General features: G+C 68.3%; 50 protein-coding genes (2 of these 50 cut by a window edge). 26 read left to right on the top strand and 24 right to left on the bottom strand.

Annotated elements, in window-relative coordinates; translation table 11 throughout:
- Positions 1–2,663, top strand: partial view of an SNF2-related protein gene (locus H5J31_RS09335; RefSeq protein WP_181772082.1) — the 3' portion only. 52 nt of this gene lie to the left of the window's left edge; 2,663 of the gene's 2,715 nt are visible here — the last part of the coding sequence; the start codon falls outside the window, past its left edge; the stop codon is at positions 2,661–2,663.
- On the top strand, positions 2,660–3,802 hold the full coding sequence (locus tag H5J31_RS09340; RefSeq protein ID WP_181772083.1) for an SWIM zinc finger family protein: 1,143 nt from the start codon (positions 2,660–2,662) through the stop codon (positions 3,800–3,802). The genes H5J31_RS09335 and H5J31_RS09340 overlap by 4 nt, the downstream gene beginning before the upstream one ends.
- A gap of 19 nt (positions 3,803–3,821) precedes the next feature.
- Here H5J31_RS09340 and H5J31_RS09345 read toward each other — a convergent pair whose 3' ends face one another.
- From H5J31_RS09345 to H5J31_RS09370, 6 genes are all read right to left on the bottom strand, one after another.
- Positions 3,822–4,406, bottom strand: coding sequence for a DUF4865 family protein (locus H5J31_RS09345; protein ID WP_181772084.1), 585 nt, complete (start codon positions 4,404–4,406; stop codon positions 3,822–3,824).
- Between the two features lie 88 nt (positions 4,407–4,494).
- Entirely contained in the window at positions 4,495–4,938 is a 444-nt protein-coding gene (locus tag H5J31_RS09350) for a hypothetical protein (protein ID WP_181772085.1), read from the bottom strand.
- Positions 4,939–5,164: 226 nt separating this feature from the next.
- On the bottom strand, positions 5,165–6,784 hold the full coding sequence (locus H5J31_RS09355) for an acyl-CoA dehydrogenase family protein (protein WP_181772086.1): 1,620 nt from the start codon (positions 6,782–6,784) through the stop codon (positions 5,165–5,167).
- The gene (locus H5J31_RS09360; RefSeq protein WP_181772087.1) at positions 6,768–7,373 is read right to left on the bottom strand and encodes a TetR/AcrR family transcriptional regulator; all 606 of its coding nucleotides are present in this window, start codon (positions 7,371–7,373) and stop codon (positions 6,768–6,770) included. Before H5J31_RS09360 ends, H5J31_RS09355 begins: the two co-directional genes overlap by 17 nt.
- A 32-nt stretch (positions 7,374–7,405) precedes the next feature.
- Positions 7,406–7,873, bottom strand: coding sequence for a peroxiredoxin family protein (locus tag H5J31_RS09365; RefSeq protein ID WP_181772088.1), 468 nt, complete (start codon positions 7,871–7,873; stop codon positions 7,406–7,408).
- 29 nt (positions 7,874–7,902) lie between these two features.
- The gene (locus tag H5J31_RS09370; RefSeq protein ID WP_236004876.1) at positions 7,903–8,445 is read right to left on the bottom strand and encodes an RNA polymerase sigma factor; all 543 of its coding nucleotides are present in this window, start codon (positions 8,443–8,445) and stop codon (positions 7,903–7,905) included.
- A gap of 124 nt (positions 8,446–8,569) precedes the next feature.
- Here H5J31_RS09370 and H5J31_RS09375 point away from each other — a divergent pair, with 124 nt between their 5' ends.
- Genes H5J31_RS09375 through H5J31_RS09390 form a run of 4 tightly spaced genes read left to right on the top strand, consistent with a single transcriptional unit; the run spans position 8,570 to position 11,270 of the window.
- Complete coding sequence (locus H5J31_RS09375; protein ID WP_181772090.1) at positions 8,570–9,085, top strand: DinB family protein; 516 nt, start codon at positions 8,570–8,572, stop codon at positions 9,083–9,085.
- 10 nt (positions 9,086–9,095) lie between these two features.
- Positions 9,096–9,863, top strand: coding sequence for an NAD(P)-binding domain-containing protein (locus H5J31_RS09380; RefSeq protein ID WP_181772091.1), 768 nt, complete (start codon positions 9,096–9,098; stop codon positions 9,861–9,863).
- Complete coding sequence (locus tag H5J31_RS09385) at positions 9,860–10,618, top strand: putative protein N(5)-glutamine methyltransferase (protein WP_181772092.1); 759 nt, start codon at positions 9,860–9,862, stop codon at positions 10,616–10,618. The genes H5J31_RS09380 and H5J31_RS09385 overlap by 4 nt, the downstream gene beginning before the upstream one ends.
- 10 nt (positions 10,619–10,628) lie before the next feature.
- Positions 10,629–11,270: a class I SAM-dependent DNA methyltransferase gene (locus tag H5J31_RS09390; protein WP_181772093.1), complete on the top strand. Its 642-nt coding sequence runs from the start codon at positions 10,629–10,631 to the stop codon at positions 11,268–11,270.
- Between the two features lies 1 nt (position 11,271).
- Here H5J31_RS09390 and H5J31_RS09395 read toward each other — a convergent pair whose 3' ends face one another.
- Together H5J31_RS09395 and H5J31_RS09400 are read right to left on the bottom strand one after the other, a co-directional pair.
- Positions 11,272–12,111 (bottom strand): class I SAM-dependent methyltransferase, encoded by an 840-nt coding sequence (locus H5J31_RS09395; protein WP_181772094.1) that lies wholly within the window; start codon positions 12,109–12,111, stop codon positions 11,272–11,274.
- A 93-nt stretch (positions 12,112–12,204) separates the two neighbouring features.
- Positions 12,205–12,693 (bottom strand): HIT family protein, encoded by a 489-nt coding sequence (locus H5J31_RS09400; RefSeq protein WP_207897762.1) that lies wholly within the window; start codon positions 12,691–12,693, stop codon positions 12,205–12,207.
- A gap of 681 nt (positions 12,694–13,374) precedes the next feature.
- Here H5J31_RS09400 and H5J31_RS09405 point away from each other — a divergent pair.
- Entirely contained in the window at positions 13,375–14,355 is a 981-nt protein-coding gene (locus H5J31_RS09405; RefSeq protein WP_181772096.1) for a tyrosine-type recombinase/integrase, read from the top strand.
- A 1-nt stretch (position 14,356) separates the two neighbouring features.
- On the opposite strand, the gene H5J31_RS09410 is transcribed toward H5J31_RS09405, so the two are convergent.
- A complete protein-coding gene (locus H5J31_RS09410; RefSeq protein WP_181772097.1) occupies positions 14,357–14,740 on the bottom strand; it encodes a hypothetical protein in 384 nt (127 codons plus the stop codon).
- Between the two features lie 66 nt (positions 14,741–14,806).
- Between H5J31_RS09410 and H5J31_RS09415 the strand changes: the two genes are divergently transcribed.
- Positions 14,807–15,586, top strand: coding sequence for a glycerophosphodiester phosphodiesterase (locus H5J31_RS09415; RefSeq protein WP_181772098.1), 780 nt, complete (start codon positions 14,807–14,809; stop codon positions 15,584–15,586).
- Between the two features lie 61 nt (positions 15,587–15,647).
- On the opposite strand, the gene H5J31_RS09420 is transcribed toward H5J31_RS09415, so the two are convergent.
- Positions 15,648–16,322, bottom strand: coding sequence for a transglycosylase family protein (locus tag H5J31_RS09420; protein WP_181772148.1), 675 nt, complete (start codon positions 16,320–16,322; stop codon positions 15,648–15,650).
- 270 nt (positions 16,323–16,592) lie between these two features.
- Between H5J31_RS09420 and H5J31_RS09425 the strand changes: the two genes are divergently transcribed.
- From H5J31_RS09425 to H5J31_RS09435, 3 genes are all read left to right on the top strand, one after another.
- Positions 16,593–17,993 (top strand): MFS transporter, encoded by a 1,401-nt coding sequence (locus H5J31_RS09425; protein ID WP_181772099.1) that lies wholly within the window; start codon positions 16,593–16,595, stop codon positions 17,991–17,993.
- Positions 17,994–18,023: 30 nt separating this feature from the next.
- Positions 18,024–18,782 (top strand): thymidine kinase, encoded by a 759-nt coding sequence (locus H5J31_RS09430; protein WP_181772100.1) that lies wholly within the window; start codon positions 18,024–18,026, stop codon positions 18,780–18,782.
- 225 nt (positions 18,783–19,007) lie between these two features.
- Positions 19,008–19,355 carry an RNA polymerase-binding protein RbpA gene (locus tag H5J31_RS09435; RefSeq protein WP_005151365.1) on the top strand — a complete coding sequence of 116 codons (348 nt, stop codon included), beginning with the start codon at positions 19,008–19,010 and terminating at the stop codon, positions 19,353–19,355.
- A gap of 84 nt (positions 19,356–19,439) precedes the next feature.
- Here the strand turns inward: H5J31_RS09435 and dapA are convergent, their stop codons facing one another.
- Positions 19,440–20,336, bottom strand: coding sequence for a 4-hydroxy-tetrahydrodipicolinate synthase (gene dapA, locus H5J31_RS09440; protein WP_181772101.1), 897 nt, complete (start codon positions 20,334–20,336; stop codon positions 19,440–19,442).
- A 73-nt stretch (positions 20,337–20,409) separates the two neighbouring features.
- Here dapA and H5J31_RS09445 point away from each other — a divergent pair, with 73 nt between their 5' ends.
- Positions 20,410–21,291, top strand: a complete 882-nt coding sequence (locus H5J31_RS09445; RefSeq protein ID WP_181772102.1) for a LysR family transcriptional regulator — start codon at positions 20,410–20,412, stop codon at positions 21,289–21,291.
- On the opposite strand, the gene H5J31_RS09450 is transcribed toward H5J31_RS09445, so the two are convergent.
- On the bottom strand, positions 21,288–21,662 hold the full coding sequence (locus tag H5J31_RS09450) for a DUF4406 domain-containing protein (RefSeq protein ID WP_236004877.1): 375 nt from the start codon (positions 21,660–21,662) through the stop codon (positions 21,288–21,290). The two genes, H5J31_RS09445 and H5J31_RS09450, sit on opposite strands and share 4 nt — an antisense overlap.
- Before the next feature lie 51 nt (positions 21,663–21,713).
- On the opposite strand from H5J31_RS09450, the gene H5J31_RS09455 reads away from it, so the two are divergent.
- On the top strand, positions 21,714–22,511 hold the full coding sequence (locus tag H5J31_RS09455) for a DeoR/GlpR family DNA-binding transcription regulator (RefSeq protein ID WP_181772150.1): 798 nt from the start codon (positions 21,714–21,716) through the stop codon (positions 22,509–22,511).
- Here the strand turns inward: H5J31_RS09455 and H5J31_RS09460 are convergent.
- From H5J31_RS09460 to H5J31_RS09470, 3 genes are read right to left on the bottom strand one after another with little or no spacing between them, the layout of a single operon-like run.
- On the bottom strand, positions 22,465–23,232 hold the full coding sequence (locus H5J31_RS09460; RefSeq protein WP_181772103.1) for a polyprenol monophosphomannose synthase: 768 nt from the start codon (positions 23,230–23,232) through the stop codon (positions 22,465–22,467). The genes H5J31_RS09455 and H5J31_RS09460 overlap by 47 nt on opposite strands.
- Positions 23,233–23,258: 26 nt before the next feature.
- On the bottom strand, positions 23,259–24,851 hold the full coding sequence (gene lnt / locus H5J31_RS09465; protein WP_181772104.1) for an apolipoprotein N-acyltransferase: 1,593 nt from the start codon (positions 24,849–24,851) through the stop codon (positions 23,259–23,261).
- Positions 24,852–24,860: 9 nt separating this feature from the next.
- Entirely contained in the window at positions 24,861–26,471 is a 1,611-nt protein-coding gene (locus H5J31_RS09470) for an amidohydrolase (protein ID WP_181772105.1), read from the bottom strand.
- Between the two features lie 203 nt (positions 26,472–26,674).
- Between H5J31_RS09470 and H5J31_RS09475 the strand changes: the two genes are divergently transcribed.
- Positions 26,675–28,063, top strand: a complete 1,389-nt coding sequence (locus H5J31_RS09475; RefSeq protein WP_181772106.1) for a KamA family radical SAM protein — start codon at positions 26,675–26,677, stop codon at positions 28,061–28,063.
- 126 nt (positions 28,064–28,189) lie between these two features.
- Here the strand turns inward: H5J31_RS09475 and H5J31_RS09480 are convergent, their stop codons facing one another.
- Positions 28,190–36,454, bottom strand: coding sequence for a SpvB/TcaC N-terminal domain-containing protein (locus H5J31_RS09480; RefSeq protein ID WP_328701441.1), 8,265 nt, complete (start codon positions 36,452–36,454; stop codon positions 28,190–28,192).
- Between the two features lie 259 nt (positions 36,455–36,713).
- Here H5J31_RS09480 and H5J31_RS09485 point away from each other — a divergent pair, with 259 nt between their 5' ends.
- From H5J31_RS09485 to H5J31_RS09500, 4 genes are all read left to right on the top strand, one after another.
- Positions 36,714–39,578 (top strand): nSTAND1 domain-containing NTPase, encoded by a 2,865-nt coding sequence (locus tag H5J31_RS09485; RefSeq protein ID WP_181772108.1) that lies wholly within the window; start codon positions 36,714–36,716, stop codon positions 39,576–39,578.
- Between the two features lie 31 nt (positions 39,579–39,609).
- The gene (locus H5J31_RS09490; RefSeq protein WP_328701442.1) at positions 39,610–40,731 is read left to right on the top strand and encodes a serine hydrolase domain-containing protein; all 1,122 of its coding nucleotides are present in this window, start codon (positions 39,610–39,612) and stop codon (positions 40,729–40,731) included.
- Positions 40,732–40,913: 182 nt separating this feature from the next.
- Entirely contained in the window at positions 40,914–42,437 is a 1,524-nt protein-coding gene (locus H5J31_RS09495; protein WP_181772109.1) for a nucleobase:cation symporter-2 family protein, read from the top strand.
- Positions 42,438–42,510: 73 nt separating this feature from the next.
- Entirely contained in the window at positions 42,511–43,236 is a 726-nt protein-coding gene (locus H5J31_RS09500; protein WP_181772110.1) for a dienelactone hydrolase family protein, read from the top strand.
- Between the two features lie 30 nt (positions 43,237–43,266).
- Here the strand turns inward: H5J31_RS09500 and H5J31_RS09505 are convergent, their stop codons facing one another.
- Positions 43,267–43,833 carry a dihydrofolate reductase family protein gene (locus H5J31_RS09505; protein ID WP_181772111.1) on the bottom strand — a complete coding sequence of 189 codons (567 nt, stop codon included), beginning with the start codon at positions 43,831–43,833 and terminating at the stop codon, positions 43,267–43,269.
- 209 nt (positions 43,834–44,042) lie between these two features.
- On the opposite strand from H5J31_RS09505, the gene H5J31_RS09510 reads away from it, so the two are divergent.
- Both H5J31_RS09510 and H5J31_RS09515 read left to right on the top strand, forming a co-directional pair.
- Positions 44,043–45,548 carry a carboxylesterase/lipase family protein gene (locus H5J31_RS09510; RefSeq protein ID WP_181772112.1) on the top strand — a complete coding sequence of 502 codons (1,506 nt, stop codon included), beginning with the start codon at positions 44,043–44,045 and terminating at the stop codon, positions 45,546–45,548.
- A 55-nt stretch (positions 45,549–45,603) separates the two neighbouring features.
- The gene (locus tag H5J31_RS09515) at positions 45,604–45,843 is read left to right on the top strand and encodes a hypothetical protein (protein WP_181772113.1); all 240 of its coding nucleotides are present in this window, start codon (positions 45,604–45,606) and stop codon (positions 45,841–45,843) included.
- Positions 45,844–45,903: 60 nt separating this feature from the next.
- Here H5J31_RS09515 and H5J31_RS09520 read toward each other — a convergent pair whose 3' ends face one another.
- Genes H5J31_RS09520 through H5J31_RS09530 form a run of 3 tightly spaced genes read right to left on the bottom strand, consistent with a single transcriptional unit; the run spans position 45,904 to position 49,479 of the window.
- Entirely contained in the window at positions 45,904–48,081 is a 2,178-nt protein-coding gene (locus H5J31_RS09520) for a xanthine dehydrogenase family protein molybdopterin-binding subunit (RefSeq protein WP_181772114.1), read from the bottom strand.
- A complete protein-coding gene (locus H5J31_RS09525; RefSeq protein ID WP_181772115.1) occupies positions 48,081–49,040 on the bottom strand; it encodes an FAD binding domain-containing protein in 960 nt (319 codons plus the stop codon). Before H5J31_RS09525 ends, H5J31_RS09520 begins: the two co-directional genes overlap by 1 nt.
- Positions 49,027–49,479, bottom strand: coding sequence for a (2Fe-2S)-binding protein (locus H5J31_RS09530; protein ID WP_181772116.1), 453 nt, complete (start codon positions 49,477–49,479; stop codon positions 49,027–49,029). The genes H5J31_RS09525 and H5J31_RS09530 overlap by 14 nt, the downstream gene beginning before the upstream one ends.
- A gap of 225 nt (positions 49,480–49,704) precedes the next feature.
- Between H5J31_RS09530 and H5J31_RS09535 the strand changes: the two genes are divergently transcribed.
- Together H5J31_RS09535 and H5J31_RS09540 are read left to right on the top strand one after the other, a co-directional pair.
- Positions 49,705–50,280 carry a TetR/AcrR family transcriptional regulator gene (locus H5J31_RS09535; protein WP_181772117.1) on the top strand — a complete coding sequence of 192 codons (576 nt, stop codon included), beginning with the start codon at positions 49,705–49,707 and terminating at the stop codon, positions 50,278–50,280.
- Between the two features lie 125 nt (positions 50,281–50,405).
- Positions 50,406–51,164, top strand: a complete 759-nt coding sequence (locus H5J31_RS09540) for a thaumatin family protein (protein WP_181772118.1) — start codon at positions 50,406–50,408, stop codon at positions 51,162–51,164.
- Positions 51,165–51,171: 7 nt separating this feature from the next.
- On the opposite strand, the gene H5J31_RS09545 is transcribed toward H5J31_RS09540, so the two are convergent.
- Complete coding sequence (locus H5J31_RS09545) at positions 51,172–52,182, bottom strand: HEAT repeat domain-containing protein (protein WP_181772119.1); 1,011 nt, start codon at positions 52,180–52,182, stop codon at positions 51,172–51,174.
- Complete coding sequence (locus H5J31_RS09550) at positions 52,176–52,862, bottom strand: HEAT repeat domain-containing protein (RefSeq protein WP_181772120.1); 687 nt, start codon at positions 52,860–52,862, stop codon at positions 52,176–52,178. The genes H5J31_RS09545 and H5J31_RS09550 overlap by 7 nt, the downstream gene beginning before the upstream one ends.
- A 324-nt stretch (positions 52,863–53,186) precedes the next feature.
- On the opposite strand from H5J31_RS09550, the gene H5J31_RS09555 reads away from it, so the two are divergent.
- Together H5J31_RS09555 and H5J31_RS09560 are read left to right on the top strand one after the other, a co-directional pair.
- Positions 53,187–54,542 (top strand): tachylectin-related carbohydrate-binding protein, encoded by a 1,356-nt coding sequence (locus H5J31_RS09555; protein WP_181772121.1) that lies wholly within the window; start codon positions 53,187–53,189, stop codon positions 54,540–54,542.
- A 71-nt stretch (positions 54,543–54,613) separates the two neighbouring features.
- Positions 54,614–55,948: a tachylectin-related carbohydrate-binding protein gene (locus tag H5J31_RS09560; RefSeq protein WP_207897765.1), complete on the top strand. Its 1,335-nt coding sequence runs from the start codon at positions 54,614–54,616 to the stop codon at positions 55,946–55,948.
- Positions 55,949–56,011: 63 nt separating this feature from the next.
- Here H5J31_RS09560 and H5J31_RS09565 read toward each other — a convergent pair whose 3' ends face one another.
- Positions 56,012–56,158 carry a hypothetical protein gene (locus H5J31_RS09565; protein ID WP_181772122.1) on the bottom strand — a complete coding sequence of 49 codons (147 nt, stop codon included), beginning with the start codon at positions 56,156–56,158 and terminating at the stop codon, positions 56,012–56,014.
- Positions 56,159–56,334: 176 nt separating this feature from the next.
- Here H5J31_RS09565 and H5J31_RS09570 point away from each other — a divergent pair, with 176 nt between their 5' ends.
- On the top strand, positions 56,335–56,493 hold the full coding sequence (locus tag H5J31_RS09570) for a hypothetical protein (protein ID WP_181772123.1): 159 nt from the start codon (positions 56,335–56,337) through the stop codon (positions 56,491–56,493).
- A 3-nt stretch (positions 56,494–56,496) separates the two neighbouring features.
- Here the strand turns inward: H5J31_RS09570 and H5J31_RS09575 are convergent, their stop codons facing one another.
- Entirely contained in the window at positions 56,497–57,453 is a 957-nt protein-coding gene (locus H5J31_RS09575; protein ID WP_181772124.1) for a LuxR C-terminal-related transcriptional regulator, read from the bottom strand.
- A 176-nt stretch (positions 57,454–57,629) separates the two neighbouring features.
- On the opposite strand from H5J31_RS09575, the gene H5J31_RS09580 reads away from it, so the two are divergent.
- Positions 57,630–57,671, top strand: the 5' end (the start) of a protein-coding gene (locus H5J31_RS09580; RefSeq protein ID WP_181772125.1) for a hypothetical protein. It continues 123 nt past the right edge of the window; 42 of the gene's 165 nt are visible here — the first part of the coding sequence; the start codon lies at positions 57,630–57,632; its stop codon lies off the right edge, out of view.

Here is a 57,671-nt window from a genome sequence, read left to right on the forward strand (position 1 = left end):
CCCGGACCAGCGGATTCGTCTTCTGGAACGTCGAGGGTGACCGGCCGGGACCCGAGGAGGTGACAGTCGCCCTCCCCGAGGTCGCCACGGTGCCCTGCGTACGGCTTCCGCTGGCCGAGGCGCTCCCCGCGCTGCTGCGGCTTCGGCAGAGCGAGGATCCCTCCGCGCGCTTCTGGGCCATGGCCACGGCGGCGGCGTTGAAGCTCGCCGAGGCGGGCCGACTGCTGCCCGGGCTCACGGAGTCCGATGTGGACGCGTGGCGCGCGGGGCCGCTGGAACCCGCCGACGCCGCGTGGTTGCGCTCGCTCTCCGAGGCGATGCCGCCCACGGCACGCGCCATCCCGGTCGAGGGGAACCTGCTGCCCGCGCGGTATCCGTTGCTGCGCGCGTTCCTCGACGCCGTGGCCGACGCCCTGCCCAGGACCCCGGCGGCCGCGCAGGCGACCGGCGTCAAGGCGTTCGCCGCCCCGCCCGCGCACCGTGTCCCCCAGCTGCGGGACTGGGCCGCCGAGGTCGCGGCCGGACTGGATTCCGGTGTCCGGGTCTCGGTGCGGATCGTGGCGCCCGAAGACTTCGCGGACGGCCGGTTCAGCGGCGTCGTCCAGGTGCACAGCCTTGCCGACCCGGGTGTCCTGATCGACGCCGCCGCGCTGTGGTCGGGTGACGACCGGTTCGGTCCCCGTGCGCGCATCGACGTCATGCTGGCCCTGCGCCGTGCCGCCCAGCTGTGGCCGCCGCTCGAACCACTGCTCGGCGCCGCGGTGCCGGACGAGGTCGGCCTGAGCGACGCCGACATCACCGAACTGCTCACCACCGGCGCGCCGCTGCTGGCCACGGCGGGTATCGACGTGCACTGGCCCACCGGTCTCGCCCGCGACCTGAGCGCGAAGGCCGTCGTCGGCGGCGGTGACGCGCCACCGGACGACCTCCCGTCCTTCTTCGCCGGCGGGACGCTGCTGCAGTTCGACTGGCAGCTCGCGCTCGGCGGCGCCCCGCTCACCGCGGCCGAGATGGACGCGCTCGCCGAGGCGCACCGTCCGGTGGTGCGGCTGCGGGACCAGTGGGTGCTGATCGACCCGGCGCTGGCGGCGAAGGCGCGCGATCGGGCCCTCAAACCCCTGACGCCGATCGACGCGCTCGGGGCGGCGTTGAGCGGTACGACGGAGATCGACGGCGAGCGCGTAGACGTCCTCACCGACGGCTGGCTCGCCGCCCTCCGGGAACGGCTGCTCGCCCCACCCGAACCCCAGGCGCCGCCGCCCGGGCTGGCCGCCACACTGCGCGACTATCAGATGCGCGGCCTGCAGTGGCTCACCGCGATGACCTCGATCGGGCTCGGCGGCTGTCTCGCCGACGACATGGGTCTCGGCAAGACGATCACGCTGATCTCCCTGCACCTGCACCGACGGCAGGGGCCGACACTGGTCGTCTGCCCGGCCTCGCTGCTGGGCAACTGGGAACGCGAGATCACCCGGTTCGCCCCCGGAGTTCCCGTACGCCGCTTCCACGGCACGGAACGCTCGCTCGAAGGCATCGAGGACGGGTTCGTTCTCACGACGTACGGCACGCTGCGGGTCGATCCGGAGCCGCTGGGAGGCGTCCACTGGGGACTGCTCGTCGCCGACGAGGCCCAGCACGTCAAGAACCACCGTTCCGGTACGGCGAAGGCGTTGCGGACGCTGACGTCGTCGGCGCGCGTGGCGCTGACGGGCACCCCGGTGGAGAACAACCTGTCGGAGCTGTGGGCGATCCTCGACTGGACCACCCCGGGCCTGCTCGGCACCATGGCCGACTTTCGCCGGGTGTGGGCGAAACCGGTCGAGTCCGGAAAGGACCCCGAGGCCGCGGAACGGCTGTCGCGGCTGGTCCGCCCGTTCCTGTTGCGGCGCCGCAAGTCCGATCCGGGGATCGCGCCGGAACTGCCCGCGAAGACGGAGACGGACCGGCCGGTGACGCTGACCGCCGAGCAGGCCGCGCTGTACGAGGCGACGGTGCGGGAACTGATGGCCGAGATCGCCGGCAGCGAGGGCATCGCGCGGCGTGGCCGGATCGTCAAGCTGCTCACCGGGCTCAAGCAGATCTGCAACCACCCCGCGCAGTACCTGAAGGAGCCATCGGAGGCGGTGCTGGACGGACGGTCCGGCAAGCTGGAACTGCTCGACGAACTCCTGTCCACGATCCTGGCCGAGGACGGCGCGGTACTGGTGTTCACCCAGTACGTCGCGATGGCGCGGCTGCTGGAACGCCACCTCGCGCAGCGCGGGATCGCCACGCAACTGCTGCACGGCGGCACACCGGTCCCCAAACGCGAGGAACTCGTGCGGCGGTTCCAGGCCGGCGAGGTCCCGGTGTTCCTGTTGTCGCTCAAGGCGGCCGGGACCGGGCTCAACCTGACCCACGCCGATCACGTCGTGCACTACGACCGCTGGTGGAACCCCGCCGTGGAGGACCAGGCCACCGACCGCGCCTACCGGATCGGGCAGACCCGGCCGGTACAGGTGCACCGGCTCATCGCCGAGGGCACGGTCGAGGACCGGATCGCCGCGATGCTGCGGGAGAAACGCGCGCTCGCCGACGCGGTGCTCGCCGGCGGCGAGGCCGCCCTGACCGAACTGACCGACGCTGAACTGGCCGATCTGGTCGAGTTGAGGAGCCGCCGATGAGTACGCCCGACGACCGCGTCCGCGGCTTCCCCGCCTTCGGCCCGCAGGGTGGTCACGGCCAGTTCGCCCGTTCCTGGTGGGGTCGCGCCTGGATCAACGCGATGGAGGACACCGCGCTCGACCTGCGGCAGCTCAAACAGGGCCGCAAGTACGCCGCGGCCGGCCGGGTCGGGCCGATCACGGTCAGCCCCGGCCGCATCGGCGCGGTGGTCGACGACCAGGAAGGCCAGTACCGCACCGAGGTCCGGCTCGCGGAACTGACCGACTCCGAATGGGAGAGCTTCCTCGACCGGGTCGCCTCCCGCGCCGGGCATCTCGCCGCGCTGCTGGACCGGGACATGCCGCACGACCTCGTCGAGGCCGCAGACGACGCCGGAGTGCATCTGCTCCCGGGGATCGGCGACCTCGACCCGGACTGCGACTGTCCGGGCTGGGAACTGCCGTGCCGTCACGCCGCGGCGCTGTCGTTCCAGGCCTCCTGGCTGCTCGACGCCGACCCGTTCGTGCTGTTGCTGATGCGGGGCAAGGGGGAACGGGAACTCCTCGACGAACTGCAGCGGCGCAACGCACCGCGGTTCGTGCGCACCGGGGACGACGACACCCCCGCCGAGCGCGCCTACGCCGACGAACCGGCTCCGCTGCCGGACCTGGACGAGTTCGCTCCCACCGGGGGCCCGACCGTGCCGGGCGCGCCCGACATCCCGGCGGAGACCTTCGCCCTGCTGATCGGCAACGCGAGCTCCACGGCGAGCGCCTTGCTCTCCGAGCAGCCGAAGCTCACGCGTAAGCAGGACGCCGTCCGCATCGCCGCCGCCCATCCGGACACCGCCGAACGACTGCGGACGGATGAACGCGCGGTGCTCGCGTGGCGCCACGGCGGACGGACCGGTCTCGAGGTGCTGGAGACGTCATGGACTCCGCCGGCGCAGGCGATGGGCCGGGCCAGGGCCGCTTTCGCCGAAGTGGTGGACGAACCCGGCGAGGGACTCGACGTCGAACGTAACCATTGCACCGTCCACGGGACCGGTGTCCAGGTGCGCCTGGGCAAGGACGGTCTCTGGTACCCGTACCGGGATCAGTGGCCCGCCGGTCCACCGGAAGCCGACCCCGGCGTGCTGTTCGCCGCGCTGCTCGGCTGATCTCTCAGCACGGCCACATTCACCACAGCCGTCCTCGCCGCAGCTTGTCCAAGTGCGGCGAGGACAGGTGGAGGATCGTGTACCGGACCTCGTCCGACTTCGGCGCCTCGCCGCTCCACAGGCTGTAGCGCACGACCTGCCAGGTGTGCGGATCGACGGCGAGCGCCCCGGAGTGCGCGCCGTCGATCCGCAGGTGCTCGCGGAGGCCGTCCAGCGCCTCGCCGAGGAAGGTGACCGGGTCGGCCTCGGCGGGGATCGGCTCGACATGCTTTCCCGCCGCCACAGGGGGAGTACCGAACGCGGGCCCCTCCTCGAACCCGAGCACGGTCCAGCGCTGCACGGGAGGCCGCCCGAACGAGTCGATGATGCCGGCGAACGGCCCGCCGAACAGGAAGGCCTTCATCCCGGCCTCGTTGTGCCAGAGGTAGAAGGGCGAGTACTGGTTCAGCGTCGAGCCGTCGACGCCGCGCTCACGGATCCCGTACACCTTGAGCCCGAGGCCGTCGAAGTCGTCGAGCAGATGCCCGCGGGTGGCGACGCGTTCGCGGATGATGCCCATGTCGTAGTCGGCGGGGAGGGTGATCTCGTACTGCATCGCATCCATGTCGTACATACTAGTAGGTACAGAAGGCGCGCAGAGGCATCCGATGCGAACCGGCCCGTGGGAACTTCACGACCCCCGGCGAAGTACGTTACTTCTTGCTGAGCTTGACGATTCCTTCGCCGGCCTGCACCGCGACGACGATGACCACCTGCCGGTTGATCTGGTGCACCATTCCCGGCGGCCCCGACACCGGCGATCCCATCCCGCCCGACGCGGGGGAGAGACCCACCTTCCCCGACTGCACCGCGACCGACAGCGGACCGGCCCCGCCGACGTTGGGAATCTGGTCACCGGTCTGCACGACGACCTCGCACTCGCCGTCGGCGCAGGCCCTCAGATTCCGCCCGTCCGCCGCGACGAACGGCGCACCGGACGGGGCCGCCGCGTCGACCAAGGGCACGTTCTCCGTCGTGGGTCTCGAACTCGTCGCGGCGAAGATGGGCGTCGGCTCGGCCGCCGCGCAACCGGAAACGAACAGTGCCACGGGCACCAGGAGCAGGAGTCTTCGGCGACGCGCCGCAGGATCGACCATGACCGACGAACGTAGTCGACCCGCGCACCCCTGGATGCGTCCGAATTCCGCAATCCGAGGGCTGTTCGCAGTGCACGGACGCCGTCCGGCCGGGGGAACCGACCGGACCGGCGCACCACGTGGTCATGCGAGCACTGTGCGTGGACCTGACGGACAGCCCTGGGGCGAGGTGGTCGTGAGTGGCGTTTCGGGTTCTAACCCGAAACGCCACTCACGACCGGCACCATCAGACCTCCGCGCGGCCGATGATCGCCCGGGTGTCCACACCGGAGGGCAGCGTCCCGAACGCGACACCCCAGTCACCGCCGAGCCGCGACGCGCAGAACGCGTCCGCCACCGCCGGAGTCCCGTGCCGCACCAGCAACGAACCCTGGAGTACCAGCGCCATCGACTCGACCAGCCGCCGCGCCCGGTACTCGATGTCCGACAGGTCCGACAGTTCCTTGCGCAGCCTGCCCACCGCGTCGTCCAGCCGCGCGTCGGCGCCGGCCGCCTGCTCGACCTCGGTGAAGTACGCGGCCACCGACTCCGGTTGCTTCGCCATCGCCCGCAACGCGTCCAGCGCCGCGACGTTGCCCGAACCCTCCCAGATCGACATCAACGGAGCCTCGCGGTAGAGCCGCGGCATCCCCGACTCCTCGACGTACCCGTTGCCGCCCAGGCATTCCAGCGCCTCCACCGCATGCGACGGACCACGTTTGCACACCCAGTACTTCGTCACCGCCAGCCCCAGCCGCCGGAACGCCTGCTCCTGCTCGTCACCGGTCCGGTCGGTGGCCGCGGCCAGCCGCATCCCCACCGTCGTCGCCGCCTCGGACTCCACCACGAGATCCGCGAGCACGTTCCCCATCAACGGCTGATCCACCAGGTTCGCCCCGAACGCCTGCCGGTGCCGCGCGTGATGGACGGCCCGCACGGCGCCGTACCGCATCCCCGACGCGCTCCCGACCGCGCAGTCCAGCCGGGTGTTGTTCACCATCTCGATGATGGTGCGCACCCCGCGGCCCTCCTCGCCGACCAGCCAGCCGATCGCGTCGTCGTACTCGATCTCCGACGACGCGTTGGACCGGTTGCCCAGCTTGTCCTTCAGCCGCTGCAACCGGATCCCGTTCCGCGTGCCGTCCGGCAACACGCGGGGGAGCAGGAAGCAGGAAAGCCCGCCCGGTGCCTGGGCCAGCGTCAGGAACATGTCCGACATCGGCGCCGAGGTGAACCACTTGTGCCCGACGATCACGTAACTGCCATCGCCGAGGGGTCGAGCCGTCGTCGTGTTCGCCCGGACGTCCGACCCGCCCTGCTTCTCCGTCATCGACATCCCGGCGATCAGCCCGCGCTTCGTGCTCGGCTCCCGCAACCCGAAGTCGTACTCCGTCGACGCCAGCAACGGCTCGTACCGCTCGGAAAGCTCGGGATTGAACCGCAACGCCGGCACCGCCGCGTACGTCATCGAGATCGGGCACGTATGCCCCGCGTCGACCTGACCCCAGACGTACATCTTCGCCGCCCGCGCCGCATGCGCCCCCGGCCGGGAATCCCGCCACGGCGCCGCGTGCAGCCCGTAGGACACCGCGACGTCCATCAACTCGTGCCAGTACGGGTGGAACTCCACCTCGTCGATACGGTTCCCTACCCGGTCGTGCGTCCGCAGCACCGGCTCGTTCTCGTTGACCAGCCTGCCCCACTCCTGGGCCTGCTCGCTCCCGGCCAGCCTGCCGAGCGCGTGCACCTCCGCCACCGCCCACCCGGCGTCCGCCCGCTTCAGCGCCTCCAGCAACGCCGGATCCGCGGCGACGTCGTACTCCGCCAACGGCGGCACCTGGTTGGTGACCTCATGAGTGGACGGCATCGGAACCTCCCAAAGAACGCAGGACGAAAGTGCGCAGCCCGGACACCTCGTCCGCACTGCCGGTGGTCAACGGGCCGATCAGTACCTCGGCCGCCGCTCCCACAAGCGCCGCCGCGGTGACGTCGGCGTCCTGGGCCGGCAACGCCCCGGACCGGACACCGTCGGCCACGTGCTCCGCCACCACATCGCGGAACGCGCGCCGGAACACCAGCCGCTCGGCTTCGATCGGCGCGTCGACAGGCTCGGCGAGCAGCGCGTACGCCATCCGAGGCGTCTTCAGCGCACGGGTCGCGAAGGTGTCGAAAACCGCCACGACCCGCTCCGCCGGCGTTCCCGGTCGCTCCGACACCGCGCGCACGGCCTCGACCTCACGCGTGACGACCTTCCGGAACAGCTCCACGACCAAGGCGGCCTTGGTGGGGAAGTGGCGGTACACACTCCCGACCGCCACTCCCGCGCGTTCGGCGACCGCGGACACCGAACACCCCGCGTAGCCACGCTCGGCCAGCTGCTCCATCGCAGCGGCGAGGACAGCGTCGCGCTGAGCGTCCAGACGCTCCTGGACCTTCGGTGTACGGCGGTACGGCACCCAAGAAGTGAAGCACTGATTCACACCTTCAGTCAACGCACCCGGACAAGCTCCGCGACCGCCCTCTCGATACCCCTCCGGTCGTAACCGTTGATGGGCAACGTCGCCGCATGGGCATGACGGACCACGCCCTCCCGGTCGATCAGCAGGCTGCCGGACTGCTGCAAGGCACCGAACACCTTCTTCACCAGCCCGACAGCCTCATGCGGCGTACCGCTCCGGCCGGTGACCACCTGGAACGGCAGAGCACGCTTCGCCCGCCAAACCTCGGCTTCCGCCCGGCCCTCGGGGACCGCGACCAGGACCCGCACACCGGCGGCCTCCCACTCTCCAGCCCGACCGACGAGATCCTTCACATGGCCGTTGCAGACCGGACACGTGGTCGAGCGCATGAAGTACAGCAGCACGTTGTCCGTGCCGCGGAAATCCGAGAGACGCACGGCCCGCCCGGCCGTGTCCTCCAGTGCGAGGTCCGCGACCGTCGATCCGATTTCGAGCATGAGTGATTCCTCCTGGGATACACGTGTCGTCAGGGAAGGTTCGCGTCGGCCAGCAGCAGCTCACGGACCGTCGCCCGCGCCCGATGCAACCGGGACTTCATCGCCGGCGTACTCAGCCCGAGCACGTCCGCGACCGCCCGGCCCGGATACCCCTGGATGTCCCGCATGATCAGGACACGACGCTGATCGACCGGCAACGCGGCGACGGCCTCCGCCACCCGCCGCGCCTCCAGCCGTTGCAAGACGTCGTCCTCCGCCGAGACCACCTCGCCGAGACCCACCGGATCGTCACGCCGCAACGCCCGCCGCGCCCGGCGCAGACACTCGTTGCGCACGATCCGGAACATCCACGACGCCAGCGCACCGGAAGCCCGCAACGTGCCGATCTTCCGGTACAGGATGATCAGCGCCTCCTGCGCGGAATCCTCCGCGTCCTCCGGCGAAGCACACAGAGAGCGTGCGAACCGCTGCACATGCGGATGCGAACCCGACACCAGCGCCGCGATCGCGTCCGCGTCCCCGCCCTGCGCGGCCACGATCAACGACTCCCGGGGCCAACCGACCTCCGCCAACACGACCTCCTCCGACACCGGGAATCTCCCGGCCCCTACTAGAGCCACCACCCCCGCAAAAGGATTCAGCCCACGAACCAGCCGACGGAACGGGGCCTCCTCACCCGATGGCATGATCGCCGGTATGACCTGGACCGCCCCCGAGGTGACCCGCCCGTCCGGCGACACCGCCGCGCACGAAAGCACCCTCCTGCCCAGCCTCCTGGCCTGGCACCGCAGCACCTTCCTCCTCAAATGCGCCGGCCTCACCGGGGAACAGCTCGCCCAGGCGTCGATCCCGCCGTCCAACCTGACCCTGCTCGGCCTCATCCGGCACCTCGCCAAGGTCGAACGCATCTGGTTCCGCCTCCGCTACCGCGCCCAGGACATCGGCCCCCTCTACGATCCCGCCCTCGGCAAGGACCACGACTTCGAGGTCATCGACGCCACCAAGGCCGAAGAGGCCTACAACACCCTCCTCGAAGAGATCCGCCTCGCCGACGAAGCCGCCGCCGGCGGATCACTCGACGACACCTTCGACCTCGGCGGCGACCCGTTCTCGCTGCGCATGATCTACGTCCACATGATCGGCGAATACGCCCGCCACAACGGACACGCCGACCTCATCCGCGAACGCGTCGACGGCCACACCGGTGCCTAGAGGAGCGACCATGAACTACGGATTCGTCGGGACGGGCGAGATCGCCGCCGCCATCGTCGAAGGCCTCAGCAAAGACGTCGACGACGCGCCCTCGATCTTCCTCTCACCCCGCAGCCGCAGCGTCGGACAGGAACTCACCGAGCGCTTCCCGAACGTCCAGGTCTGCGCCGGCAACCAGGACGTCCTCGACAACGCCACGACGATCGTCCTCGCCGTCCGCCCGCCGATCGCCCAAGAAGTCCTCACCGACCTCACCTTCCGGCCCGACCACGTCCTGATCAGCGCCCTCGCCGGCGTCCGCCTGACACAGCTACGCGAATGGGCCGCACCCGCCGCCGAAGTCGTCCGGACCATTCCGCTGCCCCCGGCCGCCCGCCGCCAGAGCCTCACCGCGATGTACCCGGACAACACCGCCGCCCGAACCCTGTTCGACAGCGTCGGCGGCACCGTCGTCCCCAACGAAGAAAAAGACCTCGAGGTCTTCAGCGCCGCGACGTCCACCTTCGCCGCCCACCTCGACTACGTCAGCACCATCGCCGCCTGGATGACCGACCAAGGCGTCGAAGACACCACCGCGACCGCCTACACCGCCCACATCTTCGGCCAACTCGGCCAAGCCCTGCTCCAGCACGACGGCTCACTCGAAACCCTCACCGGCAAGCACATGACCCCCGGCGGCATCAACGAACAACTCCTCACCGACCTGCGCACCGGCGGCGTCCCCGACACCGTCCGCCACGCCCTCGACGGGATCCTGACCAGGCTGCGCGACCAGTGACCATCGTCGAAAGACTGCGCGCCGCCGGATGCGTCTTCGCCGAAGACGAAGCCCGGCTCCTCAGCGCGGAAGCACACACACCCGCCGAACTCGACACCCTGATCCAACGGCGCATCGACGGCGAACCCCTCGAAGTCATCCTCGGCTGGGCGGAGTTCTGCGGACTCCGCATCGTCGTCGAACCCGGCGTCTTCGTGCCACGCCAACGCTCCGAACTCCTCGTCCGCCACGCCGTCACCCTGGCCGGACCGGGAGCCGTCGTCCTCGACCTCTGCTGCGGCACCGGAGCCCTCGGCGCCGCAGTCGCGGCCCAAGTGGGCGACATCCGGCTCTACGCGGCCGACATCGAACCCGCAGCCGTCCGCTGCGCCCGCGCCAACGTCGCCCAAGCCAGGGGAGAGGTCTTCGAAGGCGACCTCTACACACCCCTTCCCCTATCGCTCAAAGGCCACGTCGACGTCCTCATCGTCAACGCCCCCTACGTCCCCACCGACGCCATCGCGATGATGCCGCCCGAAGCCCGCGACCACGAACCCCGCGTCGCCCTCGACGGCGGACAGGACGGAGTCGACGTCCACCGCCGCGTCGCCGCCGAAGCTCCACAATGGCTCGCACCGGGCGGGCACCTCCTGATCGAAACAGGGGAAAGTCAGGCTTCACACACCGCGGAAGCCATGGCGCACAACGGATTGACCCCCGAAGTGATCACCGACGACGAGCTGTACGCGACGATTGTTGTCGGTGCCGGGGGATAGCGTCCCCGCCGTGACCGACTACCTCCAAACGACCCGCGCCGCCTACGACACGGTCGCGGCCGACTACGCCGAACTCCTCCGCGGACACCTCGCCGGATCCATCTGGGACCGAGCCGTACTCGCCGCCTACACGGAACTCGTCCGAACCGCCGGCGGCGGACGAGTCGCCGAAATCGGCTGTGGCCCCGGCCGCGTGACCGAACACCTGCACACCCTCGGACTGGACGTCCACGGCGTCGACCTCTCGCCGGAGATGATCGCCGTCGCCCGGAAGTGGTATCCACACCTGGACTTCGAGATCGGGGAGATGCCCGGTCTGTCCCTTGAGGACAACACGCGGGCCGGCATCGTCGCCTGGTACTCCATCATCCACACCCCACGGGAGCGGCTGCCGGAGATCTTCGCCGACTTCCACCGGATCCTCACCCCGGGCGGCCACCTGTTGCTCGCCTTCCAGGTCGGCGACGAAGTACGCCACATCGAGCACGCCTACGGCCACGACATCACCTGCGACGCCTACCGCCTGCTCCCGGAGAAGATCGCCGAACAGCTGGGGGAGGCGGGGTTCACCATGCTCTCGAAACTCGTCCGTGAACCGTCGGAAGAATTCGAGACGACCCAGCAGGCCTACCTGATCGCCCGCAAGCAGTAGCTCAAGGACGCCGAGCCTCGATGAGCCAGGCCGCCGAGTCGTAGAAGACGCCTCGGCCGGTCTGGTGCTCGGCGAGATCTGCGCGCAAAGCCTCGATGGCCTTCGCGCGCGTGGCCTCGTCCAGATCGTTCAACCGGCCGCCGTGCTGCTCGACGATGAACTCCGCCGCGTCATCGACGTCCTGACCGAAGTACATCGGCCTGTTCACCTCGGTCGACCGGACCTCGGTGTACCCAGCGGAGGTCAGCAGCCCTTCGGTTTCGAGCGGGTCGCTCAGCGCGAGATTCGACGCCGGCACCTCACGACCGGCGGCGAAGATGGTCCGGAACGTGCTGATCCATTCGTTGAGCCGCAACGGCTGCCACGTCAGCAGCACGAGACGGCCACCCGGCCGCGTCGCCCGCGCGAGGTTGGCGAACGCGGCCAGGGGAGTACCGAAGAACATCGCGCCGTGCCTGCTGATCACCACGTCGAAGCCCGCTTCGGGAAACGGATGGATTTGAGCGTCCGCCTGTTCGAACGTCGCGTTGAGAACGCCTTCCGCTTCGGCGACCCGACGGGCGAGCCCGAGCATCTCGGCAGAGAGGTCCACACCGAGAGCCGAGCCGTCAAACGCCAAGCGTGCGGCGTCCCGCGTTGTCTGACCCGCGCCGCAGCCGACATCGAGAACCCTGTCGGAAGACTCGATGGCGGCCGCCCCGAGAAAGGTCTCTCGGTACGCGGCGACGCCGTCATTGATGCGCTGAGCGCGCCTTGTCCACAACGTGCCTTCGTCGCCGTTCCACGCGTTCAGCATCTGCTCGTTGGCCGGATCGACGCGCACAGCGGTGCCCTCGGACATCTTCTGCTACCCCCAGATCTCGATCTCCAAGGAAGAAGCTAGCGCAAGCTTTGGCCGGAACCGTCTTCGCGTCAGGACACGACCGGTGCCATGTCAGGTGGCCATATGTTCGCCGAGGCGTCGGGCGAGTTCGGCGAGTTCGTCGTCGGGGATGTCGAGGTGACCTCGTTCGGGGGCGAACACGGCGGTCTGCTGCTGGTCGTAGGGCACGCCGGGTGGCAGGGGAGCGAGATGCCAGTGGACGTGCCGGTTGGCTTGCTGGCTGCCGAGGGACAGCACGTAGAGGCGTTCGGTGGGGAGCAGGTCGGTGAGGGCGCGGCCCGCGCGGTGCACGAGCGCCTGGAGGGCGAGGTATTCCTCCGTAGTGAAGTCGGCGAGGGCGTGTTCGCGGTGCTCGACCGGAGCGACGAGAAAGTGCCCGAGCACCGACGGGAAGCGGCTGGCGAAGACGACGGCATGGTCGTCGCGGTAGGCGATGTGGTGAGGATAGTCGGGATTGCCGGCGAGCAATTCGCAGATGAAGCAAGCACGGCGGGCTAGGTCGAGATAAGCGTCGGACTGCCAAGGCACACGTGTGGGCACCAGTCTCATCTACCAGATCTGCGTCATCTCAGCCTGGATGGCGGACCCGCCACTACTTGAGGTCCGCCAGTTGGACTGAGCCAGGACACGCGCGGCAGACGGAGGGAGGAAGCGACAAACGCTCTACTTGACATAATGTACATTATCGGCACTTTGGCCGACCTGGACGAACAGGTCTGAGAGGGGTCTCCAAGGTGACCTGAAGGGGCCTTTCATCGCATGTCGCGCAGGGATTGGCTCCCTTCGTCGCGTCGGACGCGGGAGCCACTCCCTTCAGCTTCCTCGACACCTTGAGGGCACGCCTGAGACCTGGGCGCCATGGACGCCCCCAAGGGCGTGGATCGGATGACCGATCACCCACCCTCAATACGTCACTGTGACGAATCAACTCAGACGTCCTGGTCGCCAAAGACGAACAGAAGCATCTGTCGCGGCCAACTTTGACGATCGGCCGCCAGATCCGCCAGTCGCCAGACCCTCGTCGATCACGGTCGTCCCGAAGTGTCATGCAAGGGCCATTCAGGACACAATGCGTCAGGAAAGACCCTTGCATGACACTTCGGAAGGCGTCGAGCGGACCGAGATCCCCCGCGAGAGGTTTCCGGACCCATCACTCCGTTTCATGCATAATCACTATTATGCATGAAACGGAATATAACCCAGTGTAAGACTGTCGGTGCCATGCGGTACAAGATCCCTATGAGGGTTTCCGAGGCACAGCAAGCCTTTTTCGCCGCACGTCGTCCCCGTAAGGATTCTCCTCACACCACCGACGCCTACCGTCGCGATCTCGCCGGCATCACCGCTCTCCTGCTCCGCGAGCTGGACCGCTCCCCTGACGATTTGACCGTCGAGATGCTCACGGCCCAAGCGCTCCGGAACGCCTTCGGCGCCTTCGCTGACACGCACGCCAAGAGTTCGGTCCTGCGCGCGTGGTCGACTTGGAACCAGTTCCTCACCTTCTGCGTGTCCGATGGGCTTCTGGCGGGCAATCCGATGGGCGCCGTCGCGCGGCCGAAGGCTCCGCCGCTGACGCCGAAACCCTTGCGGGGCGAGGAAACCCCGGAGCAGTTGCTCGCCGCCGCGGCGGACGGATCGCGTCGGACGCGGGATCCGTGGCCGGAGCGGGACGTCCTGGTGATCGCGCTGGGGCTGGTCGCCGGATTGCGTGCGGCGGAGATGCGGGCGCTGACGACACGGTCGCTCGTCGGCCGTCAGGGCGAGATGCGGCTGCACGTCCACGGCAAGGGCAGTCGCGATCGGTCGATCCCGGTGCAGCCGATCATGGAGAAGATCATCGAGGAGTATCTGGCGTCCTGCCGGCGGCGTTTCGCGCAGCAGCGGTTCGGGCCGTCCACTCCCCTCCTCCGTGATCGCGCCGGTGAGCCGATCGGCCGCGGGGCATTGGAGTACCTGGTGAAGTCCTGCTACCGGTGGGCCGGGTTGCACGACCGGGTGCCGGTCGGGGCGAACCTCCACGCGTTGCGGCACACGTTCGCGACACGGCTGGCCGAGGACGGTGCGACGGCGTCGGAGATCATGGCGTTGCTGGGGCACGCGAGCCTGGCGACCAGCCAGAACTACATCGAGGCGACCGGCCGGGAGCAGCGGGCGGCGGCCGCGAGCAACCGGACGTACCGGGCGCTCGACGGGATCGTGTAGGTCAGCGCAGCTGTTCGAGGTCCTTCGCGGCCTGGGCGATTTCGCCGGCGAGGCCGCGAAGTTCGGTGGCCGAGGCGCCGTCGTCCGCTGCGGTGACGACGTCTTCGGCGGCGCAGCGGAGTTGGAAGAGCCGGTCCTGGAGGGTGGCGATCTCGGTGTCGGAGAGGACGACGGCGTCTTCGGGGAGGCCGCTGCGCTGGAGGGCGGTGCGGCGTTCGTAGGCGCGTTGGCGGCAGGATTGCCCACAGTAACGGCGGCGCCTGCCGACGTTGCCGCCCTGTTCGAGCCTCCGGCCGCACCATCCGCAGTGCTTGGGCGCCCCCGCGCGGCGGAGCTCGGACAGCTCTTCGGCGGACGTCTTCGGGTGCTCGGCGACTTCCCTCACGGAAGAGACCCTAGCTGGCCATGGAGTGATCATGCCGGGGCCACAACCGAAGTGCACACTAGTGGGGTGCCGACACTGTTCCCGTATCTCGCCGATCCGCTCCCGCGTGCCTTCGCCCATCGTGGCTGGCACCTCGGTGACCTGGAAGGGCTGGAGAATTCGCTGCCGGCGTTCCAGCAGGCGGTGACGGAGGGCTACCGGTATCTCGAGACGGATGTGCACGCGACGTCGGACGGCGTGGTGGTCGTGCACCACGACGAGTCGCTGGATCGGACGACCGACGGCGCGGGGTTGATCTCTCGTCAGACTTGGGCGCAGCTGCGGAACGTCAAGGTCGGTGGCCGTGCGCCGTTGTCGCGACTTGAGGACGTCCTGGAGGAGCTGCCGGAGGCGCGGTTCAACATCGATGTGAAGTCGAACCAGGCGGTGGAGCCTTTCGTGCGGGCGGTCGAGCGGACCGGCGCGCATGACCGGGTCGCGGCGGCGTCGTTTTCCGACGCGCGGCTGGCGCGGATCCGGAAGCTGGCGGGGCCGAAGCTGGTGACGGCGATGGGGCCGCGTTCGGTGGCGGTGATGTGGGCGAACGGGTTCCTGCCGCTGGTGTCGTTGCGGGCTTTGTCGAGGGGTGCGATGGCGCAGGTGCCGGTACGGCAGGGACGGTTGAAGGTGGTGGACCGGGCGTTCCTGCGGCAGGCGGCGCGGGTGGGGTTCGAGGTGCACACGTGGACGGTGGATGATCCGGCGGAGATGCGGTTGCTGCTGGATCTGGGGGTGCATGGGATCGTGACGGATCGGCCGGATCTGCTGCGCGACGTCCTTCGGGAGCGGGGGTCCTGGCCTGCCTGATTCTCGCGTTTAGTCCTCTGAATGCGATTGGATCGCATTCAGAGGACTAAACGCGGGGTGGTTACCGGGGTGGTTTGCCGCTCCAGGCGGCGTCCCAGGTCTTGGGGCCGAGCCGGCCCGAGTCGTTGATGCCGTTCGCTCGTTGAAGGGCGAGGACGGCTTCGCGGGTCTTCTCGTAGTAGCAGCCGGTGCCGGTGAAGCCGTAGCCGAAGGCGTTCATCCGCAGTTGGAACAGCTTGAGCGGGGCGGCGCAGTCGCCGTAGGCGTAGACGACGCCGGGCCAGGCCGGTTTGGGTCCGCCGGGCGGTGCGGGCGGGGTGGGCTTCGGCTTGGGCGGAGGCGGAGGCGCGGGTTGTCCTCCCCCGCCGATGTAGGCGGAGTCGGCGTAGGACGGGACGCGTTTGCTGCGGGCGTCGCCGTCGTTGCGGAAGCCGAGTTTGCCGGCGCATTCCCAGGGTTGCCAGCCGCGCATGCGGTACAGGTAGAGGGCCCGGTAGTCCTGTTCGCGGGGGCTGGCCTGGTCGGGCCTCCCCTGGCCGCCGACGCTGCGCCAGGTGGGCAGGTCGAACTGGTAGGCGCCGTAGTAGCCGTTGCCGGTGTTGATGTTGTAGCGCCCGCTCGATTCACACATGCGGAGCTTGGCCCAGTGGGAGCCGTGGGGATCCGCGGCGGCGGATCCGGTGGTGGCGATCTGCAGGCCCGTCACGGCGAGGGCGAGCAGGAGCGTTCTCGCCACTACGCGGTGTGCTGTGCGAAGGCGATGGGTCCTCATGAGCGGAACAGTAAATACCGGACACTTGCTTCACAAGAGTCACAGCTCGCACACCAGCCTCACATGAAACACACGTCGCTCGTGGCAGCGACACGCCGACGATGGTCGGGCGGGTGGCCGGGAAGGGTTCGTCACGCGTCGAAAAGAACACGGTCCGGACTCGTGCCGGACAGGTCGGCGTGATCACCAGTATTCTCCCGCTGACCTCGACATTTACGACCTCAGGAGCAGTGCATGACGGTGGCCGTGACCCGTGAACGCAAGCGGGTGTGGCGGGCTTGGTACCTCTACGACTGGGCCAATTCGCCGTTCTATTCGTCGGTCATCACGGTGTTCGGAGCGCTGTATTTGAGCGAAATCGCGTCCGCGGATGCCAAGGGAAATATCACCCTTAATGGGGACAGGCCGTGCACCGATTCGAGTGGAGCTTCGAGCACCCTTCAGAACTGCGACGTCTCGTTGTTCGGCCTGCATTTCCCGGCGGGCTCGCTGTGGGGGTACCTGCTGTCGATCGCGACGGTGACGCAGGTGCTGGTGCTGCCGATCGCCGGCGCGATCGCGGACCGGAGCCGGCACAAGCGGCGGATCCTGGGCGGGTTCGCTTTCCTGGGCGCGGCGGCGTCGGCGTTGATGTTCTTCATTTCGGGGACGAACTGGGAGGTCGGGGTCTGGACGTTCATCCTGGCGAACATCGGTTACGGCGGCGCGCTGGTCGTCTACTACTCGTTCCTGGTGGACATCACCGAGCCTGACGAGCGGGACGCGGTGTCGTCGAAGGGGTGGGCGTTCGGGTATCTCGGTGGCGGGCTGGCGCTGGCGTTGCAGCTGGGGTTCTTCATGGGCCATGAGGCGTTCGGGGTGAGCGAGGGACTGGCGATCCAGATCTGCTTCCTGACGTCGGGGATCTGGTGGGCGGTGTTCACCTTCCCTGCGGTGCGGGCGCTCCCCCAGACCCATGTGCCGAAGTCGGGCGAGCGGGGCCTGTCGGTGCTGACGGCCGGGTTCAAGGAGCTGAAGCGGACGATCGCGGAGGCGAAGGCCTATCCGCTGACGTTGGCGTTCCTCGGGAGCTACCTGGTCTTCACCGACGGGATCACGACGGTGGTGGCGGTGTCGGCGCAGTACGGGAAGGACGAGCTGAAGTACAGCACTCAGGTGCTGATCGTGACGATCCTGGTGATCCAGTTCCTGGCCTACGCGGGTGCGATGATCCATGGGGCGATCGCGGCGCGGATCGGGGCGAAGAAGACGATCCTGGGCAGTCTGGTGGCCTGGGTGGCGGTGCTGGTGTTCGCGTTCTTCATCGAGGCCGGTCAGCCGCTGCAGTTCTACGCGGTGGCCGTCGGGATCGGGTTGGTGCTCGGTGGAACGAACGCGTTGTCGCGGTCGTTGTTCGGGCAGATGATCCCGGAGGGGAAGGACGCGCAGTACTTCTCGTTGTACGTGGTGGGTGAGCGGGGGACGTCGTGGCTCGGTCCCCTGTTGTTCGCCGCGGTCGGGCAGATCACCGGGTCGTTCCGGTACGCGATCGTCGCGCTGGTGATCTTCTTCGTGCTCGGTTTCGTGTTCGTGTGGCTGGTGCCGGTGCGCCGGGCGATCGAGGCGGCGGGCAACCGACCACCGGCGGTGCTGTGACCCGGGAGGGTGCCGATAGGGTCGGGCGTCGTGACCGTACTGAAGGAGAGTGGCCCGGATCCCACGGACGCGTTGTCGTCGGTGCCGGTGGCGGGTTCACGGCGGGGCGTGCCGGTCGTCGGGAAGCTGAAGTTCTGTTACGGGCCGATGGACTGCGGGAAGTCGACGCTGGCGTTGCAGATCGACCACAACCACGCGCGGCAGGGTCGACGTGGGATGGTGCTGGTGCGGCATGACCGGTCCGGTGAGCCGCAGATCACCAGCCGGATCGGGCTGACGCGTAAGGCGACCGAGGTCGGGAACGACACCGATCTGCGGTTGCTGGTGCGGGAGCAGTGGGCGGCGGGGAGGCATGTGGACTATCTGATCGTCGACGAGGCGCAGTTCTTGTCGCCTGATCAGGTGGATCAGCTGGCTGAACTGGCCGATGACGTTCAGATCGACGTGTACTGCTTCGGTATCGCGACGGATTTCCGGAGTGTGTTGTTCCCGGGTGCGGCGCGGCTGTTCGAGTTGGCCGACGAGTTGCAGCCGGTCCAGGTCGAAGTGTTGTGCTGGTGTGGGCAGACGGGACGGTTCAACGCGAGGGTTCGTGACGGTGAGGTGTTGCGAGCCGGTGACACCGTTGTGGTCGCCGATACCGAGCAGGTGGTCGTTGAATCTTCATCGACATCACGTTCTGAGGGTGACCTGAACACGGTCCGTTATCAGGTATTGTGCCGTCGACACTTCCGCCTGGGCGACCTGGGGCCGACTTCTGCCCAACACGGTCAGTTACGATTGACGTGACGGGCGTACTACTAGCCCATCTGGGGGATATCCGCACCAAGATGGCCGTATTGACGTCACGCCGGAGCGCGAGATCCCTCCTACTAGTGGAAGCTGTTGCCACCGGGTGACACAGCTCATCGTGAGCAAGGACATGGTGTCCAGGGAATCCTCTGGCCCTCCCCGTCGTTGCATAGGGTGAGCATCACCCTGGCTCCACCCGGAGCTGACTGAAAGGACCCCATCATGGCCGACCGTGTTCTCCGTGGAAGCCGGCTGGGAGCGGTCAGCTACGAGACCGACCGCAACCACGACCTCGCCCCTCGGCGCACAGTGCGCTACGCCTGCCCCAAGAACCACGAGTTCGAGGTGCCCTTCTCCGACGACGCCGAGATCCCCTCGGTGTGGGAGTGCAGGCTGCACGGCAGCGAGTCCGAGATCGTGGACGGCGGACAGCCGGAGCAGAAGAAGGTCAAGCCCCCGAGGACGCACTGGGACATGCTCCTGGAGCGTCGTTCGATTCCGGAGCTCGAAGATCTGCTCAACGAACGTCTCGCCGAGCTGAAAGGACGCCGGACCACCCGGTCCGCCTGACGCACGGCATAAGTAGCTAGCCCCACCACGAACACGACGAAGCCCCCGCGGCCTCCCTCCGCGGGGGCTTCGTCGTGTCCGGGGTCAGGCGGGCAGGCCCGCGACGAGGGGCGCTAGGGCTTCGGTCAGGCGTCGCAGGTGTTCGGGCGGCGATTCGAGGAGCGGGAGCCGGACCGTGGCGTACGGGATGACGCCGAGTTCGGCCAGTGCGGCCTTGGCCATGATGGCGCCCTGCGAGGTGCGCATGACGGCTTCGGTCAGGGGATGCAGTTCGTCCTGGAGCGCTCGCGCGGTGTCGAGGTCTCCCCCGCGTATGGCCTGGATGAGCCGGGCGTTGCGGTCGGCGAAGGCGTTGCCGACGACGCTGACCACGCCGGTGGCGCCGCAGGCGAGGTACGGCAGGTTGAGTTCGTCGATGCCGCAGTAGTAGGCCAGTGACGAGTGGGCCATGACCGACATCGCCTCGAACAGGTCTCCCTTGGCGTCTTTGACGGCCCGGATCCGGGGATGGGCGGCGAGTTCGATCAGGGTGGCCGCCTCCAGGGCCGTGCCGGTGCGCGCGGGGACGTCGTAGAGCATCACCGGCAGTTCGGTGGCGTCGGCGACCGCGAGGCTGTGCGCGATGACGCCGGCTTGGGTCGGCCTGGAGTAGTACGGGCATACGAGCAGCAGCGCGTCCGCTCCGGCGGCTTCGGCGTTGTGGGCGCGGCGGATGCAGGCGGCGGTGTCGTAGGTGCCGACGCCGGCGATCACCCGGGCCCTGTCCCCTGCCCGGTCGGCCACGGCGCGGACGAGCCAGGCGGCTTCAGGGTCGGTCAGGGTGGGTGCTTCGCCGGTGGTGCCGCCGACGACGAGGCCGTCGCATCCGGTGGTCAGCAGGTGGTCGACGAGCTTGTCGAGGCCGGGTTCACTGAGTGCGCCGCCGGGTTCCATCGGGGTCACCATGGCGACGAGGTTGGCGCCGAAGAGGGGTTCGGTCATGGAATCGATCGTGGCCGCGCTGACAGGTGCGGTCCAGCGATGCTTTTTTGCCGGTATTGCGTAGTCTGGCTTCATGATCGAGGTCGGAGCCCTGCGCGCGCTGCGGTCGGTGGCCGCTCTCGGGACGCTCGCGCGGGCGGCCGACGAACTGGGGTTCACGGCGTCGGCCGTGTCGCAGCAGATCAAGCGGCTGGAACGGCAGATCGGGGTGCCGGTTCTCGCGCCGGCGGGACGCGGAGTCGTGCTCACTCCGGCCGGACAGGCCATCGTCGACTCCGCACCCGCCGTGTTCCAGGCGCTGGAGCGTTGCGCCGAGGCCGCGCAGTCGGTCGCTGAGGGCGCGCCGCGCGGCGTGCTCCGCGTGGCCGCTTTCTCGACGGCCATCCGCGGGCTTCTCGCTCCCCTGTACCCGCGCCTGCCGGCGCGTCACCCGGATCTTCGTCTCCACATCACGGAGCAGGACCCGGACCAGGCCTTGCACAGCGTCGAGGCGGGGACCGCCGACCTCGCGCTCGTCCACGACGCCGACGGCCTGCCCTCACCGTTGCCCTCGACACTGTCGCGGCGTCTGGTGCACACCGACCTCGGGGACGTCGTGATGGCCCGGACTCATCCACTGGCGGGAACCGAGCCGCTGGACGGCGGTGACCTGGCCGGCCACGCGTGGGTGACCAGTCCGCCCGGCACGGTGTGCCACCAATGGTTCCTGCGCCTGTTCGCCGACCTGCCCGAGGAGCCCGACGTCCGGCATCTGGTGGACGACTTCTCCACGCAGCTGTCGCTGGTCGCCTCGGGCGAGGTCGTCGCCCTGATCCCACGGCTGGCTCGGCCACCCCTGGGTGAGGGGCTGGTCGTCCGGCCGTTGCGCCGCCCGCCGAAGCGTGAGGTGCAGGCGGCCTGGCGGCGCAGTGCCGAGGCGAGCCCAGCGATCCAGGCGGTGCTCGCGGAACTCTAAGCGGCTTGATACCCAGGGATGTCCTCGACGCGGTCGTACACCGCCAACCCGCGCGATCGGGCGATGGCGACGTCCTGGTCGGCGCCGGTGGAGTCCCCGGGCAGGCGCAGGACGGCGTCGCAGTGGTGCAGCAGCCTGTCGGCCGTGGGGTACATGACCTCCTTCGCGACCGGGTCGGCCACGGTCTTCCCGCCCGCGCCGCGCAGGACCGGGAGCGCGACCCATTCGCCGATCATCGGCACGTGCCCGGCGCGGAAGATGGGCCAGGCGGCTTCTTCGAGCCGGGCGAGGTTGCGGGCGAGGAGTTCGGGGTCGTCTCCAGTGCCGGAACGGAACGGGCCGGCGATGAGGATCATCAGAGGTTTGGTCATGAGCCGGAGCTTAATGTGCAACAATCGGCAAGAACAAGGAGGATCGTGCAGATGTTGGCCGCGCAAAGACGAGACCTGCTTCTCGAACGCCTGAAAACCGAGGGCCGGATCGTCGCGAAGGACGTCGCCGTCGAACTCGACGTATCGGAGGACAGCATTCGCCGTGACCTGCGAGAACTAGCCGAAGCCGGACTGTGTCAACGGGTCTACGGCGGAGCGCTGCCGGTCTCCCCCGCCACCGCGGACTACGCGACGCGGATGGCGGTCAGTGTCGCGGGCAAGGAAAAGATCGCGAAACGTGCAGCAGCGTTGATCCGGCTCGGGTCGACCGTGATCCTCGACGGCGGGACGACGGCGCTCGCGCTGGCGAAGGCGCTACCGGTCGACCTCGAAGCGACCATCGCCACGCACAGCCCCACCGTGGCGGCGGCGCTCGTCACACATCCCAAGGTCGAGGTATTCCTGATCGGCGGACGCCTGTTCAAGCACTCCGCCGTCACCTGTGGCGCGGCCGCGGCGGAGGCGGCGATGCTGATCAACGCCGATCTGTTCTTCCTCGGCGTCACCGGCGTGCACCCGGAGACCGGACTCACCACCGGCGACTCTGACGAGGCCGCGATGAAACGCACACTCGCCCAACGCTCGGCCGACACCTATGTGCTGGCCAGCTCGGAGAAGATCGGTGCCGCCTCGCCGTTCACCGTACTTCCCCTGTCCGACGTCGCCGGCGTGATCACCGACGCGGCTCCGGACGACCCGACCGTCAAGGAACTGGGGAAGCTGGGCGTGAGCGTGCTGGGTGTCAGCCCTTCTTGGCCAGCCCGCGCAGCTGCTGCCAGCGACGCTTGATCCCCCACATACCGACGAGCACGATGGCCTCGCGCACGACCGAACCGCTCATCTTCGACTGGCCGATCTCACGCTCGGTGAAGGTGATCGGCACCTCGACGACGTCGAACCCGGCGAGCTTCGTCCGGAACGCCAGATCGATCTGGAAGCAGTAGCCCCGCGAGGCGATCTCGTCGAGCGGGAGCTTCTCCAGCACCGAGCGGCGGTACGCGCGGAAACCCGCGGTGATGTCGTTGATCTTGGTGCCGAGCGCGATCCTCGCGTAGAAGTTCGCCACCCACGACAGCGCCTTGCGCTGGAACGGCCAGTTCACCGTGCTGCCGCCGGGAACGTAGCGGGAGCCGATGGACAGGTCCGCGTCCTCCAGGGCCGCGAGCACCCGGGGCAGATCCTCCGGCGCGTGCGAGCCGTCGGCGTCCATTTCGACGATGGTGGCGTAATCACGGGAGAGACCCCAGCGGAACCCGGCGACGTACGCGGCGCCCAGGCCGGCCTTCTCGGTCCGGTGCATGACCTGGATCCGCTCGTCGGCCTTCGCGAGCTCGTCGGCGACGTCGCCGGTCCCGTCCGGGCTGCCGTCGTCGACGACGAGGGCGTTCACGTCCGGGAGTGCCTTCAGCAGGCGTTCCAGGATCGGGCCGATGTTCTCCCGCTCGTTGTACGTCGGGACCACCACCAGCACCGGATCGATTCCCTGGGCCCCCCGTGGCGCCTGCGCCATCCGTCTTTCCTCCGTGTTCCGGCGGGTCAGCCCGCCGCTTCCCTCGTTGCCTTGGCGGCGCTGGCGCGCCGGGTGCGAAAACGGAGTACGAACCCGCCGGTAACCCCGGCGACCGCCAGGGCCAGCAGTCCGTACTCCGTCGTAACACCGAGTAGATCCGACAGCGTAGTCTGCTGCCTCAGCGGTACGCGGCCGACCAGGGAATCTGCGGTGAAAAGGCTGGTGGAGGCCGTGATCGAACCGTCGGGTGCGACGATCGCGCTCACCCCGCTGGTGGCGGAGACGATCACAGAGCGACCGTGTTCCACCGCGCGCAGCCGCGACATCGCCAGCTGCTGGTAGCTCATCTCCCCCGGGCCGTACCAGGCGTTGTTGGTCGGTACGACGAGCAGTTCGGCGCCGTCGGCGACCGATTCCCGGGCCGGATAATCGAACGCGGTCTCGTAGCAGATGAAGACCCCGACCTTGGTGCCCGCGACCGACAGGGCGGCGTTGGCGCCGTCGCCCGGAGTCATGTTCGCCACACTGTCGACGAACGGGGTGACGAGTTTCGCGACCTCGCGGGCCGGGACGTACTCGCCGAACGGGACGAGTTGCTGTTTGGCGTAGCGCTGACCCGGCCCGGTGACCGGATCCCAGACGAGCGCGGAGTTCTGCGCCGTCCCGTCCGGCAGCCGGACCAGCGCGCCGATGATCGCCTGGGTACCGTAGTCGCGGACCATCTGATCCACGCCGGCGTCACCGCTGCGCATGGCCATCGCGGTCTCGGGCCAGATCAGCAGATCGATCTTGGTGTTGTCCGCCTTGAGCTTCTCGAGCAGCCGGGCGCTCTCCGCGAGGTGGTTGTTGCGGAGTTCGTCTCGACGGCCCTCCAGAGCCAGTCCGATGTCGGGGGCGTTGCCCTGGACCGTGGCGATGGTGAGTTCGCCGTCCTGCGCCTCGGTGCCGATCGTCGGCCACACCGCGAGACCCGCCACGACCGGCACCAGCGCGTACGCGGCCGCTGTCACGAGCGAACGCCGCGGCGAGGACTCCTTGACACGCAAGCAGAGAGCCGCGAGGCCGAAGCCGGTCAGCACGACGGCGAGGCCGACGAGCGGAGCGCCGCCGATCGACGCCAACGACACGAAGGCGCCCTCGGGCTGGCTGAACGCCACGCGGCCCCAGGGGAATCCGCCGAACGGGAACCAGGCGCGAGGCGTCTCCAGCGCGATGATCACCAGCGCGGCCCACAGCGGCCCGAGCGGGAGCCTCCACACCACGGTGGCGAACGCCCCGCCGAATCCGAGGTACACCGACAGCGCCATCGCCAGCCCGAGCCACGGCCACGGGCCGAAGTCCGGGCCGAGGAAGTCGAGCAGCCAGGTCAGCAGCGGCAGGAAGAACGCCACCCCGAACACGAACGCGTAGCCGAAAGCGCCGCGGAACCGGCGTCCGTGCACCACCAGGGCGAACCCGGTGAACGCCAGCGGCGCGAGCCACCACAGCGGACGTGGCGCGAAACTCAGGTACAGGGTGAAACCCGACGCCGCGGCGACGAGGAAGCGCAGGAACCAGGCGCGGGAGAACCGCTTTCGCGGCGCTGCTTCGGGATCCGGGCTGGTCACGGTCGAGGACACCCCTGAACCCTAGGCCGTCCGGGTGACCACGTCGTGGATGACCTGCCCGTCGCGGACCGTGCGCAGGCAGCGGGGCGGCGGAGCGCCCTCTTCCAGGTTCGGCAGCGGCGGCACACCCGCACGCGGGTCGGTCGACCAGCGCTGCACCCGGGAGTCCGGCGTCGCCACGACGAGGTCCGTCGCGTCCCACACCGCGTAGTGCGCGGGAGCGCCCGGGACCAGGCTGCCGGTGACGCCGTCGTTGACTCCGGCGGCGCGGTGCCCGGCGCGGGTGTGGGCGGTGAAGGACGCACGGGCGGACAGCCCCGAACCCGGGGTGCGGTGGTAGGTGCCGGCGCGGACGGTGGCCCACGGGTCGACCGGGGTGACCGGGGCGTCGGAGCCGAAGGCGAGCAGAAGTCCTTCGGCGGCCATGGCGGCGAAGGGGTTGAGCTTCGCGGCCCGGTCGGTGCCGAGGCGGTCGGCGTACATGCCGTGCGCGCCGCCCCATTCCGCGTCGAACCGCGGCTGGACCGAGGCGACGACTCCCCAGCCCGCGAGTGCCTTCGCCTGCTCGGTGTCGATCATCTCGACGTGTTCGAGGCGGTGGTGCCGGGCCGCGAGTGCTCGCTGTCCGACGGTCTTCTCAGCGAGGCGGAATCCTTCGACGACCTCGGCGACGGCGGCGTCGCCGATGACGTGGAAGCCGGCCTGCAGACCGGCTTCCGTGCAGGCGGCGATGTGCTCGCCGATCGCGGGAGCGTCGAGGTAGAGCGTGCCGGAGGTGCCGTGCGCGTCGGAGTACGGCTCGTGCAGCGCGGCCGTGCGGGAGCCGAGGGCGCCGTCGACGAACAGGTCGCCCGCCACTCCCCTGGCTCCCAGCGCGCGGGCGGTGTCGACACCGCCGTGTTCGCCCCAGTACCCGACGACCTCGGGCAGCCCCGGGCCGGCGGCGAGCGCGAGCAGGTCGGTGAGGTCGTCGGCGCCGGAGATGTCCGGGCCGGCGCATTCGTGGACGCTGACGACCCCGCAGGCGGCGGCCTCGGCCAGGAACGCGCGCTGGGCCTCGCGTCGCTGCTCCGGGGTGATCGCCTCGCGCATCGCGGCGCGGACGCGGTGGTGTGCGTCGCGAGTCAGCGGGCCGTCGGCCGACCAGCCCGGCGCGTCGTGCACCCCGGGCGCCAGCGCGACGAGCGCACTGGTGACGAGGGCGGAGTGGACGTCGACGCGGCTGAGGTACACCGGCGTCGTCCCGGCGGCATCGTCGAGTTCGGCGCGGCTGGGCAGCCGGCCGTCGGTCCAGCGGGACTCGTCCCAGCCGTGCGCGACCAGGACCTGGCCGGGCCGGACGGCGTCACGGACGGCGGCGAGCAGCTCTCCGGCGCTGCGGACCGCGGTCAGGTTCAGGCCGGTGAGGTGCAGGCCGGTGGCGGTGGCGTGGACGTGGGCGTCGACGAAGGCGGGGGCGACGAAGGCGCCGTCGAGGTCGACCACTTCGGCGTCGGGATGCAGTGCCTTGGCGGGGCTGTCCTGTCCTACCCAGACGACGGTGCCGTCCGTGATCGCCATGGCGGTGGCGTCGGGAGCCGACGGGCTGTAGATGCGCCCGCCGAGCAGGAGCGTGGTTCGCGCGTTCGTCACGCTTCCGAGTTTGCAGCGTGCGGATGATCACGACGTCGCGAGGGTCGCTGAAAAGTACTGGGGTCGCGATCTTCGAGGCCCTGCGCGCCCGCTCGAGGGACGCGGCAGTCTCCGTCCGACACTCCGCGCAGAACAGGAATATTTACGTCGCTCGAACGATGTGACAGGATATTTTCACGCGTTTCCGACGACGAGGAGTACAAGTGACTGCGATCCAGGAGCCGACCTCGCCGGTAGCCGCCTACGAACAGCCCTACGACTACACCCGAGTCGAGCTGATCGAACCCGACTGGCGCCGCTTCCCCGGCTGGCACGACGTGACCGAGGCCGAGTGGCGTGACGCGCAGTGGCAGCGCGTGCACTGCATCCGCAACGCCAAACAGCTGCGCGCCCTGATGGGCGACCAGCTCGAGGAGCGCTTCTACGAGGACATGCTCGCCGACCAGCGCGAGATGGCCACGATGTCGATGCTGCTGCCGCCGCAGATGATCAACACGATGGCGCCCAACGCCGGCACCGACCCGGCGAAGGTGACCGAGGCCTGGTATCGCGACCCGATCCGCCGCTACATGCTCCCGGTACGCAGCGACCGTGACACCGAATGGCCGAGCCACCCGCACTCCGAACGGGACTCGCTGCACGAGGCCGAGATGTGGGTCGTGGAGGGACTGACGCACCGTTACCCCACCAAGGTCCTGGCCGAGATGATCTCGACCTGCCCCCAGTACTGCGGGCACTGCACCCGGATGGACCTGGTCGGGAACTCGACCGAGCAGGTCGAGAAGCACAAGCTCTCGCTCAAGCCGGTCGACCGGCAGGACGCGATGATCGAGTACCTGAAGAAGACCCCGGGCGTCCGCGACGTCGTGGTCTCCGGCGGCGACGTCGCCAACGTGCCGTGGCCGCAGCTGGAGTCGTTCCTCATGCGGCTGATGGACATCGACACCGTCCGTGACATCCGCCTCGCGACCAAGGCGCTCGCCGCCCTCCCGCAGCACTGGATCCAGCCGAAGGTCGTCGAAGGCCTCGAGCGCGTCGCCGGCACCGCCCAGCGCCGCGGCATCAACCTGGCGATCCACACCCACGTCAACCACGCCCAGTCGGTCACCCCGCTGGTCGCGGAGGCTGCCCGGACCGCGCTCGACGTCGGCGTCCGCGACGTCCGCAACCAGGGCGTGCTGATGAAGGGCGTCAACGCGACCCCGGCGGAGCTGTTGGACCTGTGCTTCGCACTCCAGGGCGAGGCGAACATCCTGCCGTACTACTTCTACATGTGCGACATGATCCCGAACGCCGAGCACTGGCGGGTTTCCGTGCACGAGGCACAGGAACTGCAGCACGCGATCATGGGCTACCTGCCCGGTTACGCGACTCCGCGCATCGTCTGCGACGTGCCTTACGTCGGAAAGCGCTGGGTCCACCAGCTCGCTGAATACGACCGCGAGCTCGGCATTTCTTACTGGACCAAGAACTACCGCACCGGGATCGAGCACGAGGACCCGGAAGCCTTGCAGCGCAAGTACCCGTACTACGACCCGATCTCCACGCTTCCCGAAGCCGGTCAGAAGTGGTGGGCCAACCAGCCCCGATAGCTGCTACATGGCTACCATGATCCTCTGACTCAAATCCCCACTCGACGAGTCGGCCGGTAGCCGAGCGCAACCGATCTCCTGCGGCGGCCCAAGGCAAGCTAACGATTACCCTGGGCCGCCGCTGTGTTAGCACGTTGTCCGCTCTCCCTTTGGTCGCGTGCACTGCTGAATAGGAGGCGGCGGCGCAATTACTCCGGCATCTACAAAACTCTGATAGTTGGCCATGAGCTCTTTTTTCAGAATCTCCGGAGTAAGTTGGTCGGGCCGATACTTGTGGCGGAGACTAATGCCAAATCGGATCGCGGCTTGGTCCGCAGCATATGTTTCACCATTCTCCATATAGTCAATCACATCAGCTCCCCCCAGTAGCTCCAGCGAGCTGAATCCGGCTTCAGTGCCGACGTATCCGAAATGAATATTTGACCAGGCATCGTTACGCAGCAGTCCGTCGTGGTTCAGAATTCGCCCCTGGTCCTCTTCTGCGCCGCCAAATCCGGCCCCATCTCCGTGAATCAATAGGAGTATTTGACGCTTGTGATCCCATGCGCCATTCGTCCGAACAAGGTCAATGAATTTACCATACGCTGCAGCTCTGTTCTCGATCTCCATACTGCTGTTTAAACCCCTCAACTCCGTCATGTGTTTCCCCTTGGAGTTATCGACCATCTCTTTCGTCATAAAGCTCACAAGCTTGTCGAAAGCGGGAGCCTTGTCGACAGGAGAATTGCCGGTGGGGTCGGCGAGTTTGATGGGGTTATTGTGAGCGTAGGCATGGGTGGCGAGGTTGCGGGGGTTGGCGATGCCGCCTGCGTCCTTGGATCCGGACATGAAGTCGGACAGCGCCGGGTCCGCACTCGCCCAGAGCTGCGTTCTCGGGTTGTAGTAACGGGCACCGTGGTAATAGAGGCCGGTTTCCTCGTCGAGCTCTTTGCCGGTGAACTTGTACGGCGTACCGCTCTGGCCGGTCTGTTCCTCCACCCAGGTTTCCCCGAACGGCATGTACTCGAGGTGCTCGGTGACGCTGCCTTGCCTGTCGGTGACGTAGCCGGACGAGCCGAGGTGGTCGGCGTGGAAGTAGGACTGGGTGTTTTCAGGACCAGCGGCGGCGACGGTTTTGGTGGTGAGGCGGCTGTCGCCGATGAAGATGTGCTTGAAGCCGGTGCCGTTACGTTCGCTGTAGCCACGGTTGGGGTAGAGCGATAGTCCGTCGCCCTGTTTGATGACGCGTTCGCCTGCCGCGTCGTAGGTGTAGCCGACGGTGGGGTCGGCGCAACCCGCCGGAGTTTGAGGGACTGTCGCAGTGGCGGTGTCCTGGTTGCAGGCGAGTCGGTTTTCCTCGTCCCACACGTACTGGCGCCGCTTGGCCTCGCCGGCCGCCGTGTTCACCGTGTCGGTGAGGTTGCCGTTCGCGTCGTAGGTTTGGGTGATCGGGCCGACCTTGCTCGGCGCGTGTGGTTTCCCGCTGCCGTAGTCGTACTTGTAGTCGTAGGTGGTCTTGTCCTGGACCTCGGCCGAGTTCGCCGGGTCCTCCACCGGCTCGATCGGCCCGACCGACAGCGGGCCCAGCGACGCCGGGCTCCCCCCGCCACCACCGGCCGGCGACACAGGAGTCAGCCCACGGGTCAGCGACACCGCTTGAGTGGAGGTACCGGTGATCTCGTGGTGCTGGGTCTTGCTGGTGGTGTTGTGGATGGAGTCGTAGCCCAGCGCCAAGGTGTACTTGTCCTGCTGGTTGCTCTTGGTCGTGTACTGGCCGCTGGCGGAAGTGAGCTGGTACAGGTCGTCGTAGCCGAAGGTCTGACTGCCCGGACCACCGATCGTCGGGTTCTGTGCCGTGCTGTTGGTCAGCTTCGTGATGTTGCCGACGTTGTCGTAGGTGTAGCCGAGGTTCTGGAACTCGGTGGCACCGGGTGTCCTCGACTTCAGAGTGGCGAGCCGGCGGTCGGCCTGGTCGTAGGTGTAGGTGGTGCGCACCCCGTTCCCGGCCTGCTGCAGCACCTTCTGGCCGAACTTGTCGTAGTCGAGGCGACCGAGGTAGATGTAATCGGTGCCGTTCTTGGCCCCGGTGGCGCGGGTGACCTGACCGCCTGCGTCGTAGTCGTAGCGGAGGAGTTCGCCGTCCGGGTAGGTCATCTGCAGGACACGGTTGAAGGCGTCGAAGCGCCACTTGGTGGTGTAGCCGCGGTCCGCCTGCCCGGCGATCTTGATGGTGCGGGTTTCCCGGGTGGTCTCACCCAACGGGCCATAGCCGCGGGTGAGGGTCCCGGCCGCGTCGCGGATCTCGGTGATCCGGCCGGCGGCGTTATCCGGCGCACCGGGTGCACCGTGGGTGTAGGTGACGTTGTTGGCCGGGAAGGTCGGGTAACGGACCGCGATGAGACGGCTGTGGTCGTAGTCGTACTCGACCTGCTTACCGTTCGCGGTGATCTTCGTAGCCGGGTTGCCCGCCAGATCGAAGCGGGTCTCGGTGCGGCCCGCATCGGGGCTGTCGAGCACGGTGCGGCGGCCGAGGACATCGTATTCGGAGCGGGTGGTGTTGTTCTTGTCGTCCACCACGGTGGTGAGCTGCCCGAGCGCGTCGTAGCCGTAGCTGGTCCAGATGACCGGCTGTCCACCGGCCGGGTTGAACTCCTTGACCGCGGTGGTCTTCTCCCGCAGGTCTGTGTAGCCGCGCTTCTGTTTGCCGTTGCCGTCGGTCGCGATGGTTTCGAACCGGGTGACACCGGCGCGGTCGGATCCGAATCCGTAGGCCATGGCGGTCCTGACCTCGTCCGGTGCGACCGTCTTGACCGGCCGGTCCAGCACGTCGAACGAGGTCCGGGTGGGCGCCACGGTGTCGAAGGCGGCATTGAAGCTCGTGTTGCCGTCGCCCTTGGCCTCGGTCACGGGGTGGTAGGTCTCCACCGCTCGGCCGACGAAGTCGAACTTCGCCCGCCCGGACACGGTCATGACCTGTTCAGGTGTGTCGCCAGGGTTGTCCGCGACCGACGCGTCCTTCTTCGTTTGCAGGACGCGCTTCAGGCCGTCGGTGAACGTGACGGTGTCGATCGTGTCTTCGCGGACTCCGGTGGCATCGCGATCAAGGTGACGCGTTGTGGCATAGGGAACGGTTGCTTCGGGGTGGTAGTCGAAGTCGATCGTGGTCTTGCCCGACCCGATCTCGTATGGCCCCGTGACCGTGTCCAAACGACCCACGCTGTCGTAGGAGCTCAGTACCTGCTGGCCGTTCTGGTCGGTGGTGCGGTCAGGCTGCCCGTACTTCAGGTTGTGTGTCGCACCGGACCGAAGCCCGAAGTTGTCGGTGATGGATTCGATGTGGACGCTGACGACGGTGTCATAGCCGTAGTCCAATCGAGACCGTTGACCAGTCCGGTTGGCGGGCTTGGTGACCGATTTCAGGTTCCCGTCCGGGTGGTACTCCAGGTCGGTGTCGGCCGAGGTGGTGTCGGTGAGATACGCGCGGACCTGCCGCACCGCACCGGTCACGCAGTCGACTGTGGATTCGCGGTGCCGCGACACGGTGCCGCCGGCGGTGCCACGCTGTTTGATCAGGTTGGCGGTACCTGTCAGGTTGCGCGCCCGGCAAGCGGGGTCGGACGCGGTGTAGCCGTACGTGGTCTCCACGTCGTCGGCGGCACCCTCGTCCGCGGCGTCGAACGAGCGGATCAGGTTGCCGAAGTCGTCATACGACATTTCGGTGTAGGTGGACTTGCCCGCTTTCTCCGCACCTTCGTAGAAGCGCTTGTCCACCCGGGACAATGCGGCGAACGCACTGCCTGGTGCGGTGTCGCGGAGCTGATAGGTGTTGACGGTTTCGGTGAACGGCCGTCCCGCACCGTCGGTCTTGAGGGTGCGAGCAAGCAATCCGCGGGTATGCGGACCGTCCGTGCGGTACTCGTCAGTGGTCGAGCGATAGAGCGCCTCGGCAGCGCCAGGATCGCGCTGTTCGGTGACGACCTTGCCGAAGCCGTAGAACTCGCGTTCGAGCCGGTCGTACTTCCCCTGCTCGTAACGATAGGTGGTGAGCTGGGTGTCAGCGCCGTCGCCATGATGACCGTCGGATACGCTGGTGCGGGACAGGACCCAGCGGGACTCGGGCAGCGCCTGAGTGTTTCCGGTACGGGTGTAATCCAGATCGAACCTCCCACCCAACGGCCGCGTCACCGTGCGGAGCAGGTTCGTACGGCCGGTCTTGTTGACCGCGACCAGCAGCTCGTTGTCCCGGGTGGATTTGACATGGTCGGCCAGGCCGTCGCCGTTGACGTCACGCAGGCCGATCTCGGCGCGGCCGATGCCGGTGGAAGCGTTGACGCCGGGGTTGAACACGAACGTGCCGACCGGAGTGGGGACAGGGAAGGTGAAGTAGACGCCCGCCCCGAGGGTGGCGTTCTTGTCCACGGCGATGTCGGCGAAGCTGCCGCGGAACGGAGTGGGTGCGGTGAAGCCGGTGCCGGTGTTGATGGCCACCTTGATCGGATTGGTGCCGTCGGTGAAGACGCGGTCGGTGAGACCGTCGCCGTTGACGTCGAGCATGCTCGCGTTGGTGATCGAAGTGCCCAGTTCAGCGGACAATCCCCCGGCGAAGCCGTAGTTATCGATGTTGAAACCGAGGTTGACGCCGAGGTTGCGAGTGGAGGCGTCGTTGATCGGCCCCGCCGACCAGGGTTCCTTGGCCGCGAAGCTGTAGCCGAGGTTGAGCTGGGCGTCGCCGTTGGCGAAGACCTTGTCCGGTAGACCGTCGCCGTTGATGTCGACGAGGTCGACGCGGGTGTCGGACTCGCCGCCGCCGACGCTGCCACCGATCCCGAGTGCCGGTTGCACCGGACCGGAGGTGGCGGTGTTGTTGCTGCTCCCGGCCTCCGGGGCGGCCAGACCCTGTGCGCTGGCAAGGGTGGCCGACTCGCTGCCGGCGGAGTACGACACGTTGCCGGACACGTTGTCCGACTCGCGGACGTTGCCGCCGAGCGTGCCGCGCCGGGCGCCGAGCCCGCCGTTCATGTCGGTGAACTGGATCTCCTTGGCGCCGACGACATCGGGAAAGCGGTCACCGTTGAGGTCGACGTAGTCGACGGAACCCGCGGTGATCCCACCGACGACCGTGCCCCCGAACGGACCGGCCGACAGCGTGCCGGACACCTGACCGGTCACGCCGCGACGCATCACCGTGCGGTCACCGGTGACATCGGCGTCGGTGACCACGTCGATGGTGTCCGCGCCGAGCCGGGAGCTGGTCGCCATGGTGGAGGTGAACCAGGACGACTCGTCCTGCGCGGCCCAGCCGCCCTTGGCCGGGTTCGGAGCGAAGATCGCCAGCCGGGGCATGGGGATCCGGGGGTTCGCGGCGAACCCTGGGATGTCGGCTTCCTTGGGTTCCTTGGGAAGGGCGTTCTTGAAGCTCTGGTCGATCGCGAGTTCGGCCTGCTTGATGGGCTGGGTGGCGCGGTCACGGTTGGCCTGATAACCGATCACACCCCAGCCGCGGTAGGGCTGCGGGAACGCTCCCTGCGGGGCGGAGCCGTGCATCGCGCTCGGTGCCGGGGTGAACGCCGGCCATGGCGACGAGAGGTCGTAGCTGACCTCCGCCGACTGATCGGAGACCATACCGAGGAGATTGGAATCCGTTGTGGAGTGGTCGAAGATCAGCTCGTCGCCCTGGGTGACGGGGACGACCACGTCCAGGTCCTGGCCGGGTGAGCCGTACTGCCCGTTGACGATGTCGACGACCCGCTTGCCCAGCAACTGCCCGCCGCGTTTCTTCACGGTGAAAGCGATCTTGGTCGTCCCGGTCAGACTGCCGAAGGTGAACTCCACGCTCGGCCGGACCCGCAGCTTGCCGGTCTTGGTCACCTTGTGGGTCTGTTGGGGCGCGGTGAGGGTGTTGGCGGGGTACATGTCCACATCGAATGGCGGGCTGATCACCAGGGTCGGCTGGCCCTTGTCGTCGACCAGTGACTCCACTCCCGGCGCCTCCGTGTAGTGCGCCTTCGGTACCCAGGACACTGCGGAGACGTCGATTGAGGAATCGGTCCTGATCTGCCATGACATCTTTTCGAATTGGCCGACCGGGAGGCTCAGGTCGATTTTGGTGGTCCCGGTCGACGCGGCGGGCAGCACCTTGCGGAACACCTCCGCGGGGGCGTGCACCCCGTTGCCCTTCGTGATCACCACGGTCACGTCGTCCGAGGTCGCCTTGCTCTTGACCACGTCGCCGGTCAGCCGAAGCTTGCCGGTCACGGGCACCATCACCTGCGACGAGCGGCCGCCTAGCGTGAAGTCCGACGACGCACGGAACACGGTGTTCGCCAACCCGTTCACGTCCGTGCCAGCCGCGAGGTCGGTGTAGGTGATCGTCGGATCCCACGCCACCGTGTCGTACTTTCCGTCCAGAATGGACTGTGTGCGGAAGTAGAGCGCGTCGCCCTTCTTCACCGCGATCGCCGACACATTGGCCGGAGTGAACTCGGTGTGGTCGTCCGGGCCGATGCGTTGCGCCCAGAGTTCGGTGTCCTTGGCCTGGATGGTGACCCGCACACCGTCGGCTTTGGTGTACGCGGCGCGCGCGGGCGAAGGATCCGTGGTCAGTTGCACCCGGCCGTCGACGCGGACGGTGCCGTCGAAGGGAGCGACCCAGCGGCGCACCGAGTCCAGCAGCGGCGAGTTGTCGACCTGCTGGTTGAACTGCGCTGTCTGGTCACCGACGATCTCGCCGGTCACCGCGCCACCGCCGACCGGCACCGGAGTGCGGCTGGAATCAGCGCTGTAAGCGGGCTGCCCGTTGGCGTCCAGATAGCCGAACAACACGCCGCCGTTGTCGACCAGATCGGTGATGCCGTCACCGTTGACGTCGCTGAAGAACCGATCCGACGTGGTCGTGGTCCCCACGAAGTCCAACTGCGCGGCGATAGCGGCGACGAACGCCTCGACACCGATCGTGCCCGACAACGTCCGCTCGGTCGAGATCCCCGGGAGGTCGCGCAACCTGATCGGAGTGTCACCGAACTTCGGTTCACCCCCCGGGTTGCTCAGATTGGGGCGGAAGTAGACGTCGTTGTTCTTACGGAAGACCTTGTCCGGCAGGTTGTCGCCGTTCACGTCCATCAGCGCCGACAGACCATCGGACTGGCCGGCGTTGAACCCGACCTTCAGTCCGACGCCACCCTGCTTGACCGGCAGGCCCTGCACGTTGTAGCCGGCGAACAAGTGCGCACCGAACCCGACGGAGGTGTTCGCCGAGATCGCACTCGCCTCACCTTCACGGATGTTCACGCCGAGGTCGTCATCCGGGACCGACCACCCGGCGGCGTCAGCGAACCCGGTGTAGTTGCCCGCCTGGTCACGCACCTCGTCGAAATAGTCGAACGTGTGGGTGTTGAACAGCTTGTCGTCCTCACCGAACTGAGACACCGACGCCAGCAACGTCTTCGCGAACGCCCCTGCGCGGTAATTCAGCTCGTAGGCCCGGATCAGCTGGTCGTCCAGCTTGACCTCGACCCGGCGGAGCAGGTCCGCGGTCACTTTCTTGAACCCGCCGCGGGCATCGATCTGCACGTCCGCGCGGCGCGGCTCGCCCCGGTCCCGGTCCCGCAGGAACGTCACCGAGTATTTGCCCTCGGTCGCACCGTGGCCGGTGTAGGTGATCCGCCGCGGATACAGGTTGCTACCCGGCACGGTCGACTTCTCGGTACCGCCGTCCTCCACCCGGGCGTAGTGGTAGCGCAGCACGTTGTCGTTGGTGTCACGGACCTCGCGCGCCGCCCACGTCGCCACACGCCCCGAGGCATCGGTCAGTGTGGTGTTCTCCGCGCCACCGAACACCGTGCGCGAGCCCTGTTTGTCGGTGACCTCCCACCAGTAGTTCGCCGGTTTGTCCCCGTGCCGGACGATGCGGTCGAACCGGCTCTCCGCTTTGGCGTGGAACACCTTCTCCGCTGTCCGCGGCTGCAAGGCGCCCCGGTGGGCGACGGGCGTGAGCTGCTCACCGGCCAGCAGGTAGGTCTCGGTCTCCAGGTCGGCGTCGTAGCGCGGAACGCCCCACCGGGTGTCCACCGTGATCGCCGGAGTGGCGATGTCCCACCCGACACCCAGCCACCCGTTCGCGCTCGACGAGCCGTAGGTGACCGCCAGCCGCGGTTCCAGGCCCGCCCGGCCCTTGGGCACCTCAAGCGGATACGACAGCCGCGCGTCACCCGCGTTGTTCGCCGACGGTGGTGCGATCAGGTTCACCCCGGCGCCCGGATCGGCGGCTTTGATGTCCTTGATCTGATTCGGATCGAACGACATCCCTTCCGGATGCTCCGGCGCCGTCACCGCGCCATCAGCGCCCTCTCCCGCCGAGCTCACCACTCCGGACGGCACCGCGGCCGCGGCGATCCCCGCCACCAATGCCAGCACCACGGCCAGAGTCGCACCCTGACGGCGAAGCCGAACAGGACCACGAGTCCACATGAGGACAGACATGCCCCCGACCCCCTCTGAAATAGACGAACGCGAGTGAAAGCCGACGGCACCGGTGTCGGCGCAGGCCACGGTGATATGCGTAACGGATTCAGGTTGTTAAGTGCCGGAGGGTGGACGGTTAACAACCAGATGTGAACAATTCAGACCGGGTTTCGACCGGAGGGGTGGGCTTGTGGGGCGTGGGGAGCGTCCGTTGGGCTCGGGGGACGGCCCGCTGCTGCGCTGGGCCGCGGATCTCCGGCGATTACGGGAGAAAGCGGGCAGTCCGGGCTATCGCGAGCTCGCCCGGCGTACGCACTACTCGACCGCCGCGCTGTCCGGGGCCGCCGGCGGGCGCAAATTGCCCAGCCTGGCGGTGGCTTTGGCCTATGTCCAAGCCTGCGACGGGGACACCGCGGCTTGGGAACGGCGCTGGCGCGAGGTCGCGGCCGAGCTGGCCGAGCCCGAATCGCGGTCCGTCAAAGGCGAACAGGGCGCGCCCTATGTCGGATTGAGCGCCTTTGAGCCCCAGGACGCCGACCGCTTCTTCGGTCGCGATCAGTTGATCGAACAGATCCGCGCGCGGATCTTCGACTCCCGATTCGTCGCCGTGGTGGGCGCCTCGGGAGCGGGCAAGACGTCGTTGTTACGGGCCGGACTCCTGCCCGCGATCGCCGAACACGCGTGGCCTGTCTCGGTGATGACTCCCAAGGCGCATCCGATCGAGGAATGCGCCCTGGCATTGAGTCCTCTCACCGAAACCACGGCTACCCAGCTCGTCGCGGATTTGTCCGGTGACGCCAGAGCGGTGCACCGGCTGGTCCGCCAGGGGCTGGCCGATCACCCGGCCGGTGTCGATCTGGTGCTGGTGGTGGATCAGTTCGAGGAGATCTTCACCCAATGCACCGACCCGGCCGAACGAGCCCGGTTCCTCGACCTGCTCGTCACCGCCACCACCACGGACGGCAGCCGGCTGCGGGTGGTGCTCGGGGTGCGCGCGGACTTCTACGGTCACTGCAGCCGGTACCCGCACCTGGTCGAGGTGCTGCAGCAGGCGCAGGTGCTGGTGGGGCCGATGACGACACCGGAGCTCCGTGAAGTGATCACCCGGCCCGCGTCACTGGCGGGTCTTTCGGTCGAAAGCGCGTTGCAAGCCACGCTCTGTGCCGAGGCAGACGGCCGGATCGGCGTGCTGCCGCTGGTCTCGCACGCCCTGCGCGAAACCTGGCACCGCCGTCGCGGCAACGCCCTGACCCTCGCTGGATACCTCGAGACGGGCGGCATCGCCGGAGCCATCGCCCACACCGCGGAAAACACCTACACCGCCCTGAGCGAAAGCCGGCAGCAGTGGGCGCGCCACCTGTTCCTCCGGTTGGTCGCCCTCGGTGAAGGCACCGAGGACACCAAACGCCGCCTCGACCGCGGCGAACTCGACCTCGAGCACGGCGACGCCGTCGCGGTGCTCGACCAGTTGGCTCAAGCCCGGCTGATCACCCTCGACCACGACGGCATCGAAATCGTCCACGAAGCCCTCATCCGGCACTGGCCCCGATTCACCGAATGGCTCACCCAAGATCGCGAAGGCCTGCGGACGCACCGCCAGCTCACTGACGCCACCACCGTGTGGGAAGGTCTGGACCGCGACCCCGGCGCCCTCTACCGCGGCACCCGACTGGCCATCGCCCGTGACTGGGCCGACTCCGTGCCCGACCGGCTCACCCCGCGAGAACGCGCTTTTCTCGACGAAGGTCTCGAAGCCGAAGCCAACGAACGAGCCTCCTCCCAGCGCCGTACCCGGCGCCTGCGTCAACTCGTCGCGCTGCTCGCGGTGCTGTTCCTGCTCGCCGCGACGGCCACGGTCTACGCCGTCCACACCCGGACGGCCATCGCCGAACAACGCAACGCCGCCATCGCCAGGAACGTGGCCGTCGACGCCACCGAACTGTTCCGTACCAACCAGGAGCTGGCCGCACAGCTCGGGCTGACCGCCCATCGTCTGGCACCCACCACCGAAACCCGCGAAAGCCTGATCAGCACCCTGGCCACGACGTTGATCAACCAGCCACACGAGGTCTACTCGGTCGACTTCAGCCCTGACGGGCGCGTTCTGGCGACCGCGAGCGGGGATCACACCGTGCGGTTGTGGGACGTCACCGGACCTCGTGTCCCCGCCGAACTCGCCTCGATCCCCAACGCGACCAGCACGGTCTTCGGGGTCGACTTCAACCCCCGCGGTCATCTCGTGGCCACCGCCAACGGCGACAACGTCGTCCGGCTGTGGGACATCACCGATCCTCGCGAGCCCATCGAACTCGCCGCCATCCCCAACGCGAACAACGCGGTGTACGGAGTCACGTTCAGTCCCGACGGCCGCACCCTGGCCACCACCAGTTTCGCCGGCACCGTGCGGCTGTCGGATGTCACCGATCCTCGCCGCCCCACCGAACTCACCACCCTCACCGGTCACACCAGCGTGGTCTACTCCGCGGCCTTCAGTCCCGACGGACGGACCCTGACCACCGCCGGCGAGGACCAGACCGCCCGGCTCTGGAACATCACCGAACCGCGCCGCCCTGTCCAGCTCGCCTCGCTCACCGCACACACCGGGAGCGCGGTGTACGGAGTGACGGTCAGTCCCGACGGCCGCATGCTGGCCACCGCCGGCAACGACAACACCGCCCGGCTGTGGGACATCACCGATCCTCGCGAACCCGCCGAACTCGCCACCCTCACCGGCCACACGAGCGGCCTCTTCGGCGTGGACTTCAGCCCAGACGGCCGCACGCTCGCCACCAGCGGCGGCACCACCGCGCGGCTCTGGAGCATCACCGATCCACTCCATCCCCGCGAACAGACCGTTCTCACCGGTCACGTCACCGGTGTGTGGTCGGTGAGCTTCCGTCCCGACGGACGCGCCCTGGCCACCAGCGGCTGGGATCGCTCGGCCCGGATCACGCCCACCGACACGGACGAGCTCATCGCCCACGCCTGCGACCAGGTCCGCACTCGGATCACCCCCGCCGAATGGAACCAGTACTTCCCCGGCGTCACCTACAACCCACCTTGCCCGTCCCGATGACCATCGTGGGCGGGACGGTCAGGAGAGCAGCGTGAGCAGAAACCGCGTCCTACCGTTGCTGGTGGTCTTCGCCGTGGCGTTGGCGATGCCCGCGACCGCGCAGGCGGCACCGGTCGCCGACCACGCCGACACCCAGGCGGTGCTCGATCGCTACCTGGCCGGCGCCGGGCCGGGCGCAGCCGTCCACGCCGGCAACCGCACCCACTCGTGGGAGGTGCGCACCGGGACCGCGGACGTCAACGCCCCGCGGCCTCTCACTTCCGATGACCAGTTCCGTATCGGCAGTCAGACCAAGACGTTCACGGCAGTCGTCGTGCTGCAACTGGTCGACGAGGGCAAGGTCGACCTGGACGCGCCGATCGAGCGATATCTGCCCGGGGTGGTGGACGGAAACGGCTACGACGGCACCAAGATCTCCGTGCGCCAGATCCTGCAGCACACCAGCGGCATCTCCAACGACCTCGGCAAGCCCCAGGCCGATCCGGACGGCACCTATCGCCTGCGGGAGACGATCCGAGCGGGCCTGGCCAACCCGCCGCAGTTCCCGCCGGGTACGGGCTGGGGCTATTCCAGCGTCAACTTCCTGGTGGCGGGCCTGTTGATCGAGCAGATCACCGGCGTGTCGGCAGGCGACGCGATCACCACCCGGGTCATCGGACCGCTCGGCCTGACTCGGACCACCTATCCCCGTCCTGGTGACCGGCAGCTCGCCACGCCCTATCTGCCCGGCTACGTCGGCGGCCGGTCGGGCCCGTTCTTCTTCTGGTTCGACCGGACCTTCGCCTGGGAACTGTCCCAATGGGCCACGGCGGGAGCCATCGCCTCGACCGAGCGGGACATGGCCGCGTTCATGCGGGCGCTCGTCGACGGCGAGCTCGTCTCGCCGACGACCCTGGCCCAGCTGCGGGCGACGGTCCCCATTCCCGGTGCGCCTGCTGGAATGGCTTACGGCCTCGGGTTGATCCGGCTCGACCTTTCCTGTGGCGCGCAAGCGTGGGGCCACGTCGGCGATACCGCCACCGGTCACTCGTCCGCGACCTTCGCCACCGACGATGGCCGGCACGCGGCACTGGTGACCAACGCCTTCGTCCAAGCCGAAGGCACGACGACCCGCATCCAGGTGATCGACTCCGCGCTTTGCGGCACCCCTTGAAAGGGCTCGCGAGACTCCTCGCAGTCGAGCCGCGCAAGGACGTGCGCGCCGATCCCGGTCGTCGTCGATCACGGGACGAGTCCGTGACACCACATTCGGTCTTGCTAGTTCTGCTATGTGGAAGTTAACCTCCGCAGACTGAAATTGCCCGGCATCGCTCGCTTCTACCGAGAGGTGGATCCATGGTGAAGAGGACGCAGGCCGAGGAGGGCGCGGCCGGCAGGCCCGAGGATGAACGGCTGGGGATCGGCAAGAACCTCACCTACGGCGTCCAGCACGTCCTGACGATGTACGGTGGGATCATCGCGCCGCCCTTGATCATCGGTGGTGCCGCGGGCGTATCGCCCGCGGAAATCGGGCTGCTCGTCGCATCGTGCCTGTTCATCGGCGGGCTGGCGACGATCCTCCAGTCGTACGGCGTGCCCTTCTTCGGCTCCCGGCTGCCGCTGGTCCAGGGCACCTCCTTCGCCGGCGTGGCGACGATGACGGCGATCGTGGCCGATGGCGGACTGCCCGCGGTGTTCGGCTCGGTGATCGCCTCGTCGGTGCTCGGCCTGCTCATCACGCCGGTGTTCTCGCGGCTGGTGAAGTACTTCCCGCCGGTCGTCACCGGGACGGTCATCACCGTGATCGGGCTCAGCCTGATGCCGGTCGCGGCACAGTGGGCGATGGGCAACAACACCAAGGCGGCGGACTTCGGCTCGGTCTCCAACATCGGGCTGGCCGCGCTGACCCTGACGATCGTGCTGGTGCTCAGCAAAGTGGCCGTCCCGGCGATCTCGCGGCTCTCGATCCTCCTGTCGATCGTGGTGGGCACCGCGCTGGCCGCCGTACTCGGCAAGGCCGACTTCTCCAAGGTCTGGGACGGCCCGATCTTCGCGGTACCGACCCCGTTCGGTTTCGGGATGCCGACCTTCGACGTCGCCGCGATCGTGTCGATGTTCATCGTCGTGCTGGTGACCCTGACCGAGACCACGGCAGACATCCTCGCGGTGGGAGAGATCGTCGGAACGAAGGTGAGCAAACGCCGGATCGGCGACGGACTGCGCGCCGACATGGCGTCCTCGGCGATCGCGCCGATCTTCAACGGGTTCACCCAGAGCGCGTTCGCCCAGAACGTCGGTCTCGTCGCGATCACCGGGGTCAGGAGCAGGTTCGTGGTGACCGCCGGCGGGGTGGTCCTGCTGATCCTCGGCATGCTCCCGGTGCTCGGCCGGGTGGTCACCGCGATCCCCTACCCGGTCCTGGGCGGTGCCGGCCTCGTACTGTTCGGCACGGTCGCGGCGTCCGGCATCAAGACCCTGTCCAAAGTGGACTACAACGGGAACCTGAACCTGGTCATCGTCGCGGCCTCCGTCGGGCTGGGCATGATCCCGATCGCGGCGCCGGACTTCTACCACCACTTCCCGGCGTGGGTCGGCACGATCTTCCACTCGGGAATCAGCTCGGCCGCGCTCATGGCCGTCGTGCTGAACCTCGTGTTCAACCATCTGAAGCCGGGCAAGGCGGGCACCGACCCGTCGGTGTTCGCGACGGCGACCCGGGTGATCGACTACTCCGACCTCAAAGCCTTCTCCCAGTTGGAGAACGGAGACAAGATCGTCGACGGCAAGATCGTCGACGCCGAAGGCAACCCCGTCCCGGTGCGGGACGCGGACGGCAAACCGGTGCAGTACCGGATCGGCGCCGAACCGGAAGGGCACTGACGCGGCAAGGCGAGCTGTCCGCCGTCGGTGAACACCGGCCACGAAGGGCCCGGCGATCATTAGTGTCCTGCTCATGTCGACGGTTACCACGCGCACGGTCGAATACCCGGCCGACGGCCTGACGATGATCGGCCACCTCGCGCTCCCGGCCGGTACCGACCGCAGGCCGGCGGTCTTGGTCGGGCCGGAGGGGACGGGGCTGAACGATTTCCAGCGACGCCGGGCCGACGCCCTTGCCGAGCTGGGATACGTGGCGCTGGCCTTCGACTTCAACGGCGGGCGCTGGTTCACCGACCCCCAGGAGATGCTGGCGTACGTGATGCCCCTGCTCGCCGACCCCGGCCGGATGCGGGAGATCGGCCACGCGGCCCTCGACGTGGTGCGCGCCGAGCCGCGGGCCGATCCCGACCGTATCGCCGCCGTCGGCTACGGCACCGGGGGCGCGATCGCGTTGGAACTCGGACGCGACGGTGTCGACCTGCGCGCGATCGGAACGGTCAACGGACTGACCACGGGACGGCCGGGTGAGGCGGCGCGCATCCGCTGCCCGGTGTGGGCGGGAGTGGGTTCGGAAGACCCGATCATGCCCCCTGCCCAACGGGAAGCGTTCACCGCGGAGATGCAGGCCGCCGGTGTCGACTGGCGCCTCACGGTCTACGGCGGCGCCCTGCACGCCTTCCACCACCCCCCGGTCGATCAAGCCGTGCTCCCCGGCGTCGGCTACCACCCACTGCACGCGCAGCGGGCCTGGCGCGACGTCGTCGACCTCCTCACCGAATGCCTGCCCCTAACGGAGTGAGCCGACATGGCGGAAGGCCGGGCCCTCCCCTTACTTCGTGACCTCGTGACGCAGCAGCGTCAGACCGTTGTCGAACAAGGTCGCCTCGATCGCCTTCAGATCCTGGCGATCCGCGAAAACGCGCGTTCCCTTGCCCCGCGTCACCGGGCAGACCAGCTGCCTGACCTCGTCGACAAGGCCGTCGGCCAGTAGCGAGTGCATGAGCGTCAGACTCCCCCACAACCAGATGTCCTTGCCGCTCTGCTCCTTGAGTTCGCGGATCGTGGCGGCCGGGTCGCGTGTCACGGTCGCGGCGGGGAAGTCGCCCCAGGGGGCGTCGTCCAGCTTCGACGAGGCGACGAACTTGGTGAGACTGTTGAGCTTCTTGCCGTATTCGCCCTGATCCTCGGCATGCGGCCAGTAGTCCTTGGACTGGGCGTAGGTGTTCGCGCCGAGGATCATCGTGTCGACCGAGTCGATGAACCCCATCACGCTCGCCTTGAACGCGGGATCGCTCTTCTCGGAAAAGGGTTCCACCGACACGAAGCCGAGCCCGCCGTCCTCCTCCGCGGCGATGTTGTCGACGGTGACCCACTGCTGGACTACGAGCCTTCGCATGACTGTCCTCCTGGTATCCGCGCGGCATCTTCTTTTGAGAGCCTGGCGCTGCACTGCTGTCATCGTGGCCTGCCGCTCTCATGACGTCCAATGCCAAGATTCTGCCGCTCCTATAAGTGATCTCGATGTATGCAGTCGGCCTGGCCGGTAAATGGCTGGCCCTCGACCCGGTGCGACGCGGATGATCGCGGTACCGAGAGGGAGTCGCGATGACCGTTGCCGAGTCCGAAGCCGGAAAACTGCGCGGCCGAAGCGAGGCGGGTGTGGCGGTCTTCCGTGGCATCCCGTTCGCTGAGCCGCCGGTCGGCGCTCTGCGGTTCGCCGCACCGCGGCCGGTACGGGGTTGGGACGGGGTGCGGGAAGCCGTTTCCTACGGCCCGCCGCCCCCGCAGGCGGGCGCGTTCGGCATGGACGCGCTGGCGCGAGACTCCGTCGGCGACGACTGGCTGACGCTCAACGTCTGGTCACCGGAACCCGGCCCGGGCGCGAATCTGCCGGTCATGGTGTGGATCCAGGGCGGCGCCTACGCGATCGGCATGGCAGGCCTCCCCGAGTACGACGGTGGCAGGCTCGCGCGGGACGGCGTCGTGGTGGTGACGCTCAACTACCGGGTGGGGATCGAGGGTTTCGCGCGGGTCGAGGGCGCGCCCGCCAATCGCGGCCTCCTCGACCAGGTCGCGGCGCTGGAATGGGTGCGTGACCACATCCGGGCCTTCGGCGGCGACCCCGGCCGGGTCACGGTCTTCGGCCAGTCGGCAGGCGGAGGATCGGTCGCCGCACTGCTCGCGATGCCACGTGCGGCCGGGCTCTTCCATCGGGCCGTCGCGCAGAGCGTGCCGGGGACGTTCTTCACCGACGCGCTCGCCGCCGACATCGCCGCGGCCTGCGCCGACGAACTCGGGCTGCGTCCCACCGTCGCCGATCTGTCCACAGTGGATCCGGCCCTGCTGTCCGCCGCCGGTGACGCGGTCACCGGCGAAATCGGCCGTTGGACGGAAAGGTGGGGCCAGGCGGCGCATCGAACGATCCCGTTCGCGCCGGTCGTCGACGGGGACGTCCTGCCCGTCACCCCGTGGCAGGCCTTGGCCGACGGCGCGGGCAAGGACATCGAACTCCTCGCCGGCCACACCCGCGACGAACAGCGGCTGTTCACCGCTCTCGACGGCACACTCGGTCAGGTGACACCGGAGCAAGCGGCGACCGCGCTGGAGATCTTCGCCCCCGGCCCGGACGGCCCACTCCGGTACCGCGACGGGTTTCCGGCCGCCGGACCGGACGAGCTGTACGAACTGGTCAACTCCGACTGGCTGTTCCGGATGCCGACACTCCACCTCGCCGAGGCGCAGCTCATGGCGGGTGGCCGCGTCCATTTCTCCGAGCTGACCTGGCCCGCACCGGGTATGGGCGGCGCGTTCGGCGCCTGCCACGGTCTCGACGTGCCACTCGTGTTCGGCAACCTGGCCGAGGGCCTGCCCGCGACGCTGATCGGCGAGAGCCCCGCGGCCGAGGCGACGGCGCTGTCCGCCCAGATGCGAGCCGCGTGGACGGCGTTCGCCACCCACGGAGATCCCGGCTGGCCCCCTTACGACATCGAACAACGCCTCACCCGGCTCTTCGACATCCGACCGGAGGTCACGCCGTACCCGGAAGAGGCCTCCCGGCGGATCTGGCGCGACCACACCTTTTCCGCGCTGCCGTTGCTCGGCGGCAGCTGACTTGTCGCGGTAAATACCCTCAGAGATCCTGGATCCGAGGTGCTTTGCTGCCCGGGTGTTGAAGAAACTAGCAGCGACCGCGGCCGTCGCCGCCGTGTCGCTCTCCCTGGCCACTCCCGCGTCTGCCTCGACGAGGTACTACCAGCAGACGGTCACCGGACCCACCCGGTCGCAATGCGAGACGGCCGGCTCACAACTCGCCCAGCAGAAGAGGGCCGAGGGCTACTTGGTCACCTGGATCGGCTGCGGCTACCGGAACTTCCAGTACGAGGGTGTCGTGGGCTGGTCGGACTGACCGTCCACGGAGGAGGCCCGGGTCGGTTCGCGAACCGACCCGGGCCTTCCTCCGTGCGCGTCACGCTTCGTCGAGGAGGTCCTCGACGAGGATGGGAATGTGCCGCACCCGGATGCCGGTGGCGTTGTGGACGGCGTTCGCCACGGCCGCCGCCATCCCGACGGTGCCGATCTCGCCCAGGCCTTTCGCGCCGACCGGGTTGTGCAAGGTGTCGGAGTACTCGACGAAGTGGACGTCGACTTCGGGGATGTCCGCGTTCACCGGGATCAAGTAGCTCGCGAAGTCACCATTGGCGAAGCGACCGTCGTCCTCGATCTCCAGCCCCTCGTGCAGAGCGGCCGACACACCCCAGATCATGCCGCCGATGATCTGGCTTCGCGCCGCCGTCGGGTTGATGACCCGGCCGGCGTCGAATACGCCGAGCATGCGGGACACCCGGATCTCGCGCGTCCACTTGTGCACGCGCACTTCGCAGAACTGGGCGCCGAACGAGCTGAACGAATGCTTCGTCAGCTCCTCGCCGGGTGCGGACGAGCCGGTCACGGAGATCGACGGGCGCTTCAGCGTCCGCAACACCTCGCCGAAGGTCATCGACCGGTCCCCGGCCAGCACCTTGCCGTCGGCATAGGAGACGTCCATGCCCTCGAACGGCGCGCCCGGAGCCGACGCCACGGTCAGCAGATCGTCGATCGCCTTGGCCGCGGCGATCATGATGGCCGACCCCGCGCTCGCGGTGGCCGTCGAACCACCCGACAGGCCGCCGGAAGGCAGCGCCGAGTCTCCGAGCCTGGGCACGATCCGGTCCGGGGAGATGTCCAGCGATTCCCCGCCCACCAAGGAAAGCACGGTCAGCAGCCCGGTCCCCGGGTCCGCCCCGCTGGTGCCGACGACGGCCGTGTCGTCGGGCAGCAGGGTGATCTCGATCGTGGCCGGGAACCGCAGAGCGGGGAACATGGCGGTGGCCGTGCCGAGTCCCACGAGCCAGTCGCCGTCGGTCCGCCCCTGGGGCGAGCGCTCCGACCAGCCGAAGCGGGCCGCGCCGACGCGGAAGCATTCGTCGAGGTGTTTGCTCGACCACTGCAGGTCCTTGCCGGGCGGCGCGGTCGAGTTGTTCCGCTGACGCAGCTCGATCGGGTCCATCTTCAAGGCGACCGCGAGTTCGTCGATCGCGCTCTCCAGCGCGAACGATCCGGGCGCCTCGCCCGGCGCCCGCATGAACGTGGTCGGCGGGATGTTCAGCGGCACCATCTTCTGGCTGATCGACAGGTTCCGGGTCGCGTACCACTCGCGCGAGGTGCCGTGCGACGTCGGCTCGACGAACGAACGGTCCATCGCGGTGCTGCACCACGAGTCGTGCCGCAAGGCGTTGAGCGTGCCGTCCTGTTCCGCGCCGAGGGCGATCTTCTGCACGGTCGCGGCGCGGCCCGCTGTCGCGGTGAAGACCTGTTCCCGGCTGAGCACGGCCTTGACCGGCCGGTCGAGAGCCCGGGCCGCCGCAGCGGCCAGGAACGCCGGCGCGGAAGTGCGGCCCTTGCCACCGAACGCCCCGCCCACGAACGGGTTCAGCGCGTGTACCTCGGACGGTTTGGTGTCCAGCGCGCCGGCCAGTTCCGCCGCCTGGAGGTCGGAACCCTGGTTGCCACTGTGGATCGTCAGACCGTCGGGACCCCATACCGCGACCGCGGAATGCGGTTCCATCGCGGCGTGGTGCTGGGTCGCGGTGGAATACGTGGCCTCGACGACCACCGGGCTCTTCGCCAGCACGTCCTCGAAGGACTCCACCCCGGGGGCGAGGATTTCGAGCGATGAGGGTTCGCCGCCTCGTGCCTCCGGTGCGTCCTCGGCCGAAGCGAGGCCGTCCTGCAGGGAAGTCAGCGCAGGCCGGGCCAGGTAGGAGACCTCGACGAGCATCGCCGCGTCGCGAGCCTGCTCGTAGGTCTCGGCCACCACGAAGCCGATCGGCTGGCCACGGTAGGCGACTTCCCTGTCCTGCAACGGAACCCAGGTCTCGCCGAAGAACGGTGTGACCGGCGTGAGCAGTGCCAGCGGGTCGAACGGCGTGAACACGTCGATCACCCCCGGAGCGCTCTTCGCGGCGGTGACGTCCATCGCCTCGATCTCGCCGTGCGCGATCGAACTCGTCACGACGTACCCGTGCACCAGGCCGGGGAAGGTGTGGTCCGCCCCGTACTTGGCCTGGCCGGTGACCTTCAGCGGTCCGTCCACCCGGCTGGTCATCAGCGGCTCCCCTCGGTCAGTTCGAGCAGCGCGCGGACAAGGGTCCGCGGCAGCAACGACGTCTTGAATCCGTTCCCGGACAACGGGCGTGCGCCCTCGGTGGCCAGCGCCGCGGCGGCTTCGAAGGAGGCGACCGTCGCGGGAGCACCGCGTAAGGCCTCCTCGACCGCGGGCAGCCGCCACGGCACGGTCGCCACGCCACCGGCCGCGACCCGGGCGTCGACGATGCGCTCGTCCTCGACGTGCAGCGCGACCGCCGCGGAACACAGCGCGAACTCGTAGGACTGCCTGTCCCGCACCTTGACGTAGGTGGAATTCGACGCCCAATCCAGCTTGGGGACGATGACCTCGGCGATCAGCTCACCGGGCCGCAGGTCGTTCTCCACCTCGGGGGTGTCGCCGGGAAGGCGGTAGAAGGAGCCCAGTTCGACGGTGCGCGTCCCGGTCTCGCTGACGAGCCGGAGCTTCGCGTCGAGAGCGACCAGGGCGACGGCCACGTCGCTGGCGTGGGTCGCCGCGCACGAATCGCTCGTGCCCAGGACGGCGTGCATCCGGTTGGCGCCCGAGATCGCGGGGCAGCCGCTGCCGGGGTCCCGCCGGTTGCACGGCATGGCGACGTCGCGGAAATACGAGCAGCGGGTGCGCTGCATCAGGTTTCCGCCGATGCTGGCCATGTTCCGGATCTGCTGGGACGCGCTGAGCAGCAGCGCCCGCGAGATCGCCGGGTACACGCCGGGGTGCCCGGCGATGTCGCCCATCCGCTCCAGCGCGCCGAACCGCAGCCCGTCGGAGGTGTCGATACCGCGCAACGGCACCGAGTTGATGTCCAGGACCTGCCGCGGTGTCAGCACATTGAGTTTCATCAGGTCGACGAGCGTGGTGCCGCCCGCCAGGAAGGTGCCGGGTGAGGAGACCGCGGCTTCGACGGTCTCCGGTGCGATCAGCTCAAAGGGACGCATCGACCCTCCTCGCCTGCTGGACCGCCGCGATGATGTTCGGGTACGCCGCGCACCGGCAGAGGTTGCCGGACATGAACTCCCGGACGTCCTCGACATCCTGTTCGACGGCGGCGACCGCCGACATGATCTGCCCCGACGTGCAGAACCCGCACTGCAGGGCGTCCTGGTCGACGAACGCCTGCTGGACCGGATGCAGACCGTCCTCTGTAGACAGTGCTTCGACCGTGGTCACCGGCTTCTTCACGGTGGCGGCCAAGGTGAGACAGGAGAGCACCGGACGTCCGTCGACGTGCACCGTGCAGGCACCGCACTGGCCCCGGTCGCAGCCCTTCTTCGGGCCCGTGACGTCCAGCCGCTCCCGCAGGGCGTCCAGCAGTGTCACCCCGGGATCGACGCTCAGATGTTCCGTCCTGCCATTGACTTCGAGTGAGATGTCCACTGGATCTCTTTCCGCAGATCGCCCGGGCCGAGGGCCGGACGGCGTAGGTTGAGGTGGTGGGAGTCCGTTCAGGATGTGAACCGGATATTCATCCGCTTCGATTTTCAAGTTAGCGGATTACAATCCGCTTGGCAATGTCGGTACTCGCCCCTGGAGTCGCTCCAGGTTCCGGGAATTCCTCGGCTACATTCTCAGGAACGACGGAATCGGCGGACGGGAGGCGCGATGCGGACGGGATCGGTCAACCCCCGGCGCGCGGACACCCGGCGCAACCACGAGCGCATCCTCGCCACCGCGGCGAAGTCGCTGGCCTGCTCGGGCGAGGTCTCGTTCAACGCCATCGCGAAAGAGGCCGAGGTCGGCGTCGGCACGGTGTACCGGCACTTCCCGACCCCCGAAGCCCTCATCCTGGCGGTCTATCAACGCGAGGTGCGCCAGCTCGTCGAGGTCGTGCCTCGCCTGCTCGAGAAGTACACCCCGGAGCAGGCCTTCCGGGCGTGGGTGACCGACCACCTGGCCCACTACATGATGACCAAACGCGGCCTGGCCGACGCCCTGCGCGCCGCGACGGCATCGCGCGGAGAACTGCCCGCGAGCGCCTACCAGGCCATGGTCGGTGCGGTCTCCACGCTGGTGAAGGCCAATGTCGACGCCGGCACCATCCGCTCGGACCTGGAACCCGAGACCGTCCTGCGCAGCCTGGGCGGCCTGCTGTACCTCGACCCGAAAGGCGAGTGGCGGCGCGACGTCGCGAGCCTGATCGACCTGCTGTGGCGCGGGATGGGCACCGACCGGACCTGACGCGAGATGTCCGTCCAGTCACGCGAGGCGGCCGGGCGCGCAGTATGTGGCCGAGCGTGAAGACAGGGTCGGGGAGAGCTGTCAGGATCGGCGAAGCACGGTCTCCGGTGAACCGAGGAGGACGAATGCGCAGGTTCCTTCACGCGGTCTTGGCCTTGGCGACCGCCGCGGCGGTCATCACCGGGATTTCGAGCAGTTCCTCCATGGCGACCGAGGACGCGGATCACACCGTCACGTTCGTCAACCGGTCCGGACGGACGATCTGGATCGGCAGCGCCGTCAACGCCGACGGATCACGTAACCTCACCGGCCTTCCCGCGTTGAACGACACCCAGCAGGCGACCGTCGCCATTCCCGAATCCGGCGATCCCGCCCATTGGCGGGGAAAGTTCTTCGCCAGGCAGGGATGCACCGGAACCCCCGGCGGCACCTTCCACTGCACTGTCGGGGACTGCGGGAACCAGCCCGACCGCTGCGTCCACGGCGAGCAGCCCGCGAGCCTGGCGGAGTTCAACTTCGACCGGAACGACGGCCTGGCCCCCTGGTACAACGTCAGCTACGTCAACGCCGTCTCGCTCTCGATCACCATCGAGCCACGCGACGCCCAGGCTCCTCCGGGATCGACGGAATGCGAAGAGGTCGGCTGCTCGCTGCGGTTGCTGGAATCCTGCCCGCCCGAGAACCTGACGCGGGATGCCAACGGCACACCCCTGTTGTGCACCAACCCGAACCGGGACGCCAGGACCGCGTACAGCGACGCCATCTCCAGTCGCTGCCCGAAGGCCTACGCCTGGTCCAAACAGGACGCCGAACAGGGTAACCAGACCGTGCGGCAATGCCGCGACTGCAGCGGTTTCGTCGTCACGTTCCACCGCGGGATCTGAACCCGGGTCAGCCAGACCGCTCTTCCAGCATCGCCGCGAGGGCCGACGCGACGAGGGCGACCGCACGATCGTCGTCGTGAGCAAGGTCTCGCAGGGCGTCCCGAGCGATCCCCGGCGGCATCTCTGCGAGTGCCTGTGTCAGGCGGATCCGCACCGCGGAGTCCGCGGTATGCGCGGCCAGTTCGTCTGTCAGCGCGCTCATGACCCGGTCCGCGCAGCCGGGGTCCGAGGACAACGCCCCCAGGACCTCGCCCGCCTCGACGTCCTTCGTGCCGTCCACCACCATGCCGACGAGCGCCGGCACGGCCGTGGTCTCGCCACGCGAACCCAAGGCCAAAGCGGCCTGCGCGCGCACCGTCGGGTCCGGGTCCCCGAGTGCTTCCGCGAGTACCGCGGTCGCTTCGTCACCGGACATCTCGGCGATCGCCAGAACCGCGCGCCGCCGGATGCCGACGTCCTCCGAACGAAGACCGGGCGACAAGCCCCGCAGACCGTCACCGCCCGCCCGTGCGAGGGCCCACCGCAGCGCACCGGCGACGTTCGGGTCGGCTTCGGCGAGGACCGCGCCGGCCAGCAGCTCGGCGGGAACCGGCACGTCCTCGTTCGGGCCCAGAAGGGCTTGCTGCCGACGGGCGGCGTCCGGCGAACTGAGCCCGCGCAGGAGTTCCACGATCCGCAGGACGCCCTCCCAGCCGTGGGACGTCGAGGCATCGACCGTCCGGAGCCGTTCCAGCAGCTCCTGCTCCCGTCGCAGCCGGTCTTCGGTGCGGCGGATGAGGTCACCGACCAGAGTGGACGGTTCGAAGGCGGGATCCTCCAGGGCACGTCCGATCTGCTTGAGTGACAATCCCAGCGAACGCAGGCTCTCCACGTGGAAGATCCGGCGGATGTCCTCATCGGAGTACTCGCGATAGCCGCCCACGGTGCGGCCGGTCGGGCGCACCAGCCCGAGGGAGTCGTAATGCCGGAGCATCCGGGTACTCACCCCCGAGCGGCGCGCCACCTCACCGATCAGCACGAGGCTTCCGCGGCTCGTTCCGGGCCGAGCGCGGCGACCCGCTTCGCCTCGTCGATGTCCGCGTCGAAAGCGGCGTCCGGGTCACGCAGGAGCCGCTCCGTGGCACGAGCGTGCGCACGCACCGCCGGGTCACCGCTGACCAGGCCCGGCCGCAGGGCGGGCTCGATCACGTCTCCGAGCGCGACGAGAGCCCTGCTGAGGCTCAAACGCACGTTCCGGTCACCGCGACCGAGTTGTGCGGCCAGTTCCACGGCCAGTCCCTTCTGCTCGCCGGCGGGCGCGAGGACGACCGCGGCACGCCAGGCGCTCCGCGCGACCTCGTCGTTCGCATCGTGCAGCAGCGACCGCGTGATCGCAGGCCAAGCCGTCCCGTCCCCGATCTTGGACAGCGTATGCAACGCCTGGCTCCTGGCTTGATCCTGCTCGGACCGGACCTCCGCGACGAGCGCCGGCACCGTGATCTCCGCCGGGTGTCGGGTCAGCGCCCATGTGAGCATGTCGCGCACGTAGAAGTCCGGCTCGATCGCGCATCGCGCCAGGAGCGTCTCGACGAAACGCGGGTCAGGGTGCGTCCCGGCCGCCAGTGCGGCCTGAAGCCGGGTCGACGAGCTTTCCGCACTCAAGGCGTCGAGCAGGCGTGTATCCAGTGAAGTCTTCTGTGGCGCGTTGATGGGAACCACCTCCTCGCCACAGTGAAGACCTTGTCATCGTGTCAAGGTCAAGACCACCGACCGGGTCAGGTGAGCGGGCCGGTCCGGATCGCGGCCCGCCGACTCCGCCGACATGCCAGTCGTCGCCTCGGTCAGCGCCCGCTCGACTTCCAGTGTTTTGTGGACAGGATCGAGCATGATACGGGTCGATGGCCTCATGCGGACATTGGCCGGAAACGAGCATGTGCGGCCCGTCGCCCGGTCCTAACCTCATCCAGGAAATCGGAGCAGGGGAACGGTTTCCCGCTTTCCCCGAAACATTCACCGATGTTCCTTTCCCAGAGAGGTATTCCGATGCTCGTTCGCCGATTCCTGCCCGAAAGAAGAAAAGCGAAGAACCGGAGACGTGACTTAAGAGCGACGCTGCTGGCCTTCGGCATCCTGCTGAGCGGCATCACGACCATCTCCGTCGGCGCCGCACCGGCCTACGCCGACGCGTCCTGCTCGGGTGCCGTTTCGGTGTACGGCGTCCTCCCCGACGGCCGGCTGACCTACACCTCGATCGACCCCGACACCGGCGACATCGGCCATGTCGTGGCGTCGACGAAAACGCTCGGGTTCACGCCCAAGGCGATGGCGACGCTCAATTTCAACACCATTCTCGTGACGTCCACCGCGGGCGTCCTCTACCGGGTCGACGTCCTCACGAACGGCACCAGCCTGACGTTCAACGACCCGATCGACCTCCAGCACGGCTGGACCCACACTCTGCTGACCTACGACGGGCACGGCCACCTCTACGGCACGACCTCCGGCGGTTCGCTGCTGCAGTACCTGGTGTCGCGGGACAAGCCCGGTACGACCCAGATCGGTCAGCGCCGCGAGATCGGCAACGGCGGTTTCGCACTGAAGACGCTCGCCGCGTCCGGTGACGACCGCCTGGTCGCGACAGCGGCCGACGGACAGCTGATCGGCTACGCCGTCTCCACCACCGGGACCACCTACACCCGCGCCCAGCTCGACGACCGCGGCTGGCAGAGCTTCGAGAACCTCCTCTCCCCCGGCGGGGGCCTGTACTACGGCAAGAACCCCGACGGGGCCATGTACTGGTACGAAGACGCCGACCCGGCCGACGGCTCCGGCGCCGACATCGCCTACCACCTGAACGACCCGGTCGCTTCCCGCGGCTGGACCCAGGACCTGCTGTCCGCCGACCCGGGCACCTGCAAGGCCACCACACCGACCAAACCGCTGCGCGGGAAGATCGTCACGCTGGCCACCGGCGAGGTCGGCACCACCGAGCCGAGCTGCGACAAGTACCACGCCTCCTGCGACCAGGGACGACTCGACTGGTGCGCGATGTTCGCGACCTGGACCTGGTCGGCGGCCGGCGTCTCCGGCGTACCGCGCAACACCTTCATCGCCCGCGCCCTCGGCAGCTGGGGTGTCGAACGCGGCCTGTTCAAAGCGCGGACCGGCAGTAGCCACGGCAGCCCCAAACCCGGTGACTGGGCGATCTACGGCGCGCCGGACGGTTCGGCCGGCGGTCACGTCGACGTGGTCACCGCCGTGCATCCCGACGGGAAGCTGACGGTCGTCGGCGGCAACGTCGACCAGAAGGTCAGCCGTCGCGTGATCGACCCCGACACCGCGCGTTCCGGCCGGGACAACGTCCTGATCTCCGGCTACGTCTCGCCGCCCGGCGCCTGATCCCGTTCACCGCGGTGCCGCGGCGACGACCGCCGCGGCACCCGCACCATCCTCTACCTTCCGGAGTCCCCATGCGTTTGCTGTCCAGACGGCTGGCCGCGATCGTGGCCACGACGACCATCCTGTGTGCCGGCGCCACCACCGCCAACGCCACCACCACCTCGACCGATTCCCCCACGGCGGCCACCAAGTTCGCGGTCACCGCGGCCTACCCGTCCTCTCCCTGTGTCCCCGGTGGGCCGACAGCCGCCGACACCGCGGCCTCCGCCCGGCTCAACGGCGTCCTGCAGGGCGCCTTGAAGAACGCCATGACCCCGTATCGCGTGTCCTGTGCCCGCGCGGTCATCAACGCCGTGCAGCAGCGCGGGCTCGACGAGCGGGCGGCGGTCATCGCGATCACCACCACGATCGTCGAATCCCTCATCCAGAACATCAACGAGAAGATCGACCACACCAGCCTCGGCCTGTTCCAGCAGCTCGACTCCTGGGGCACGGAGGCGCAGCGGCTCAACCCCGCCTGGGCGACGAACGCGTTCCTGAACGTGATGGAGGACTTCTACCCGAACGGCAAATGGCGTACCGCGCCGATCGGTGAGGTCTGCCAGGCGGTGCAACGATCCGGCTTCCCCGCGCGCTACCAGCCGCAGGCGGCCGACGCCCAGCGCATCGTCGACGAACTGAGCGGGCCCACCGCGAGCACCGTGTCCGTGTACGGCGCGCTGTCCGACGGCAGGCTCACCTACTCCACGATCAACTCCCAGTCCGGGGACCGCACGAAGACCGTTGTCTCCACCGACAACCTCGGGTTCGTCCCGAAGACGTTGGCGACACTCAACTTCAACACGCTGCTCGCGACTTCGCCGTCCGGGGTGCTCTACCGCGTCGACGTCCTCACCAACGGCACGTCGCTGCAGTTCTCGGCCCCGGTCGCACTCGGCGGCGGCTGGACACACGACACGCTCACCTACGATGGCCATGGCCACCTCTACGGGATCGCCGGCAGCACCCTGATGTCCTATGTGGTGTCCCGCCCCAAGCCGTCCTCCGTCCACATCGGACAGCGTGCGGTGATCGGCACCGGCTTCACCCTGCGGACCCTCACCGCCACCGGCGACGACTGGCTGCTCGGGGTCAGCACCACCGGCGTGCTGCGTTCGTACCGCGTCAACGCGGACTACACCTGGGCCGGCGCCACCCTGGCCGAGCGGTGGAGCTCCATCGACCAGCTCGTCTCCCCCGGTTACGGCCTCTACTACGGCCAGACCCGCGATGGCGGGCTCTACCGCTACCACGACCGCAACCCGTTCGACTTGGACGGCTCGGACATCCAGGGCTTCGGCACCGACCCGGTCGATGCCAAGGGCTGGAGCCAGATCCTCCTGTCCGCCCAGCCTTTCAGCGGCTGATTCCTTGCCAGTGTCCCGAATGACGGCTGCCCGGTCTCCCTCACGAGGGAGACCGGGCAGCCGTCATTCGAGAGGTGCCGGGGGTTCGCCGTTCGCCTCCGGGGTCCGGACCCAGGACAACGTGTCGGTCTCCGGCCACCAGCCGGCCGGCGCGGGGCGAGGATCGCTACCCGCTTCAGCCCACCAGCGCGGGTCCTCGTCGTCGCTCATGACCCGACGCTACGAGCGGGCCGAGCGCTCGCGCAGCGGTCAGCAGCGGCCATTGTCCGATCTTGGCCAGGGCACCGTGGCCGGATCCGGACAGTGGCCGGACTTACCCCTTCCCTTAAGTGACATTCGGGCCTAATTTGTCTCAACATACAGGTCAGAGCATCGGGGAGGACGAAATGATCAAGCGAGTACTGGCGGGACTGGTCACTGCGGTCGTGGCGACGGTGGCCTTCGGAACGGTCAGCGCCCAGCCGGCGGAGGCGATCCAGGACCCGTCGCGTAAGTGCGTGTGGATCTGGACCTCCACCGGCGGATACTGCTCGAAGCTCGAGTGATCGCTAGCCCAGCCAGCCCAGGCGGGTGGCCGCGTAGACGGCGGCCACCCGGTTGTCGGCCTGAAGGGCTTCCAACAGGCTCTGGACGTGGCGCCGCACCGTGCGCTCGCTGACGTCGAGGTGCCGGGCGATCGCACTGTCGGTCATCCCGGTGGCCAGCAGGTCGAGCACCTTCGCCTGGGCGGCGGTGAGCCCGTGCCGGGGTTTGCCCGCGGTATCGCCCACGTGCACCGACTGGCTCCACACCAGCTCGAACAGCATCCGCAGCGCCGCCACCACGGTCGGGCTCCGGACGAACACCGCCCCTTCCATCCCGCTCGGGTCGAGCGGCACGAGCGCGGAATGCCGGTCCGCGATCACCATCTTCATCGGCAGCTCGGGCGCGACCCGCATCTCCCAGCCCGCCGCGATACTGGCGTCGACCACGTCCTTCGCGCCGTCGAATTCGAGAGCGGCGCGCTCGTAGACGTTGCGCAGCCGTACCCCGCGTTCGGTGACCGCGTCCGGCAGGGCCATCACCGTGTTCGCGTCCGGTTTCCGTTTGAAGTGCCGGGTCGTGAACGCGAGGAACTCGTCCTTCGCCGACAGGCACAGCTCCAGCGACAGCGAACCGATCCGCTGCGGATCGGTCAGGACTTCGACCGCGGCGTCACCGCCGCCACCATAGGCGGAGCGGTACACCGCCTGCAGCATGTCCAGCTGCTGCCGCGCCGTCATGATCTGCCGCTGCTGTTCGAGCAGACGTTGCTGCGCGCCCAGGATCGCGTGATCGACCGCGCGCACCGGCTCCATCGGGGCGATCACCGGGTCTCCGCGATAGTCACGCCGCACGAAACCCTGGTCGAACAGCTCCCGCATCTCCGGGCTGTCCGCACGCGGATCGTCCAGCGGCACCGGCCCGGACCGCACCATGACGTCGTACAGCGCACCGGCACCGGACGACAGCAACCCCTCCAGCATCGCGCCCCCTGTTCTCCGTTCCCGAGCCTACGAGTCCTGGCAAGGAACGGCTAAGGACTCACGACCCGCCCGCGCCGACCCGGTCCAGCACCGCCCGCGTGTAGCCGTCGCCCGGCGCGCCGAACGCATTGCTGGGGTCGAGCACACGTGGAACGTTCAAGGCACACACCGTCGCGATGTCGCTCGCTTCGGTGATTTCCTTGCCGATCGTGCTGCTG

The organism is Amycolatopsis pittospori (assembly GCF_013870525.1).
GTDB classification, from domain to species: domain Bacteria; phylum Actinomycetota; class Actinomycetes; order Mycobacteriales; family Pseudonocardiaceae; genus Amycolatopsis; species Amycolatopsis pittospori.

What these genes read in the sequence shown, in the direction of transcription:
- H5J31_RS09340 (WP_181772083.1), top strand. Translation starts at nt 2,660, where the DNA reads ATGAGTACGCCCGACGACCGCGTCCGCGGCTTCCCCGCCTTCGGCCCG.
- H5J31_RS09345 (WP_181772084.1), bottom strand. Translation starts at nt 4,406, where the DNA reads ATGGATGCGATGCAGTACGAGATCACCCTCCCCGCCGACTACGACATG.
- H5J31_RS09350 (WP_181772085.1), bottom strand. Translation starts at nt 4,938, where the DNA reads ATGGTCGATCCTGCGGCGCGTCGCCGAAGACTCCTGCTCCTGGTGCCC.
- H5J31_RS09355 (WP_181772086.1), bottom strand. Translation starts at nt 6,784, where the DNA reads ATGCCGTCCACTCATGAGGTCACCAACCAGGTGCCGCCGTTGGCGGAG.
- H5J31_RS09365 (WP_181772088.1), bottom strand. Translation starts at nt 7,873, where the DNA reads ATGCTCGAAATCGGATCGACGGTCGCGGACCTCGCACTGGAGGACACG.
- H5J31_RS09375 (WP_181772090.1), top strand. Translation starts at nt 8,570, where the DNA reads ATGACCTGGACCGCCCCCGAGGTGACCCGCCCGTCCGGCGACACCGCC.
- H5J31_RS09380 (WP_181772091.1), top strand. Translation starts at nt 9,096, where the DNA reads ATGAACTACGGATTCGTCGGGACGGGCGAGATCGCCGCCGCCATCGTC.
- H5J31_RS09395 (WP_181772094.1), bottom strand. Translation starts at nt 12,111, where the DNA reads ATGTCCGAGGGCACCGCTGTGCGCGTCGATCCGGCCAACGAGCAGATG.
- H5J31_RS09405 (WP_181772096.1), top strand. Translation starts at nt 13,375, where the DNA reads ATGCGGTACAAGATCCCTATGAGGGTTTCCGAGGCACAGCAAGCCTTT.
- H5J31_RS09425 (WP_181772099.1), top strand. Translation starts at nt 16,593, where the DNA reads ATGACGGTGGCCGTGACCCGTGAACGCAAGCGGGTGTGGCGGGCTTGG.
- H5J31_RS09435 (WP_005151365.1), top strand. Translation starts at nt 19,008, where the DNA reads ATGGCCGACCGTGTTCTCCGTGGAAGCCGGCTGGGAGCGGTCAGCTAC.
- dapA (WP_181772101.1), bottom strand. Translation starts at nt 20,336, where the DNA reads ATGACCGAACCCCTCTTCGGCGCCAACCTCGTCGCCATGGTGACCCCG.
- H5J31_RS09445 (WP_181772102.1), top strand. Translation starts at nt 20,410, where the DNA reads ATGATCGAGGTCGGAGCCCTGCGCGCGCTGCGGTCGGTGGCCGCTCTC.
- H5J31_RS09450 (WP_236004877.1), bottom strand. Translation starts at nt 21,662, where the DNA reads ATGACCAAACCTCTGATGATCCTCATCGCCGGCCCGTTCCGTTCCGGC.
- H5J31_RS09455 (WP_181772150.1), top strand. Translation starts at nt 21,714, where the DNA reads ATGTTGGCCGCGCAAAGACGAGACCTGCTTCTCGAACGCCTGAAAACC.
- H5J31_RS09460 (WP_181772103.1), bottom strand. Translation starts at nt 23,232, where the DNA reads ATGGCGCAGGCGCCACGGGGGGCCCAGGGAATCGATCCGGTGCTGGTG.
- H5J31_RS09495 (WP_181772109.1), top strand. Translation starts at nt 40,914, where the DNA reads ATGGTGAAGAGGACGCAGGCCGAGGAGGGCGCGGCCGGCAGGCCCGAG.
- H5J31_RS09500 (WP_181772110.1), top strand. Translation starts at nt 42,511, where the DNA reads ATGTCGACGGTTACCACGCGCACGGTCGAATACCCGGCCGACGGCCTG.
- H5J31_RS09505 (WP_181772111.1), bottom strand. Translation starts at nt 43,833, where the DNA reads ATGCGAAGGCTCGTAGTCCAGCAGTGGGTCACCGTCGACAACATCGCC.
- H5J31_RS09510 (WP_181772112.1), top strand. Translation starts at nt 44,043, where the DNA reads ATGACCGTTGCCGAGTCCGAAGCCGGAAAACTGCGCGGCCGAAGCGAG.
- H5J31_RS09520 (WP_181772114.1), bottom strand. Translation starts at nt 48,081, where the DNA reads ATGACCAGCCGGGTGGACGGACCGCTGAAGGTCACCGGCCAGGCCAAG.
- H5J31_RS09525 (WP_181772115.1), bottom strand. Translation starts at nt 49,040, where the DNA reads ATGCGTCCCTTTGAGCTGATCGCACCGGAGACCGTCGAAGCCGCGGTC.
- H5J31_RS09535 (WP_181772117.1), top strand. Translation starts at nt 49,705, where the DNA reads ATGCGGACGGGATCGGTCAACCCCCGGCGCGCGGACACCCGGCGCAAC.
- H5J31_RS09540 (WP_181772118.1), top strand. Translation starts at nt 50,406, where the DNA reads ATGCGCAGGTTCCTTCACGCGGTCTTGGCCTTGGCGACCGCCGCGGCG.
- H5J31_RS09555 (WP_181772121.1), top strand. Translation starts at nt 53,187, where the DNA reads ATGCTCGTTCGCCGATTCCTGCCCGAAAGAAGAAAAGCGAAGAACCGG.
- H5J31_RS09560 (WP_207897765.1), top strand. Translation starts at nt 54,614, where the DNA reads ATGCGTTTGCTGTCCAGACGGCTGGCCGCGATCGTGGCCACGACGACC.
- H5J31_RS09565 (WP_181772122.1), bottom strand. Translation starts at nt 56,158, where the DNA reads ATGAGCGACGACGAGGACCCGCGCTGGTGGGCTGAAGCGGGTAGCGAT.
- H5J31_RS09570 (WP_181772123.1), top strand. Translation starts at nt 56,335, where the DNA reads ATGATCAAGCGAGTACTGGCGGGACTGGTCACTGCGGTCGTGGCGACG.
- H5J31_RS09575 (WP_181772124.1), bottom strand. Translation starts at nt 57,453, where the DNA reads ATGCTGGAGGGGTTGCTGTCGTCCGGTGCCGGTGCGCTGTACGACGTC.